Annotated in this window: 50 protein-coding genes (1 of these 50 running past the window's edge); 18 read left to right on the top strand and 32 right to left on the bottom strand. The window is 34.5% G+C overall.

The annotated features are described in order from the left end of the window. Positions 1-1,028: PKD domain-containing protein (locus BLQ19_RS11925; RefSeq protein WP_175444431.1), on the top strand; the 1,028-nt coding region annotated here is incomplete at its 5' end. 12 nt (positions 1,029-1,040) lie between these two features. Here the strand turns inward: BLQ19_RS11925 and recG are convergent. Next, positions 1,041-3,146: an ATP-dependent DNA helicase RecG gene (gene recG, locus BLQ19_RS11930; RefSeq protein WP_074538494.1), complete on the bottom strand. Its 2,106-nt coding sequence runs from the start codon at positions 3,144-3,146 to the stop codon at positions 1,041-1,043. 80 nt (positions 3,147-3,226) lie between these two features. Between recG and BLQ19_RS11935 the strand changes: the two genes are divergently transcribed. Genes BLQ19_RS11935 through BLQ19_RS11945 form a run of 3 tightly spaced genes read left to right on the top strand, consistent with a single transcriptional unit; the run spans position 3,227 to position 7,136 of the window. Then, positions 3,227-5,317 carry a M1 family metallopeptidase gene (locus tag BLQ19_RS11935; protein ID WP_074538495.1) on the top strand — a complete coding sequence of 697 codons (2,091 nt, stop codon included), beginning with the start codon at positions 3,227-3,229 and terminating at the stop codon, positions 5,315-5,317. 1 nt (position 5,318) lies between these two features. Further along, on the top strand, positions 5,319-6,233 hold the full coding sequence (locus BLQ19_RS11940; protein WP_074538496.1) for a patatin-like phospholipase family protein: 915 nt from the start codon (positions 5,319-5,321) through the stop codon (positions 6,231-6,233). 15 nt (positions 6,234-6,248) lie between these two features. Beyond that, a complete protein-coding gene (locus BLQ19_RS11945) occupies positions 6,249-7,136 on the top strand; it encodes a patatin-like phospholipase family protein (RefSeq protein ID WP_024480894.1) in 888 nt (295 codons plus the stop codon). Between the two features lie 8 nt (positions 7,137-7,144). Here the strand turns inward: BLQ19_RS11945 and BLQ19_RS11950 are convergent, their stop codons facing one another. The 6 genes from BLQ19_RS11950 to BLQ19_RS11975 all read right to left on the bottom strand — a co-directional run bounded on the left by BLQ19_RS11950 (position 7,145) and on the right by BLQ19_RS11975 (position 12,450). Next, complete coding sequence (locus BLQ19_RS11950) at positions 7,145-7,660, bottom strand: DUF7935 family protein (RefSeq protein WP_024480895.1); 516 nt, start codon at positions 7,658-7,660, stop codon at positions 7,145-7,147. Between the two features lie 70 nt (positions 7,661-7,730). Next, positions 7,731-8,057, bottom strand: coding sequence for a hypothetical protein (locus tag BLQ19_RS11955; RefSeq protein WP_074538497.1), 327 nt, complete (start codon positions 8,055-8,057; stop codon positions 7,731-7,733). A gap of 101 nt (positions 8,058-8,158) precedes the next feature. After that, positions 8,159-8,926 (bottom strand): hypothetical protein, encoded by a 768-nt coding sequence (locus BLQ19_RS11960; protein ID WP_074538498.1) that lies wholly within the window; start codon positions 8,924-8,926, stop codon positions 8,159-8,161. A 39-nt stretch (positions 8,927-8,965) separates the two neighbouring features. Further along, positions 8,966-10,522 carry an FMN-binding glutamate synthase family protein gene (locus BLQ19_RS11965; RefSeq protein ID WP_074538499.1) on the bottom strand — a complete coding sequence of 519 codons (1,557 nt, stop codon included), beginning with the start codon at positions 10,520-10,522 and terminating at the stop codon, positions 8,966-8,968. 107 nt (positions 10,523-10,629) lie between these two features. Then, a complete protein-coding gene (locus BLQ19_RS11970; RefSeq protein WP_074538500.1) occupies positions 10,630-11,907 on the bottom strand; it encodes an amidohydrolase in 1,278 nt (425 codons plus the stop codon). Between the two features lie 3 nt (positions 11,908-11,910). After that, positions 11,911-12,450, bottom strand: a complete 540-nt coding sequence (locus tag BLQ19_RS11975) for a DsrE family protein (RefSeq protein ID WP_074538501.1) — start codon at positions 12,448-12,450, stop codon at positions 11,911-11,913. 173 nt (positions 12,451-12,623) lie between these two features. On the opposite strand from BLQ19_RS11975, the gene BLQ19_RS11980 reads away from it, so the two are divergent. From BLQ19_RS11980 to BLQ19_RS12000, 5 genes are all read left to right on the top strand, one after another. Continuing rightward, the gene (locus tag BLQ19_RS11980) at positions 12,624-14,954 is read left to right on the top strand and encodes an ATP-dependent helicase (RefSeq protein ID WP_175444432.1); all 2,331 of its coding nucleotides are present in this window, start codon (positions 12,624-12,626) and stop codon (positions 14,952-14,954) included. Positions 14,955-14,971: 17 nt separating this feature from the next. Then, the gene (locus BLQ19_RS11985) at positions 14,972-15,262 is read left to right on the top strand and encodes a putative quinol monooxygenase (RefSeq protein WP_025615227.1); all 291 of its coding nucleotides are present in this window, start codon (positions 14,972-14,974) and stop codon (positions 15,260-15,262) included. Continuing rightward, positions 15,262-15,648: an SMU1112c/YaeR family gloxylase I-like metalloprotein gene (gloA2, locus tag BLQ19_RS11990; protein WP_024480903.1), complete on the top strand. Its 387-nt coding sequence runs from the start codon at positions 15,262-15,264 to the stop codon at positions 15,646-15,648. The genes BLQ19_RS11985 and gloA2 overlap by 1 nt, the downstream gene beginning before the upstream one ends. A gap of 114 nt (positions 15,649-15,762) precedes the next feature. Continuing rightward, entirely contained in the window at positions 15,763-17,460 is a 1,698-nt protein-coding gene (locus tag BLQ19_RS11995) for an alkaline phosphatase D family protein (RefSeq protein ID WP_074538502.1), read from the top strand. Between the two features lie 140 nt (positions 17,461-17,600). Continuing rightward, complete coding sequence (locus BLQ19_RS12000; protein WP_074538503.1) at positions 17,601-18,221, top strand: L-threonylcarbamoyladenylate synthase; 621 nt, start codon at positions 17,601-17,603, stop codon at positions 18,219-18,221. Positions 18,222-18,293: 72 nt separating this feature from the next. Here the strand turns inward: BLQ19_RS12000 and BLQ19_RS12005 are convergent, their stop codons facing one another. From BLQ19_RS12005 to BLQ19_RS12015, 3 genes are all read right to left on the bottom strand, one after another. Next, positions 18,294-19,145: an OmpA/MotB family protein gene (locus BLQ19_RS12005; RefSeq protein ID WP_025615230.1), complete on the bottom strand. Its 852-nt coding sequence runs from the start codon at positions 19,143-19,145 to the stop codon at positions 18,294-18,296. A 77-nt stretch (positions 19,146-19,222) separates the two neighbouring features. Further along, entirely contained in the window at positions 19,223-20,227 is a 1,005-nt protein-coding gene (locus BLQ19_RS12010) for a glycosyltransferase family 2 protein (protein WP_074538504.1), read from the bottom strand. Positions 20,228-20,326: 99 nt separating this feature from the next. Continuing rightward, positions 20,327-20,773, bottom strand: coding sequence for a type I restriction enzyme HsdR N-terminal domain-containing protein (locus BLQ19_RS12015; protein ID WP_024480908.1), 447 nt, complete (start codon positions 20,771-20,773; stop codon positions 20,327-20,329). Positions 20,774-20,799: 26 nt separating this feature from the next. On the opposite strand from BLQ19_RS12015, the gene holA reads away from it, so the two are divergent. Beyond that, positions 20,800-21,798, top strand: coding sequence for a DNA polymerase III subunit delta (holA, locus tag BLQ19_RS12020; protein ID WP_024480909.1), 999 nt, complete (start codon positions 20,800-20,802; stop codon positions 21,796-21,798). Here the strand turns inward: holA and BLQ19_RS12025 are convergent, their stop codons facing one another. From BLQ19_RS12025 to uvrA, 5 genes are all read right to left on the bottom strand, one after another. After that, the gene (locus tag BLQ19_RS12025; protein ID WP_024480910.1) at positions 21,799-22,176 is read right to left on the bottom strand and encodes a DoxX family protein; all 378 of its coding nucleotides are present in this window, start codon (positions 22,174-22,176) and stop codon (positions 21,799-21,801) included. It abuts the gene before it with no gap. Between the two features lie 163 nt (positions 22,177-22,339). Continuing rightward, entirely contained in the window at positions 22,340-24,751 is a 2,412-nt protein-coding gene (locus BLQ19_RS12030; RefSeq protein WP_029449326.1) for an alpha-ketoacid dehydrogenase subunit alpha/beta, read from the bottom strand. A gap of 160 nt (positions 24,752-24,911) precedes the next feature. Then, positions 24,912-27,752, bottom strand: coding sequence for a gluzincin family metallopeptidase (locus BLQ19_RS12035; RefSeq protein ID WP_074538505.1), 2,841 nt, complete (start codon positions 27,750-27,752; stop codon positions 24,912-24,914). Between the two features lie 8 nt (positions 27,753-27,760). Beyond that, positions 27,761-28,447 carry an LOG family protein gene (locus tag BLQ19_RS12040; protein ID WP_024480913.1) on the bottom strand — a complete coding sequence of 229 codons (687 nt, stop codon included), beginning with the start codon at positions 28,445-28,447 and terminating at the stop codon, positions 27,761-27,763. A gap of 63 nt (positions 28,448-28,510) precedes the next feature. After that, entirely contained in the window at positions 28,511-31,345 is a 2,835-nt protein-coding gene (uvrA, locus tag BLQ19_RS12045) for an excinuclease ABC subunit UvrA (RefSeq protein WP_074538506.1), read from the bottom strand. A 125-nt stretch (positions 31,346-31,470) separates the two neighbouring features. Here uvrA and BLQ19_RS12050 point away from each other — a divergent pair, with 125 nt between their 5' ends. Beyond that, positions 31,471-31,998 (top strand): DUF8685 domain-containing protein, encoded by a 528-nt coding sequence (locus BLQ19_RS12050; protein ID WP_074538507.1) that lies wholly within the window; start codon positions 31,471-31,473, stop codon positions 31,996-31,998. A gap of 43 nt (positions 31,999-32,041) precedes the next feature. Here BLQ19_RS12050 and BLQ19_RS12055 read toward each other — a convergent pair whose 3' ends face one another. From BLQ19_RS12055 to BLQ19_RS12065, 3 genes are read right to left on the bottom strand one after another with little or no spacing between them, the layout of a single operon-like run. Continuing rightward, on the bottom strand, positions 32,042-32,818 hold the full coding sequence (locus tag BLQ19_RS12055) for a TIGR03915 family putative DNA repair protein (protein ID WP_074538508.1): 777 nt from the start codon (positions 32,816-32,818) through the stop codon (positions 32,042-32,044). Positions 32,819-32,855: 37 nt separating this feature from the next. Next, positions 32,856-33,086 (bottom strand): hypothetical protein, encoded by a 231-nt coding sequence (locus BLQ19_RS12060; RefSeq protein ID WP_139150254.1) that lies wholly within the window; start codon positions 33,084-33,086, stop codon positions 32,856-32,858. 6 nt (positions 33,087-33,092) lie between these two features. Beyond that, positions 33,093-34,355 (bottom strand): putative DNA modification/repair radical SAM protein, encoded by a 1,263-nt coding sequence (locus BLQ19_RS12065; protein WP_024480918.1) that lies wholly within the window; start codon positions 34,353-34,355, stop codon positions 33,093-33,095. A 115-nt stretch (positions 34,356-34,470) separates the two neighbouring features. Here BLQ19_RS12065 and BLQ19_RS12070 point away from each other — a divergent pair, with 115 nt between their 5' ends. Next, positions 34,471-35,229, top strand: a complete 759-nt coding sequence (locus BLQ19_RS12070; protein ID WP_024480919.1) for an XRE family transcriptional regulator — start codon at positions 34,471-34,473, stop codon at positions 35,227-35,229. Between the two features lie 6 nt (positions 35,230-35,235). Here the strand turns inward: BLQ19_RS12070 and ppnP are convergent, their stop codons facing one another. The 5 genes from ppnP to BLQ19_RS12090 all read right to left on the bottom strand — a co-directional run bounded on the left by ppnP (position 35,236) and on the right by BLQ19_RS12090 (position 38,780). After that, a complete protein-coding gene (ppnP, locus tag BLQ19_RS12075; protein ID WP_074538510.1) occupies positions 35,236-35,517 on the bottom strand; it encodes a pyrimidine/purine nucleoside phosphorylase in 282 nt (93 codons plus the stop codon). A 90-nt stretch (positions 35,518-35,607) separates the two neighbouring features. Next, a complete protein-coding gene (locus BLQ19_RS21325; protein WP_173399766.1) occupies positions 35,608-35,760 on the bottom strand; it encodes a hypothetical protein in 153 nt (50 codons plus the stop codon). Between the two features lie 5 nt (positions 35,761-35,765). Next, positions 35,766-36,479: a hypothetical protein gene (locus BLQ19_RS12080; RefSeq protein ID WP_074538511.1), complete on the bottom strand. Its 714-nt coding sequence runs from the start codon at positions 36,477-36,479 to the stop codon at positions 35,766-35,768. 9 nt (positions 36,480-36,488) lie between these two features. Beyond that, positions 36,489-38,174 carry a gamma-glutamyltransferase gene (gene ggt / locus BLQ19_RS12085; protein WP_025615241.1) on the bottom strand — a complete coding sequence of 562 codons (1,686 nt, stop codon included), beginning with the start codon at positions 38,172-38,174 and terminating at the stop codon, positions 36,489-36,491. Positions 38,175-38,195: 21 nt separating this feature from the next. Then, complete coding sequence (locus tag BLQ19_RS12090) at positions 38,196-38,780, bottom strand: acyl carrier protein phosphodiesterase (protein WP_074538583.1); 585 nt, start codon at positions 38,778-38,780, stop codon at positions 38,196-38,198. A 94-nt stretch (positions 38,781-38,874) separates the two neighbouring features. Here BLQ19_RS12090 and glmM point away from each other — a divergent pair, with 94 nt between their 5' ends. Then, entirely contained in the window at positions 38,875-40,263 is a 1,389-nt protein-coding gene (gene glmM, locus BLQ19_RS12095; protein WP_074538512.1) for a phosphoglucosamine mutase, read from the top strand. Between the two features lie 61 nt (positions 40,264-40,324). Here the strand turns inward: glmM and BLQ19_RS12100 are convergent, their stop codons facing one another. Further along, complete coding sequence (locus BLQ19_RS12100) at positions 40,325-41,206, bottom strand: lysophospholipid acyltransferase family protein (RefSeq protein ID WP_025615244.1); 882 nt, start codon at positions 41,204-41,206, stop codon at positions 40,325-40,327. 58 nt (positions 41,207-41,264) lie between these two features. Here BLQ19_RS12100 and BLQ19_RS12105 point away from each other — a divergent pair, with 58 nt between their 5' ends. Together BLQ19_RS12105 and BLQ19_RS12110 are read left to right on the top strand one after the other, a co-directional pair. Next, complete coding sequence (locus BLQ19_RS12105) at positions 41,265-41,900, top strand: rhomboid family intramembrane serine protease (protein WP_025615245.1); 636 nt, start codon at positions 41,265-41,267, stop codon at positions 41,898-41,900. Between the two features lie 130 nt (positions 41,901-42,030). Further along, a complete protein-coding gene (locus BLQ19_RS12110; protein WP_074538513.1) occupies positions 42,031-43,668 on the top strand; it encodes an LVIVD repeat-containing protein in 1,638 nt (545 codons plus the stop codon). An 81-nt stretch (positions 43,669-43,749) separates the two neighbouring features. Here the strand turns inward: BLQ19_RS12110 and BLQ19_RS12115 are convergent, their stop codons facing one another. After that, positions 43,750-44,862, bottom strand: a complete 1,113-nt coding sequence (locus tag BLQ19_RS12115; protein WP_074538514.1) for a TlpA disulfide reductase family protein — start codon at positions 44,860-44,862, stop codon at positions 43,750-43,752. A 102-nt stretch (positions 44,863-44,964) separates the two neighbouring features. Then, positions 44,965-45,477: a hypothetical protein gene (locus BLQ19_RS12120; RefSeq protein ID WP_025615248.1), complete on the bottom strand. Its 513-nt coding sequence runs from the start codon at positions 45,475-45,477 to the stop codon at positions 44,965-44,967. 93 nt (positions 45,478-45,570) lie between these two features. On the opposite strand from BLQ19_RS12120, the gene BLQ19_RS12125 reads away from it, so the two are divergent. After that, complete coding sequence (locus tag BLQ19_RS12125) at positions 45,571-48,480, top strand: FAD-binding and (Fe-S)-binding domain-containing protein (protein WP_074538515.1); 2,910 nt, start codon at positions 45,571-45,573, stop codon at positions 48,478-48,480. On the opposite strand, the gene BLQ19_RS12130 is transcribed toward BLQ19_RS12125, so the two are convergent. After that, on the bottom strand, positions 48,472-49,344 hold the full coding sequence (locus BLQ19_RS12130; protein ID WP_074538516.1) for a UDP-2,3-diacylglucosamine diphosphatase: 873 nt from the start codon (positions 49,342-49,344) through the stop codon (positions 48,472-48,474). The two genes, BLQ19_RS12125 and BLQ19_RS12130, sit on opposite strands and share 9 nt — an antisense overlap. Positions 49,345-49,536: 192 nt before the next feature. On the opposite strand from BLQ19_RS12130, the gene aroC reads away from it, so the two are divergent. Together aroC and BLQ19_RS12140 are read left to right on the top strand one after the other, a co-directional pair. Then, positions 49,537-50,601, top strand: a complete 1,065-nt coding sequence (aroC, locus tag BLQ19_RS12135) for a chorismate synthase (protein WP_074538517.1) — start codon at positions 49,537-49,539, stop codon at positions 50,599-50,601. 61 nt (positions 50,602-50,662) lie between these two features. Beyond that, positions 50,663-51,964: a dicarboxylate/amino acid:cation symporter gene (locus BLQ19_RS12140; RefSeq protein WP_074538518.1), complete on the top strand. Its 1,302-nt coding sequence runs from the start codon at positions 50,663-50,665 to the stop codon at positions 51,962-51,964. A 159-nt stretch (positions 51,965-52,123) separates the two neighbouring features. On the opposite strand, the gene BLQ19_RS12145 is transcribed toward BLQ19_RS12140, so the two are convergent. The 5 genes in view from BLQ19_RS12145 to BLQ19_RS12165 are tightly spaced (at most 59 nt apart) and all read right to left on the bottom strand, a layout consistent with a single transcriptional unit that may run on beyond the window. Beyond that, positions 52,124-53,818 (bottom strand): bifunctional alpha/beta hydrolase/class I SAM-dependent methyltransferase, encoded by a 1,695-nt coding sequence (locus tag BLQ19_RS12145; protein WP_074538519.1) that lies wholly within the window; start codon positions 53,816-53,818, stop codon positions 52,124-52,126. After that, positions 53,815-55,125, bottom strand: coding sequence for a phosphatase PAP2 family protein (locus BLQ19_RS12150; protein WP_074538520.1), 1,311 nt, complete (start codon positions 55,123-55,125; stop codon positions 53,815-53,817). The genes BLQ19_RS12145 and BLQ19_RS12150 overlap by 4 nt, the downstream gene beginning before the upstream one ends. Beyond that, a complete protein-coding gene (locus BLQ19_RS12155) occupies positions 55,107-55,862 on the bottom strand; it encodes an SDR family NAD(P)-dependent oxidoreductase (protein ID WP_074538521.1) in 756 nt (251 codons plus the stop codon). Before BLQ19_RS12155 ends, BLQ19_RS12150 begins: the two co-directional genes overlap by 19 nt. Before the next feature lie 59 nt (positions 55,863-55,921). Further along, positions 55,922-56,965, bottom strand: coding sequence for a patatin-like phospholipase family protein (locus BLQ19_RS12160; protein WP_074538522.1), 1,044 nt, complete (start codon positions 56,963-56,965; stop codon positions 55,922-55,924). Positions 56,966-56,968: 3 nt separating this feature from the next. Further along, positions 56,969-57,671 carry the 3' portion of a phosphatidate cytidylyltransferase gene (locus tag BLQ19_RS12165; protein ID WP_074538523.1) on the bottom strand. Its footprint extends 113 nt past the window's final position, so the window shows 703 of its 816 coding nt (coding positions 114-816); its start codon lies beyond the right edge, outside the window; the stop codon is at positions 56,969-56,971.

Here is a 57,671-nt window from a genome sequence, read left to right on the forward strand (position 1 = left end):
TTTCAGGAACGAATATTAGTCTAACTTTACCAGCAGGAACCGATGTTACTGCGCTTTCACCATCCATTACACATACTGGAGCTTCTATCAATCCTACTTCAGGAGTAGCACAAGATTTTACGAGTCCTGTGAGTTATACCGTAACAGCAGCAGATGGAACTACACAAGTGTATTCAGTGACCGTTACTGCTCCTGCGCTTAGTAGTACTAAAGCAATAACCGCATTTACAATTGGAACGGTAAACGGAATTATCACAGGAACAAATATTAGTCTAACCTTACCTGCAGGAACTGATGTAACTTCATTAATACCCAATGTAATCTATACGGGTATATCTGTAAGTCCACTTAATAATGTAGCTCAAAATTTCACTAATCCCGTAGTATATACCATTACTGCAGCAGATGCATCTACACAAGAGTATACGGTTACAGTTATAGTTCCAGCTGCCAATCAAGCTCCAACAGCTGTGGCAACATCTGTGCAAAGAACAGGAATATCTCAATATATATTTGACTTTGCAGGAGATAGTTCTAGTGACCCAGATAGTAATCCAATAACTTATTTATGGGATTTTGGAGATGGTGGTTCCTCCACTGAAGTAAATCCAAATCATACATATACTACTACGGGAGTATATAATGCTTCCCTAACAGTAAGTGATGGTTCTTTAACGAATACCAGTTCATTTACTGTGAACGCAAGAGACTTTGTTATTTTTACTGAAGGAAGTAATATTTCTGATACATTTGGTACTGGCAGCATAAGTGTTACAGGTGATTTAATTATCACTGGTAGCCCGACTATATTTACCTTAGCTGCCACATTAATAACAGGTGTAGGAGCAAATTCGAATGCTACCTTTATAATAGGTAGTACTCAATATAACGCAAACACTAGTAATACTAGCGTTCCAGGATTGCGAAATACAATTTCGTACTCTTCAGGCATCTATACATATACATTAAGTGTTATCAATACTTCTGGAAATTCAGGAATAATCAGAGCCGTTGTCACTTATCCATAGTTAAATTTTGAACTAACTAATATACTTCCAAATATTCTTGTGCGTAATTAATTGTGCGTAAGTATAGTTGATTACAGCATTCTCATCTTTGGCGAGGGTCGGATCGTCTTTTAAGAGTTGTAATGCATAGTAACGGGCTGTTTTTAGAATATCATTGTCTCTGACTATATCTGCAATCTTTAGATTTAGCATACCACTTTGCTGGGTTCCCATTAAATCTCCAGGACCGCGGAGCTTTAAATCGACCTCTGCGATTTCAAAACCATCATTGGTACGGACCATAGTTTCCAACCTCGTTTTTGCTTCGGTAGATAGTTTAAAACTGGTCATCAGAATACAAAAACTTTGGTCTGCTCCACGGCCAACACGCCCGCGCAATTGGTGCAATTGCGATAATCCAAAGCGTTCCGCACTTTCTATAATCATTACAGAAGCATTGGGTACATTAACGCCCACTTCTATAACTGTTGTCGCCACCATAATCTGCGTTTCTCCTTTTACAAAACGCTGCATTTCATATTCTTTATCCACAGGTTTCATTTGCCCATGTACAATTGAAATCTGATATTCGGGCTGTGGAAAATCTCTTGCAATACTTTCATAGCCATCCATTAAATCCTTATAATCCAAAGCTTCTGACTCTTGAATTAAAGGATAAACTACATAAATCTGTCTTCCTTTTTTTATTTCCTCCCGGATAAACTGAAACACTTTTAATCGGTTAGAATCATACCGATGCACCGTTTTTATAGGTTTCCTTCCTGGAGGTAATTCATCAATCAAAGAAATATCTAAATCGCCATACAAACTCATCGCCAAGGTTCTAGGTATTGGGGTGGCTGTCATTACTAAAACATGTGGTGGTATCGTATTCTTATGCCATAATTTAGAACGCTGTGCTACACCAAAACGATGCTGTTCATCTACAATGGCCAAGCCTAAATTTTTATACTGCACTTTATCCTCCAATAGGGCATGGGTGCCTATTAAAATTTGAAGTTCCCCACTTTCTAACTGCTCGTGTATGACTTTCCTAGAAGATTTTTTCACGGAACCTGTTAATAGTGAAACCGTAATGCCTACACCTTCTAATAGCTCTTGAATGCCTACAAAATGCTGATTCGCTAAAATCTCTGTAGGAGCCATCAAGCAGGCTTGAAATCCATTGTCAATTGCTAATAACATCGCCATTAAAGCAACGATTGTTTTACCAGAACCTACATCACCTTGCAATAAGCGATTCATTTGGGCATTGCTCCCTAAATCTGCCCGAATTTCTTTCAGAACCCGTTTCTGAGCATTGGTAAGATCAAATGGTAAATGATTACTGTAAAAATCATTAAAAATAGTACCTACTTTATCAAAAGGAAAGCCTTTAATACGCTTTTTATGCAACATATTCTTGGCAATAAGCTGCAGCTGAATATAAAAAAGCTCTTCAAATTTTAATCGGAATTGAGCTTTGGCTAAAAGTTCTTGATTCTTAGGGAAGTGAATATTAAACAGCGCTTCACTCTTAGAAATTAAATGAAGCTCTTCTATAATTTTAGGAGACAGTGCTTCTGTAAACTTCCCATTCAGTTCTACAAAAATCTGCTGAATTAATTTGCTTAAAACTCTATTGGTAATGCCTTTATTACTCAGTTTCTCTGTAGACGGATATACGGGTTGCATGTATATCTTTAAACCCTTTTCATGATCCGCAAGTAATTCCATTTCAGGGTGCGGCATAGAAAAAGTACCATTGTAAAAATTAGTTTTTCCAAAAATTACATAAGGTACATTCAGCTTTAAATTCTCACGAATCCATTTCTGTCCTCTGAACCATACCAATTCCATCTTACCTGTATCATCTAAAAAAGTAGCTACGAGGCGATTCCCTTTTTTTTGCGCTACAGATTTAATATGGGTAATTTTACCAACTACCTGAACCTCAGAAGAGTTTTGTTGTAACAGATTAATCTTATAATACTGTGTTTTATCTATATACCGATTGGGAAACAGATTAATTAGATCTTGGTATGTTTGAATGCCAAGCTCTGACTGCAACGTATTTGCCCTATTTGGACCAACACCTTTTAAATAAGCAATGGGAGTTTGTAAAAAATTTGCATTCATTGGACTAAAATAGTAGATAGAAACAAAGGAACAAAAACCAAATTGCTTATTTTGGTATTCATTTTGAATTTTATTAAAATATGCGTCATTTATTTATAAGTTTTTGTCTTTTCCTTTCAATTACGCTATCAGCTCAAGAACAGAAATCGGTAGATTTTATTTCGGGAGACCTCTCCATAACTGTTGTTCCTGAGCAGAAGCAGGTAAATGGGACCATAACCTACACTTTTGATATCTTGAAACCGGTGGATAGTATTTTTTTAGATGCTAAAAACTTCACATTTACCACCGTAAGACTTAATAATAAAAAAGTAAAATACAGTGTTGATGACAAGCATATCATCATTAGAAAAAAATTCAAAAAGGACGGAGCTCAACAATTACAACTATCTTATGAAGTCCAACCTACACAAACCGTATATTTTATTGGTTGGGAAGATGATGCCAATAAGAACAAGCAAATTTGGACACAAGGGCAAGGGAAATATACGAGTCATTGGCTTCCTAGCTTTGATGATATGAATGAAAAAGTAGTATTTGATACAGAAATAACATTTGATTCTACGTATCAGGTAATTGCCAATGGTAATTTAATACACTCTAAAAAAAATGCCAACAATACGACCACTTGGTCCTATGATATGGTGCAACCTATGAGTAGTTATCTTTTAGCTTTTTCCATAGCTAATTATGATAAGAAAGTGGTAACCAGCGCGGACGGTTTACCATTAGAATTATATTATTACCCTGAAAATCAACAGAAAGTAGAGCCTACTTATCGATATACAAAAGAAATTTTTGATTTTTTAGTTTCCGAAATTGGCGTTCCTTATCCTTGGCAAAATTACAAACAAATACCAGTAAAAGATTTCCTTTATGCAGGAATGGAAAATACAACAACTACTATTTTTTCTGATGCCTACATGATAGATTCTATTGCTTTTATAGATCGTAATTATGTCAATATAAACGCACACGAATTAGCGCACCAATGGTTTGGAAACCTTGTTACAGAAGCTGACGGTCAGCATCATTGGCTACAAGAAGGCTTTGCTACCTACTATGCACTACTAGCAGAAAAAGAACTATTTGGCGCCGAGTATTATTTTTGGAAACTATTTGATACTGCAGAAACCTTAAAGCAACAGTCTAAAGAAGGAAAAGGAGAGTCATTAAAAGATCCAAAAGCAAGCAGTCTTACTTTTTATGAAAAAGGAGCATGGGCTCTAGCCTTGTTAAAAGAAGAAGTAGGAACCGAATCATTTAAAAAGGGAATACAGAACTATCTAGAAAAATATAAATTTAAGAATGTAAAAATAAATGATTTTCTTGTTGAGATAGAGCAGGCAAGTGGGCAATCATTAAGTAGTTTTGATGAAATCTGGCTGGAAAATACAGAATTTCCAGTGGCTATGGTGTATGACTATTTAAAAAATAATTCATCCAGCATTTCCGATTTTATAAGTCTACAGGAATCAATAAATAAGGTTGCTGATAAAAAAGCTCAGTTAGTTTTGATTGAAAATGCCTATGATAAATCTGATTCTATAGAATTTAAGAAGCGATTAATATTTACATATGCTGAGCTATTCTCCATAGACTTTATGAGAAAGATTATAGCGTCTAACGATTTGATGTTACGGCAAGCATTAAGTTTAAAAATTACTCAAATCCCCACAGAACTGCAGACAGATTTTGAATCGCTCTTAGAAGATCAAAGCTATAGTACTATTGAAAACAGTTTATACCGCCTCTTTTTAAACTTTCCGGAACAACGAAAAACGTATTTAGAGGCGACTAAAGATGTTATAGGATTTTCAGATAAGAATGTTAGATTATTATGGCTTACGCTCGCTTTAGTTACCGAAGATTATAATAGTTTAAAAACCAAAGACTATTTTGATGAATTAGGGAGTTACACGCAAGCACAATATGACCCTAAAACACGTGAAACCGCTTTTCAATATTTGTTTCAAACATTTGGATTAACAGATACCAATTTAGAAGATTTAGCAGAGGCTAGTATGCACCATAGTTGGCAGTTTAATAAATTTGCTAGAGCATTATTTGATGAGTTGCTAAAAGATGAAGCCTATAAAGATAGAATTATTGCGTTATTGCCTAAACTAAATGAAAAAGAAAAACTGTATCTTACTAATAAACTAGAGTAGTATGAGAGCATTAGTAATTTCTGGAGGTGGGAGCAAAGGGGCCTTTGCTGGTGGAGTTGCCCAATATCTTATTGAAGAGGCACAACAGCATTACGATTTATTCTTAGGCACCTCTACCGGAAGTCTTTTGATATCACATTTAGGCTTACATAAAATTGCCAAAATCAAAGAAATTTATACCTCCGTACACCAGAAAGATATTTTTAGCAACTGCCCTTTTTCTACTCAAAAAAAACACGGAGTAGAAACTATTGGTATACATCATTTTAATGTGCTCAAAAATTTTTATAGCGGAAGTAAAACTTTTGGAGAGAGCCTCAATCTATTACAACTTATAAAAAATACGATTACCCTAGAAGAGTTTAATACCCTTAAAAACGGTCCAAAAGATATTGTAGTAACCGTATCTAATTTATCACTTAATCAAGTGGAGTATAAATCTATTAATGATTTTTCATATGATGAATTTTGTGAATGGGTATGGATTTCTTGTAATTACACACCTTTTATGAGCTTGGTAAAAAAGGATGGTTGTGAATATGCTGATGGTGGTTTAGGAACCATGGTTCCTATTGAAGAAGCTATAAAAAGAGGCGCAACTACAGTAGATGCTATAATTTTACAAACCGAAGTGACACATTTAAATCGTATGCCATCAAAAAATGTATTCTCTTTACTGACCAATATGTTTGCTTTTATGTTGGATCGTATCGAACATCAAAATATTAGAATCGGAAAGTATGTGGCTAAGCATAATAATGCAATCATTAACTTTTATTATACTCCTACTGTTTTAACTACAAATTCACTTATTTTTGACAAAACTAAAATGGCAGCTTGGTGGGAAAGCGGATTTAATTACGCGAAATTTAAAAGTTCGGAGAGTAGCCAATTAGAACCAGAAATAACCAACTAACTAAAATATTGAAATTTGAAAGCATTAGTAATAAGTGGCGGTGGGAGTAAAGGGGCTTTTGCTGGTGGTGTCGCACAATACTTAATGGAGATAGAAAAAAAGGAGTATGACTTATTCCTTGGTACTTCTACAGGTAGTCTTTTAATACCACAATTATCGCTTAATAATGTAGGCAAACTATATGATATTTATACCAATGTTAATCAACTTTCTATATTTAGTTTAAATCCTTTTATTGTTAAGAAAAAAGATGGTCGTGAATTTGTAACCATTAATTATTTTACTACATTTTTACAGTTTTTAAAACGGAAAAGAACTTTTGGTGAAAGTGGGGCATTGCGCAGAACCATTAAAAAGAATTTCTCTCCAGAAGAATTTACTAAAATAAAAACCTCAAACAAAAAAGTAATTGTTACCGTTTCTAATTTATCAAAAAACAGAGTAGAGTACAAGGAGCTTAGTGAATTTACCTACGAAGAGTTTTGTGATTGGATTTGGATTTCTTGTAATTATATTCCATTTATGTCTCTAGTAAAACGTAATGGATATGAGTATGGCGATGGAGGTTTGGGTTGTGTTGTGCCTATCCGAGAGGCCATACGTAGAGGGGCTACGGAGGTAGATGCTATTATTTTAGAATCTGAAAATTTGAATCAGAACAAAGTATTAGGTAAAAATCCTTTTTCCTTAATGCTAAGCATTTATGGCTTTGTATTGGATCAAATAGAATACCACGATGTTTCTGAAGGGGTGCTTGCAGCCAAACACAACGGAGTTAAGTTAAACTTATATTATACCCCAACAAGGCTTACTGAGAATTCTTTGGTATTTAATAAAAAGCTTATGCGAGAATGGTGGCTCCAAGGGTTTAGTTACGCCGAGGAAAAATTTAAAGGTAAATAAACAATCGCTTACCAAAGATTACTAATTTCTTTTTTTACGAAAGATAACGCTGTGGCAGAAGGAGAGGCCTTATCCATGGTATCACTTAATACGTCTTCTCTAAATTTATCTGCATTTTCTGCACTTAATGCAGCTTTTCTAATTGATTGTATCGTTGCACTTTTTGCCGCTTTAATAATATTCCAACAATCATCTGTTAGGTATATTTGCTGCGATAAATTATGATCAAATTCTGTTTCAATCGTACGTATCAAAAGTGATTCATAATCGTTCTTACTCGTAGATACGGGAGCTACTCTAACCACTAAGCTAGGAATAGCAATACGCTCTAAAAATAGTGCCATACGCTCGTACGCTTGCAATCTAATAGGTAATGTGTGTTTTTGAGTATCTTTCTGTAACAAATACCTTCTACGGCCTTCTTCATTTTTTGTGTGCATTTTAAAAAAATAAAAGGCAACAACACCTGTAACTACTGCTGGTAATAAATAAGCGAAAGCCTGTAGAATCTGTTCTCCGTTCATGATACTTGTGGTTTTATTTGGTTATTGAATGTAAAACGAAGTATTTTTTAAAAAAGTATGAAACCTAAAATTATCTCGCTAAAAGTTTAGGAGATACTTTATAAGTTGCAGCATATGTCATCCCTGCTTCACCGTTTTTAAAGTTTGAAAATGCCTTCTTAAACCATTTTCGATCTGTTGCTTTTTTGTTATGAGTATCATGACTAGAAACGCCAAAAGAGGCTCCATTTAAAAAAGCTTCGATGGTATAAATTCCGATTCCAAAATATTCGCATTTTTGAAGCACTGTCGCAAATTCTGCTTCTGAAAATTGGTGGATGTTATCTGCCTCAAAATTCTCATTTACATTTTTTAAATCGACAAATACATTCTTCTCTAAAAATTCTTGTTGTTCCATAATTGTAAATACTATTTATGTATTTCGCGCGAAAGTAGCTAAAAATATATACTGGATGATAAGGATTTAGTATTATTAATTCCCTGTACCAAAATCAGACTTTATTTATTCTCTTTAACTAGTTCTCTTATTTGAAAATAAAATGAGTCAAATTTTGGAGAAATACGGATGTTTAAGCCTTCTGTAAAACCACCATCTTTTGTAACTGCCATTAAACGGGAATTACTGATAGTGAATTGCTTTTGAAATTTATTTGCTAATAGGGTAGCTTGATTTAAAGCGACATCAAACTCTCCTGTATTAGAAACACCTTCTATGATTACTAATGCCTCTGAATATTTATTCAAAACAGTGGCAATTTTTGTTAATTGTGCATCTGCAGCAGCATCTTTAGCTGCTATACCATTTCTAGTTGCTTCATTCAAGGAGATAACCACCGCACCGTTTGATACATTAATGGCACTATTTTCGCCTAAAGTTTTCTTTAAATCGGTTAAAATGGCAAGGGCAATAGAATCATGACTACTAAATTTATCATTTATAAATTTAAGCTTAGCCTCTTTTTCCTGTAGGCTTTCTAAAGTCTTACCAATATTCTCAGATTTTTCAATAGAGGCTTTCGTAAAATTATTAATGTTTTGCATTAATTGGCCATTGGTTTCTAATAACTCATCGGCCTGCGCTTTATAAGATTCTGCTTCTGTTTTACTAACAGTTTCTCGTTTCTTAGAGACTACGTATAGGTTATTAATAGAATCTCTAGATGCTTTTAAATTCTGAATTTCAAGTAATAAATCAGACTTCTTTTGTGCGTGTAGGTTTGTTAAGCCTAAAGTTAAAACGAGTAGGAATAAAGAATACTTTATCATTTTTTAAAACTATTTTTAAATTAAATATTAATTGTTGTATTATTTGGTAACGCTTTTTCCCCCTAAGTGAATACAATCATATAATTCTTGCACTCCATTAAACGGAACAGGATTTTTTTGATATTTATAGGTAGATCTTAAATCTCTATTCAAATCGGTATCATCTACATTCACTTGAATATCTTCCATATGAAATTGGCATGGATGCTCATAACCAGCGGCATGCGTAATTTCTAAAAATTCTTTTCTAAAAGATTTGAAATACTGTGCTAAACGTTCCGATTTTAAAGTAACATCAATTCCGTTTTGCAACCATTTACTTTGGGTAGCAATACCCGTCGGGCAGCGGTTGGTATGACATACTTGTGCTTGAATGCAACCAATACTCATCATGGCTTCACGAGCAACATTGATACAATCTGCACCCATAGCAAAAGCCATTGCCGCTTTGGCAGGGAAACCTAATTTTCCACTTCCTATAAATACAATTCTATCTGTAAGTTCTCTATTTAAAAAAACTTTATACACACTAGAAAACCCATATACCCAAGGTAAAGATACATGATCCGCAAAGCTTGGAGGAGCGGCACCTGTACCACCTTCACCACCATCTACGGTTATAAAATCAGGACCTTTCCCTGTTTTTAGCATTAAATCGGCCAATTGTTCCCATTGGTCTAACTTTCCTATAGCTCCTTTTATACCCACCGGTAAGCCAGTTGCTTCCGCTATTTTTTCTATTAATTGCAATAATTCAGGAACAGATTTAAATGCTTTGTGCGTTGCAGGCGATAATACATCTTTACCTACTTCTACGCCTCTAATCTCCGCTAATTCTGGAGTTATTTTTGCGCCCGGTAATACACCCCCTTTTCCAGGTTTAGCCCCTTGAGATAGTTTTATTTCAATGGCTTTAATACAAGGATTATTCTCAACTAAAGCTTTAAGTTTCTCAATAGATAAACTTCCCTCATCACTACGTACTCCAAAATATCCAGTTCCAAAGTGAAATATAACATCACCACCTTGCTTATGGTACGGAGAAAGTCCGCCTTCTCCAGTATTATGGTAAGCATCCGCTTTTTGAACACCTATATTCATCGCTTCTACTGCTGCTGCGGAAAGCGATCCAAAACTCATTGCAGATACATTTATAACAGAAGCCGGTCTATAAGGTTTTGCACGTTTGTTGTAGGCACCAATAACTTTAGCACAAGGAACAAAACTTTTATCCTCTGTATTAGGATGATTTTCAGGTACCTCATAGGCCATCATTTGGTTTTTTACAAAAATATGATGGTGTGCATAAATATCACGATCCGTCCCAAAACCTTCATAGTTGTTCTCTTTTTTTGCAGAGGCATAAATCCAACCACGTTCTATACGATTAAAAGGAAGTTCTTCTCTATTGTTTGCTACAAAATATTGACGCATTTCTGGTCCAATACTCTCCAACCAATACCTAAAATGACCTACAATTGGAAAATTGTGTGAGATAGTATGCGCTCTTTGAAAAAAAACATCGCGAATAGCAACAACAAAAACCACTAGCAATAGCCAAGCATACCATGGAATACTTGTAAAAAAGTCAATCATGTAAAGAAAGTTTCAATTAAAATTTAAACTACAACAAACCTATAAAAAAAAACGAGTTCAAAATTAATTTTTATTAAAATTGAACTCGAAATAAATAATAATCTTTTTTATTTTTTATTCAAATAATCTAAACTCATTGCTGTTAAGGTTTTTACCCCTAGAAGCATACCACTATCATCTATTTTAAAATCTGGCGTATGATGTGGAAAAGCCTCGGTATTACCTGGAGTCATTCCTCCTAAAAAGAAATAAAATCCTGGTACTTTTTCTTGGAAAAAACTAAAATCTTCTCCTCCGGTTGTTGCTTTAATTAACACTACATTTTCTACCCCTGCAGTTTTTTGTAAGGTAGGTAACATCGCTTCTGTTAATTTTTCATCGTTGTAGGTAATTGCTGTATTATTTTGAAATTCTATGGTAGCAGCCCCTCCATATGTTTTTGCCAATCCTTCTGTCATCTCAGTCATACGTCTAATAATTAATGCCTTCATATCCGGATCTAGCGTACGTACGGTTCCTATCATTTCAGCGCTTTCAGGAATAATATTAAATCGAACTCCAGCCGTGATTTTCCCAACAGTAATTACTGCCGGTTCTACAAGCAAATTAGATTCTCTACTAATTATAGACTGGTACCCATCAATAATTTTTGCAGCGATATAAATAGGATCTACACCACCCCAAGGCTGAGAACCGTGTGTTTGTTTTCCTTTTACATTAACAACAAACCGCTCTACGGCAGCCATCGTACCTCCGGGTTTGTAACCAATTGTTCCTACAGGAGTACCACTATTGATATGTAATCCAAAAATAGCGTCCACATCCGGGTTTTTTAAGGCTCCTTCTTTTATCATTAATGCTGCACCACCTTCTTCTCCTGGTGGCGGACCTTCTTCTGCTGGCTGAAAAATAAATTTTACGGTACCTTTAATCTTATCTTTATTTTTTGATAAAATTTCTGCCACACCCATGAGTATCGCGATATGCGTATCATGACCACAAGCATGCATCACTCCAACTTCTTCTCCTTGAAACTCTCCTACAACTTCCGATTTAAAAGACAAATCATTCCTCTCGGTTACTGGTAAGGCATCAATATCTGCTCGTAATGCAACTACTTTTCCAGGAGTATTCCCTTTTAATACGCCAACAACTCCGGTTTTAGCAACTCCCGTTTGCACCTCAATTCCTAAAGATTTCAAATGTTTAGCTATCTTTTCTGCGGTTTTAAACTCCCTATTTGAAAGCTCCGGATATTGATGAAAGTCTCTTCGCCAATCTATTACTTTCTGTTCTACTGATTTAAAATCTTTCTCTGAAACTGCGTTTTGAGCAAATGCACAAAACCCAAAAAGGAGAAAACCTTTGAGTACAAGTTTATTCATATATTAAAATTTAATTAGTCTATAATCTTCATTCTGCAATAAAACAAGGGCGGTCATAGCTGACAAGGAAAGTTGCACTCCTTTGATCATTTCAGTCTCTTTTATCTTTCTTGAATTTGCAGACTGTCCGCATAAAATTAGTTGAACATCTGCTGCCAGCAAAGCATTGATTAATGCTAGATTGGGATTTTTAGTGCCGTAACGTTCTTCATAGGCTATGTCTGTCAAGATATCTTTTGTAGCAGAACCGTGAATAACTAATGCGGCTTTTAATTGTTTTTCAGGGACACCGGCTTGTGCATGCATATTTAAAAAACGAGCACCAGTTTCCAGGTAAGGGTTAATTTTAGAATGTTCTTTAGGACTAGTGCCTACATCAAAAACCGCTTTGAACTCTTGCGTTAAATCTACTTCAAAATCTGGGTTTTCTACACTATAGACTGCTCCGAATTCTTGAATAACTGGCCCGGTAGCTTTTTCTTGTCCAAAACTTAAGTTTACTAGAATAATAGAAAGAATTAAAGAATTTTGTATAGATTTCATGGTAAAATAAATAAAGCGTTGCGTATACTGAGGATAATACCTGATTATCTTCAAATATATTCAAAATGATTTTAGCGTTTAAGTTTTTTGTTTATAATTATTAGAAGCATCATTTTAGTATGCTAGCAATTATGGTTAAATTCACAGTTCCAAAAAAATCAAAGAAAAAGCTGTTGGAAAACTATATAAATCAATTGAATGATGCTCAACGAGCACCAGTTTTACATAAAGACGGACCGTTAATTGTTATTGCGGGAGCGGGGTCTGGAAAAACACGTGTATTAACCTACAGGATAGCTTATTTAATGAGTCTAGGAATTGACTCTTTTAATATTCTTGCACTTACATTTACAAATAAGGCTGCCCGGGAGATGAAAGCCAGGATTGCTGCTATTGTTGGAAATACGGAAGCAAAAAACCTAATGATGGGTACATTCCACTCGGTTTTTGCTAGATTATTACGATATGACGGTGACAAATTAGGATACCCTAGTAACTTCACTATTTATGACACACAAGATTCTCAGCGTTTAATCGCTTCAATTATCAAAGAAATGGGACTTGATAAAGATGTCTATAAATACAAACAAGTCCAAAATAGAATATCATCCTATAAAAATAGCCTTATTACGGTAAGAGCTTATTTTAATGATGCAGAAATGCAAGAGGCCGATGCCATGGCTAAACGGCCAAGAATGGGGGATATTTATCAAAACTATGTAGATCGCTGTTTTAAAGCAGGTGCGATGGATTTTGATGATTTATTACTAAGAACCAATGAGTTATTAAATAAATATCCAGAAGTCCTTGCCAAGTATCAAGATAGGTTTAGATATATATTGGTAGATGAGTATCAAGATACCAACCATTCGCAATATCTAATTATTAAAGCGTTATCCGATAAATTTCAAAATATTTGTGTGGTAGGGGATGATGCACAAAGTATTTACTCTTTCCGTGGTGCAAACATTAGCAATATTCTCAACTTTCAAAAAGATTATGATAATGTTATCATGTACCGACTGGAACAGAATTATAGATCTACCCGAAATATTGTAAATGCAGCGAATTCTATAATTGAAAAAAATACCAACCAATTAGAGAAAGTGGTTTGGACAGATAATGATGATGGTCCAGCAATAAAAGTACACAGAAGTCCTACGGATGCAGAAGAAGGCAGGTTTGTTGCAGGTTCTATATTTGAAAACCGTATGCAACACCAAATGTCAAATGGTAGCTTTGCTGTACTTTATCGCACTAACTCGCAATCTAGAGCTATAGAAGATGCTTTGCGTAAACGCGATATTCCATACCGTATCTATGGTGGTTTATCTTTTTACCAAAGAAAAGAGATTAAAGATGTATTGTCTTATTTGCGTCTAGTGATTAATCCTAAAGATGAGGAAGCTTTAAAGCGTGTCATTAATTTTCCTGCGAGAGGAATTGGAATGAGCACTTTAGATAAACTTACAGTAGCAGCGAACCACTATGGCAGATCTATTTTTGAAGTAATTGAGAATTTAGATCGAATAAATTTAAAAATCAACGCAGGTACCAAAAGGAAATTAGTAGATTTTACCAACATGATTAAAAGTTTTCAAATCATGAATGAAACTACAGATGCCTTTGCTATTTCTGAGCATGTCGCAAAAAAGTCGGGGTTACTTTTAGAATTTAAAAAAGATGGTACTCCGGAAGGTATTGCCAAAATGGATAATATTGAAGAGCTTCTAAATGGTATAAAAGATTTTGTGGAAGGACAGAAAGAGGTTGTCGATGCTACAGGTAATATTAGTGAATTCTTAGAAGACGTTGCTTTAGCAACGGATTTAGATAATGACACTGGTGATGATGACAGAGTAGCTTTAATGACCATCCACTTAGCAAAAGGATTAGAGTTTCCGCATGTCTATATTGTAGGTATGGAAGAAGACCTATTCCCGTCAGGTATGAGTATGAGTACCCGAAGTGAATTAGAAGAAGAACGTAGATTGTTTTATGTAGCATTGACTAGAGCAGAAAAACAAGCTTATTTAACCTATACGCAAAATAGGTACCGTTGGGGTAAATTAATAGATGCTGAACCTAGTCGGTTTTTAGAAGAAATTGATGAGAAATTTATTGAAAATCTAACACCGATTGAAAAACCAGCATACCGTTATAAATCAACAATAGATACTGATATTTTTGGTGAAGTTGATAAAAGTAAACTGCGTCAAATAAAACCTAAAAGTGGTATCCCACCAAGCACGGTAAAACCTAATGAAAATCAGCTTAGAAAGCTTAGAAAATTAAAACCAGAATTGGCTCAACCCATTGGAAATACGAATACTGTAGATCCCAATTTAGCCGAAGGAAGTTTAATTAATCATACCCGTTTTGGTCGGGGTACTGTTGTAAAAATAGATGGCATTGGTAATGACCGCAAGGCAGAGATACAGTTTGATACTGCTGGGATTAAAAAATTACTGTTGCGCTTTGCTAAATTAGAAGTGTTAGGTTAATATTATACATTACTATTATGAAAATATATTTGAGTGTCCATATTCAGAGTAAAGAAGAATCGCAACAGGAAGTAAAGGCTATTTTACAAAATTTGGTTGTACAAACGTTACAAGAGAAAGGTTGTATTCAATATACTTTACACCAAGGTATTGAAGATAAAAACACTTTTGTGTTTTACGAAGTTTGGGAGCATCAAGAAGCTTTAGACAAGCATAATACCATGCCTTATATTAAAGAGTTAGGCGTTTTATTTGAGGATAAACTAGCTTCTGAATCCGTGTTAGTGAAATCAACACTAATAGCCTAATGACATTTAAAGCGCTTCACCATGTCGCTATAATTTGTTCTGATTACAGCAAATCTAAAGCTTTTTATACGCAAATTTTAGGCTTAGAAATACTACAAGAAGTGTACCGTGAAGAAAGGGACTCTTACAAGTTAGACTTAGCCATAAACAAACATTATTGTATTGAATTATTTTCATTTCCTAATGTTCCTGAAAGACCTTCTTACCCAGAGGCTTGCGGGCTGCGTCATCTAGCCTTTGAAGTAGCAGATATAGAGCGCACGGCAATAGAACTTAAAGAAAAGGGAATACAAGTTGAGGCTATAAAAATAGATCCGTATACAGGAAAGAAATTCACCTTCTTTGCAGACCCGGATAATTTGCCATTAGAACTATATGAGCAATAACTTCTTAATTTTCAGCGTGTAACTTTTTTAAAATTTTTAGATAACAATTCCATAAAGTTTTGCTAACCGTGGCGTCAGATAATAGTATCATTTTTGAATGAAAATTTACTATTTATGTCAACCAAGAACACTACGAGAAGAAATTTTATTCAAAAAACATTATTAGCCTCTGGAGGCATCATCTTAGCTCCTAATTTTATTAGTTGTAAAAAAGACGATGACCTAGTAGCTTCTGAGCTAGATACTAATCTATTAACTATCAAAAACTTCCATGAAGGGGTTGCTAGTTTTGATCCAAGCAGTTCTTCTGTGATTTTATGGACACGCTATGCTACCGCAAATGCCGAGATAGTTTGGGAATTAGCTACAGATGCCTCTTTTACATCTATTTTAAGAAGCGGTAAAATTACTACAGAAGCATCAAGAGATAATACTTTGGCTATTGAAGTTACAGAATTAGAAGAGCATCTAAAACTGTATTACAGGTTTGCTAGTCCAATAGATTCTGCTATCTCTGTAGTAGGAGAAACCATAACACTTCCAGAAAAGGCATCTTCTATTAAACTTGCCGTTTGTTCTTGCTCTAACTACCAAGCAGGATTATTCAATTCGTATAATGCTATGGCGAAATCAGATGCAGATATTATCATACACTTGGGCGATTATTTTTATGAGTATGAAGCCGGCGGTTACGGATCTACAGCTGAGAATGCTTTTCTGAATCGCCAGCATGAACCCGCAGGAGAAATCATCACTTTAGAGGATTATAGAACACGCTACAAACAATATAGATCCGATATAGATTTGCAATTAGCTCATCAAAAAAAGCCTTTTATATGCATTTGGGATGATCATGAAATTGCTAATGATACTTATAAGGATGGTGCAGAGAACCATGATGACGCCACGGAAGGAAGCTTTGAATTAAGAAAACAAAATGCCTTACAATCTTACAGCGAGTTTTTACCTTTTTCCCGAGTAAACAAAGAGAATAATAGCCTTATTTATAGAAGTATAAATATTGGAAATCTAGTACATATGATGATGCTAGACACACGGCTTATTGGAAGGGACAAGCAGTTAAATATATCTAATTACTTTACGGCAACAGGCTTAAATACAGAAGCCTTAAAAAGCGATTTAAATGCTACAACGCGAACAATTTTAGGATCTACACAAAAAGAATGGCTATTAAGTGAGTTAGCAGGCAGTAGTAGCAAATGGCAGGTCCTTGGGCAACAGGTTTTAATGGGACAAATGTATATTCCTATTGCTATGCTAACTGCTTTCGGTGCAGATAATTTTGGAGAAATATTAACGGAATTAGTTACTATCAAAACGAGAATGGAAAATGATGACCCTAGCTTAACAGCGGAGGAGAAAGCTAAAGTTCTCAACACAATTCCATACAACTTAGATGCTTGGGATGGTTACCCAGGAGATAGAGAAGAGATTTACCAAGCTTTGAATGGAAAAAAAATAATAACCTTCGCTGGTGATACCCATAACGCGTGGAACAATACACTGTTCGATAAAAATGGAACGGAAGTAGGCGTAGAGTTAGCCACTTCTAGTGTTAGTTCTCCAGGTTTTGAAACGTACTTGGGTACTACAGATGCTGCATTTATTAGTGGCTTTGAGCAAGCATTAACAACATTAATAGATGGGTTAAACTATTTTGATGCCTCAAGAAGAGGGTATATGATGACTACATTTAATCAAACATCAGTAACCTCTGAATGGATTTATGTAGATACTATATTGTCCTCATCCTACACCGCAACCGTAGGGCACAGCATTACATATTCTTAAGACAAGTTCTTATATAAGAGTTTAAAAATCCATTAGTAATTGCTAATGGATTTTTTATTTTCAATAGCGTTAGTATTACCACTAGTTGAATTAATAGTACCTGAATAAAAAATAGTACCTTTAATATACAACTTTAAATTATGGCTGAATTTATTAAAATATACCCTGAAAACCCAAATCCCAAAGAAATAAAAAAGGTGATTCAGGTACTAAAAAAGGGAGGACTGGTAATTTACCCTACCGATACGGTATATGGTTTGGGCTGCGATATTACCAATACAAAAGCTTTAGAGAAAATTGCCCGAATTAAGGGTATTAAACTAGACAAAGCTAATTGGTCTTTCATCTGTGCAGATTTGAGTAATTTATCAGATTACGTTCGCCAAATAGACACCCCCACTTTTAAAATATTAAAACGAGCTTTACCAGGACCCTATACTTTTATACTGCCTGGCAATAACAACCTTCCTAAAGAATTTAAAAAGAAAAAGACCGTAGGTATTCGTGTACCAGACAATAGTATCGCTAAAGCCATTGTAGAAGCTCTGAGCAATCCAATTGTATCTACATCTATACGAGATGAAGATGAGCTCTTAGAATACACGACAGATCCTGAATTAATCTTTGAGAAATGGCAAAACCTTGTTGATATCGTTATAGATGGTGGCTATGGTGATAATACCGCTTCTACCGTAATTGATTTATCTGATGGTGAGCCTGTAGTAGTAAGAGAAGGCAAAGGACCTATTGATATTTTCTAAACGAAACTATTTAAATTTTGAGCATAAAAAAAGGCGACCAATTGGTCGCCTTTTATATATGATATCAATTTCTTAGTTATTGATAGCTGGATCTTTCATTCCTTCTTCAATCATTTCATAGAACTGATCGATTTTTGGAAGTACTACAATACGAGTTCTTCTATTTTTAGCTTTATCTGTTGTAGATAAAGGAACATAAGAAGATCTTGCTGCAGCAGTCATACGCTTAGGATCAACATTGTAATCGTTTTGTAAGATACGAACAACAGCAGTTGCACGTTTAGCACTTAAATCCCAGTTGTCTAATAAAATACCTTTTCTGTAAGGAACATCATCAGTATGACCTTCAACTAAAAATTCGAAATCTGGTTTATTGTTTACCACCTTAGCAACTTTGCCTAAAACCTCTTTAGCTCTACTAGTTACATTATAACTACCGCTGCTAAATAACAATTTATCAGAAATAGATACGAAAACAACACCTTTTTCAACGCTAATTTCAATGTCTTGATCATCTAAATTACCAAGTACACCTTTTAAACTTTGTACTAAAGATAAGTTTACAGAATCTCTACGAGTAATAGCGTCGTTTAATTTTCTGATGGTTAAATCTTTTTCTTGTAAACTTTCTAAGGACTTCTCAAGGTTTTGAGCACCTTTAGAAGATAAGGTAGTTAAATTACCCATGTTGTTTATTAAATCCTGATTGTTACTTTTTAAGAATGCATTTTGATCCTCTAAAGTTTTTAATCTTGAAGAAGCAGATGCTTTTTCTTCTAAACAAGTGTTTAATTTTACAGTTGCAGAGTTTAATAAATCTTGAGTTTCTTTACTTTTTGCCTCTAAGTCGGCATATTTTTTTTGTGACACACAAGAGGATAATAATAAAGTAACCCCTAAACAGCCTAAAATGATTTTGTTCATAATTATTAATTCTTAAATTAATTTGTTAATTCATAGCAAAATTATACAAAAAGCGATACGTTAACATTTCGCTTTCGTTAATGTTTTACTAAATTCTTAAACTTTCTGTTATGATATACGAAGTGAGACCATACAATGGACTTCACTGTATAATAATTAGGCATATATTTCGTTTTCTCTCGCTTTTTAAAAATTTTCGAAAAGTTCACATAAAAGCTTAAATGCGCTTTCAATATAGCGAAACAATGACTGAATTTTCCTTGAAGAATAAACCGTATCCCAGCAACACCATCTAAAAGCAATCGGAAAAATATAATGGGAAATGCTTTTTTACGCGGTAAATTTTTAGTGATAGAGTACAAGGAATTTCTAAAGTTTAAAAATGTTTTCTTCGGATTCATGTTACTCAAGGTAGAACCTCCTAAATGATATATCTTAGAAGTACCTACATAAAAAATTTTATATCCATGATTATGTGCCCGCCAACATAAATCTACTTCCTCTTGGTGTGCAAAATAATCTTCATCAAATCCTTTTAATTCCTTAAAAACGGCACTCTTAATAAATAAACAAGCGCCTGTTGCCCAAAAAATTTCTTTGACATCATCATACTGTCCTTTGTCCTTTTCCAACGCTTGAAAAATTCGGCCTCGACAGAAAGGATATCCTAACTGATCTATAAAACCACCAGCAGCACCAGCATATTCAAAATATTCTTTTCTTTTGTAATCTAAGATTTTAGGTTGAATAATAGCAACTTCAGGATGCTCGTCAAAATGGTTTAAAATGGGTGTAAGCCAATTCTCAGTAACTTCCACATCAGAATTCAGTAAGCAAAAGATATCTGCCTCTACATGTTGTAAAGCATCATTATAACCTTTTGCATAACCTCCATTGCTAGCATTCTCAATGATTTTTATTGCAGGGTAGTTTTTTTTGATAAACGCAATTGAATTGTCTGTGGAAGCATTATCAGCCACATAAATTGCGGCGCCTTTGGAAAAATTTTGAACGGAAGGTAGAAATTGTTCTAATAATTCTTCCCCGTTCCAATTAAGTATAACAACTGCAATTTTAGACATTAACTAAGTACCAAACTAATTTGCTGGATATTTTTTCAATTAAGAACAGCTAGTACAACAAAGTACAATAGTGTTACGATTATTTTTGAAGTTCACAAATTAACGGCTAAATTCAGGAATATCACGCAAAAAAGCATACTTTTCTTTTTGAAAATCCATTTCGCAGTAAAAATGAGACAAGCCATTTGTTACCATTAAATATTCTGCTTGAAGTTGCATGTTATACCTTGCTATTTGATCAAAAACATTTTGCGTGATGTTGATTTCTGGAGCTTTACATTCTACAAGTACTTTTATAGTTCCATCAGAATTGAAAATAACCACATCATATCGTTTTACCATGCCATTTACTTTTAATTGTTTTTCAACATTGACAAGACTTAATGGATACTTTTTTTCTGTAATTAGGTAATGTACAATGTGTTGTCTCACCCATTCTTCTGGCTGCAGAACCACAAATTTTTTACGGACAACATCAAAAATATAGACTTTATTTTCGCTATTTTTGAATCGAAAGTCATAAGCAGGAAAATTCAATACTTGCATGGCACAAATTTGATGATTTTTTCTGAATGGATGAAGTAAAAAAGATTGTTAGCGATATAAAAGCACGGAAGATAAAGCCAATTTATTTTCTGATGGGGGAAGAGGCATATTACATCGATAAGCTTTCCGAATATATAGAGAACAATATTCTTGCTGAGGAAGAACGCGGTTTTAATCAAATGACGTTGTATGGAAAAGATGTTACCATAGATGATATCATAAGCAATGCTAAACGTTATCCTATGATGGCGGAGCATCAAGTAATTATTGTAAAAGAAGCACAACATTTATCTAGAACCATAGATAATTTAGCTGCCTATGCTGACAATCCACAACCTACGACCGTTTTGGTGATTTGTTACAAATATGCCAAACTAGACAAACGCAAGAAAGTATACAAAGCGGTACAAAAAGCAGGCGTACTTTTTGAAAGTAAAAAATTATATGAGAATCAAGTTTCTGATTGGATCCGAAAAGTATTAGCGGGTAGTGGATACGGAATAACTCCTAAAGCAGCTATTCTTCTTGTAGAATTTCTAGGAACAGATTTGAGCAAGATTAATAATGAGTTGGAAAAACTGAAATTAGTAATTCCAAAAAGCCAAGAAATTACGCCTCAAGCTATTGAAGAGAATATAGGGATTAGTAAAGATTATAATAATTTTGAGCTTAAAAAAGCATTAGGAGAACGTAACGTACTAAAAGCTACACGTATTTTAAATTATTTTGCACAAAATCCTAAAGATAATCCGTTTGTCTTAACGGTGACCTTGCTCAATAGTTTTTTTATACAACTCCTACAATATCATGGCTTGAAAGATCATAATCCAAAAACAGTCGCTAGTGCATTAGGGATAAGTCCTTATTTTGTTGGAGAATACCAAACTGCAGCAAAAAACTACCCTATGAAGAAAGTAAGTATGATCATAGCGCACCTGCGTGAGTTGGATGTAAAGGGCAAAGGAGTGGGGGCAAGTTTATCACAAGAAGACCTTCTGAAAGAGCTTCTTGTGAGAATTATGTAATTATTTTCTATCGAAACTATACTTTCCTGGGCCTACGAACATAATAACCACAAAGAACGTAAGATAAAGCAGCGCTAATTCTTTTGTAGCTAAAGGGTCCGATCCATGAGTGATAAAAGCTGCTACCCCCATAGTTATAGCTGCAGGTAATGCGGCCCATCTAGTTTTAAAACCTAAAATTATTAATATAGGGCATACTAATTCTCCAATAACCGCTAGAAATAATGAAGGAGCTTCACCTATACCAATAGGGTCTTGGAATTTTATATTGCCTGCAATTAATTTTTGAAATTTTAGTATACCATGTGTTATCATCATAACAGAAGGAACTATGCGAAGTAACGCCAGTCCTATTTCATTAAATAGTTTTTTTTGCATCGTAATATTGGGGATAATTTTAATTAAAAGTAACAATAATTTATTACTATATTAAAAATTAACTTCAGTTTTTGACCAAACGTGCTCCTATAGTTTCTATTTGTTTATAATTGTAAATAAAATCAATAAATATGTAAGAAAATTCTATTATTTCACAACCGCGTTATCTCAATTTAGAAAATTTCCCAGGGTTTGCTTCGTGCATGATACCATAAATTTTCTCAAAAATATCTTCTGCATTTGGTTTAGAAAAATAATCACCATCTGTAGCATAAGCAGGTCTATGTGCTTTTGCTGTTAATGTTTGAGGTGCACTATCTAAATATTTATAGCCATCTTGGTTCTCAACTATTTCTTGAATTAAATAAGCCGAACAACCTCCAGGCATATCTTCATCAACGACAAGTAATCTATTAGTTTTCTTTACACTCTCTACGACGTCTTTATTTACATCAAAAGGAAGTAAGGTTTGCGCATCAATAACTTCTATATCAATACCCACCTCATTAAGCTCTTGAGCCACTTGCAGTACTATTCGTAATGTAGAACCATAAGAAACTACCGTAAGATCTGAACCCTCTTTTACCGTTTCTACAATACCAATTGGAGTACAAATTTCTCCTAAATTAGTGGGCAATTCTTCTTTTAAGCGATACCCATTTAAACTTTCTATGACAATAGCAGGTTCATCACTTTTCATTAGTGTATTATAGAAACCAGCAGCTTTAACCATATTACGAGGAACTAGAATATACATTCCTCTTAAAAGATTAATAATTCCTCCCATTTGTGAACCTGAGTGCCATATTCCTTCCAAACGGTGTCCACGAGTTCTTATAATCAAAGGTGCTTTTTGCTTTCCAACTGTTCTATAGAGTAGGGTAGCCAAATCATCACTTAAGGTTTGAAGTCCGTATAATAAGTAATCTAAATATTGTATCTCAGCGATAGGTCGTAATCCTCTCATTGCCAAACCAATACCTTGACCTACGATTGTTGCTTCACGAATACCGGTATCTGCGATTCTTAATTCTCCAAATTTTTTCTGAAGTCCTTCTAAACCTTGATTTACATCTCCAATAGCTCCTGTATCTTCTCCGAAAATTAGCGCTTCAGGATTATTTGTAAAGAGTTTATCAAAGTTCTCTTTCAATATGATTCTTCCGTCTACTTTTTCAGCTTCTGGATCGTAAACAGCTTTTACCTCTTTAATACTTAGCGCATTGTTTGGTAGCTCACTATATAAATGAGAACTGAATTTTGGTTGTACCTCTTTGTAATAGCGATCTATAAATGCTATTAATTCATTTTTAGCGTTGGTATCTTCTCCAATTAAATAACGTAATGCTCTTCTTGCTTTTGATGCGATATCTTTTTTGATAGGCTCATCAATAGCAATTAAATCGTTCTTAATTCGCGTGATGAATACTTTATTTGGACTGCTTCCAGAAACTTTATCCAATAAAGCGAGTAATTCTTCCTTAGCGGCCCTATGTGAGTCCAAGAATTCATTCCAAGCTTCTTTCTTAGCTGTTCTAACGTTTTTGCGGATATCTTTTTCTAATACTTTTAATTCATCGTCAGTAGCAATACCTATTTCAAGAATCCATTCTCTAAAACGTTTGTTACAGTCGTTTTCTCGTTCCCATTCTAAGCGTTCTTCGCTTTTATACCTTTCATGAGAACCTGAAGTTGAATGCCCTTGTGGTTGCGTTAGTTCTTTAACGTGAATTAAAACAGGTACATGTTCTTCTCTTGCAATATCTGCAGCATTCTCATAGGCGTGAATTAAGGCGGTATAATCCCAACCATTTACGATTAATATTTCATACCCTTTAGCATCTTCGGTACGTTGAAAACCTTTCAATATTTCAGAAATATCTTCTTTTGTAGTTTGATGTCTTGCATGAACGGATATTCCGTAATTATCATCCCAAACACTAATAACCATAGGAACTTGTAATACTCCTGCAGCGTTAATAGTTTCAAAAAAATGTCCCTCACTTGTACTGGCATTTCCAATGGTTCCCCATGCTACTTCATTTCCGTTCTTAGAGAAATTAGTTGTATCTATACCTTCAACGTTTCTATATATTTTAGATGCTTGTGCTAAACCTAAAAGTCTAGGCATTTGGCCTGCAGTAGGCGAAATATCTGCGCTACTATTTGTTTGTGCAGTTAAATCTTTCCAAGTCCCATCTTCATTTAAACTAGGTGTCACAAAGTGCCCACCCATTTGTCTACCAGCAGACATTGGTTCTTTTTTAATATCTGTAGTTGCATATAAGCCATGAAAGAATTGCTTTGCATTTAAATGACCTAAGGCCATCATAAATGTTTGATCTCTGTAATAGCCGCTTCTAAAGTCTCCATTTTTAAAAGACCGTGCCATTGCTAGTTGTGGTAATTCCTTACCGTCACCAAAAATTCCGAATTTTGCTTTACCCGTAAGTACTTCTCGTCTTCCTAACAAACTACACTCCCTGCTTAATACAGCGATTTCATAATCATTAAGAATTTGCTCCTTAAAGTCTTCAAAAGAAATGTCGTTATTGTCTTGCAGATTTACTTTCATCGTTAGAATTTCATTTTCGCAAAAATATCAAAACAGATTGAATTTTGCAATCTATAAATCGTTACAAATACTAAAGAATTTTTAAATTTTAGTAAATATTCAATAATTGATTTATCAAATTCGTAATTAAAATCGTCTATTATGAAAATTTAATAAAGATTTAGAACCATTTTCTAGTAATAAGTCGCGTAAGTGTTCTTGGACTTAAGGTTACTATAAATCGTATTTTCTGACTATAATCTGGTTGCGCCACTTCCCATCCATTATTGGAATATAGCGGAAAATAGAGCTCAAAATAGTCTGTTACCAAATTCAGGCGCACACCAGAATCATATACAAAACGAGCGTTCTCATTCTTGTTTTTAGTTAACCCTAAGTCTCCATAAAGCTCAATCCATCTCCATACACTTATACTTGTGTTGGTGGTTGCTAAAAAATCATTAGCAAAAGGGTTTGCTAGTTTAGATTTAAAACCACCTTCCGCAATAACTAGCTGCTGGCTATATAAACCTGAAGCTTCTGACCTCCCTAAATAATTATAATCAAATAAATAATCAGTAGGACGATCTAATGCAAAACTGTAAAAGTCTGTATTACTTGTATTGGAGATAAATTTACCCGCAAAAAAACGGGTGTTCAGTTGCATGTTATTCGCAAAGAGTTTCCTATACTCAAAATTAAAGGCTATTTTACTAAAATTACCGGCGTATTGGGCATCTGCAAACCAAGAATAGTAATCAATTATTCCGTTTTTAAAACTACCATATCTTGCGTTTAAAACACTGTAATCAGGAGTAGTTTCTAGTTCTTCAATATTTTCATCTAATGATCTGTAGATATTTACATATCTAATGTTTAAAAAATCTCTCTTATTAGATCTGAAATCATCTGGACGCCAACCAAAACTTACAGCAGGCGTTATAGACACATACCGTGAATTCTCTTGAAAATGATAGGTTGAACCACTAAGGCTATAATTAGAAAGATAAAACCCTGTTTTATTATGATACTTTCTAAACTTAAAGCCTGCCGAACCTACCAGTGATTTTTCTTTAAAGGCATAGGCCGGAGATATGTCAAACAGAAACGGACGTTCTAAAAATGTTTTATTATAAATACGCATGGCCGGAGTAATACCATCATAGATATTAAAACGTATTGTAGGCACATAAAAGATTTGATTGTAAAAAGGGTCTTCTGTATCCTTAAAAAACTGAAATTTTAATTTCTTATTACTGGATAAGAAACCGCCTAAAGATTTCCAATTATCTCTTTGATTAAATTCTGGTATTTTCTGGTCATAATTAAGAACCAGTTTATCTTCTCCATTCTGTGGAATGTAAAATGTTTTGGTACTATCTATTCCCGTGAACCAATATTTAGAAACTACAGAATCTTTTTGCAATCCAAACATTGAAATAGGGACGTTGGTACCACTTTTATTTTTTAAGGTAACTCCCAAAGAATCGCCCACTTTTACAACTTTCTTAATTTTAAAATCTATACGATCATTAGTAGTCACATATTCATCTAGGAACCATGAAATATCTTTATCTACATTGTTGGCTAAAATGCGTTCAAAATCTTGTGAGGATACTGGTCTTAATTTATAATTAGCATAAAAATCCTTAATACTCTCATCTACTTTTTCCTTGCCTACGTAATTGGCCAGAAAAGATAGTCCTGCGCCCGCTTTATAACGGTTTCCAATTTTATGATTGTATTTTATTAAAGAATCGTTAGGTGTAGTTAAAGGTTGATCAATGTTTTTTCTTGCAGCATACATATAGAGTAGCGGATATTGCTCCTCAAATTTCATTTTTGCAAGGTTAAAGTTTTTAAAGCCCCAAATCGTAGATAATTTCCCTAATAATTTTTGATCTGGATAGTTCTCCTCTACATAGGATATCATCATGTAATTAATCAGCGCATCCATCACCCAGCGTTCTTTTCTTGGATCTAGAAATAAGGTTTCGTTAAAAAAGTTATTCAATGCTGTTTTAAGATACTTTAATTCAAATTGAAACTGATTATCGTAAGGGCGTACAAATGAAGGCAGCTGATTTAAACCATATAACGGATCTTTGTTGTAATCTATAGTACTTACCACCAATTCTGTATGAGGATAGCTCCCTAAGTGCTTATAAATGTATTCAGAAACTTTATCTATAGCGATAGTTCTAGATATTTCATCAAATTTAGAAACATTAATATCAGTCACCACTGTGGCATAATCTGTAATATGCTTGGTGAAGTAGGAGGTAGGAGATAAAATTAAACTACAGCTTTTTCTATAGTCTCCTCTTAAATTAAGCTCTTTAAAACCTTCTTTTTTAATTTCGTTTTCTTTCTCAAAATTAGAAATTACAAAAAGGTTATTTGGAAGTGTGAGCATTACATCTGTATTTGTAATGCCTGTGTATAAATCTTCTAAATCTTTATTGGAGTATAAATGCCATGAGCCGTCATAAACAGCTGGTGTTAAGTACCAATCTCTTAAGTAATACTCGCCCTTGGTATTGTATCCAAAAAGGGTGAATTTATTTTGTGGAAGTTTAACCTGATAGGTTAATGAAAACGTTGCATACTCATCAGGTCCAATGGGCTTGTTTAATTCTAGCTTTAAAATATCGCTTTCTGGAGTATGTTCCCAATTGACTACCGAAAACTTCTCATCTATAATGCTATAGATTTTTGTATAACCCCGTTCCTCATCTTTTGCTAAATGAAAATTCTTTTTAAACTCTTCTTGGAATCTTTTTGCTAGAGGTGTTTTCTTGTTACTATAGGCATTGGCCCAATCGTTAAAATACAGAACCTCTAAAGTATCTTTGGAACTATTATGAAATTTAAACTCTTGTATGATGTTCAGCGTTTTATCCTGATCATTCAGTTTTGCAGTAACTTTATTGTAATGTTGACATGAAACTTTACTGAATGCCAAAAGGCATACAGTAAAATTCAACACCGCAATTAAGAAATTAAATTTCCTTATCCGCATATACTTAATTAAAAGTTTGGACTGTGTAAATGTCCTTTGTAGAAAGAATCTATAATATCTACTACTTCTTCTTTTGTATCTACAATTTTAATTAAATCTAAGTCTTTCTCACTAATGGTAGCCATGGTAAGCATGGTATTTCTAATCCAATCCATTAGGCCACTCCAAAATTCCGTTCCTACTAATATAATTGGGAATTTCTCAATTTTATTGGTTTGGATTAAGGTAATTGCTTCAAAAAGTTCATCTAATGTACCAAAGCCTCCTGGCATTACCACAAAACCTTGACTATATTTTACAAACATAACTTTACGAACAAAGAAGTAATCAAAGTCTAAACTTTTATCGCTATCAATATAAGGATTGTCATGCTGCTCAAATGGTAAATCAATATTTAAACCTACAGAAGTTCCTCCGGCTAAATTAGCTCCACGATTACCAGCTTCCATAATACCTGGGCCTCCTCCAGTAATAACACCATAACCAGCTTCTGCAATACTTTTAGCGACTTCAATAGCTAATTGGTAATATTTATCTTCTTCTTTAGTTCTTGCTGATCCAAATATGGAAACACAAGGGCCAATTTGACTCATTTTTTCGAATCCGTTTACGAATTCCCCCATTATTTTAAATAAGGCCCATGAATCGTTTGTTTTTATCTCATTCCAACCCTTATGATGTTGTTCTTTTCTCATTCTATCTTTATAATCTTTATTACTATGCTTATATTTTAATCTTTTTGCTGCTTATTCTACTATTCACAAACCTAATTCTTTTCTAAGAAACTTTGCCGTATAACTCTTTTTATCTTTGCACACCTCTTCAGGCGTACCTTTTGCAACGAGTTTACCGCCTCCTTTACCACCTTCATAACCTATATCAATAATATAGTCTGCCATTTTAATGACATCCATATTGTGTTCTATAACAAGAATAGTATTTCCTTTATCTACCAAACGCTCTAAAACTTCCATCAATACTCTAATATCTTCAAAATGCAAACCTGTTGTTGGTTCGTCTAATATATAAAAAGTATTTCCAGTATCTCTTTTAGAAAGTTCTGTGGCTAATTTTATACGTTGCGCTTCTCCACCAGAGAGTGTTGTAGACTGCTGCCCTAAAGAAATATAGCCTAAACCAACTTCTTTAATAGTCTTAAGTTTTCTGTGTATTTTTGGAATTAATTCGAAGAAATCTACTGCTTCATTGATGGTCATTTCCAAAACATCTGCTATAGACTTACCTTTATACCTAATCTCTAAAGTTTCTCTATTAAAACGTTTCCCATTACAGGTTTCACATTCCACATAGACGTCTGGCAAGAAATTCATTTCAATAACACGCAAGCCACCACCTTGACAGGTTTCACAACGACCACCTTTTACATTAAAACTAAATCTTCCTGGTTTATATCCGCGAATAGCCGCTTCAGAAGTTTTGGTAAAAAGAGAACGAATTTCACTAAAAACGCCTGTGTATGTAGCAGGATTTGAACGTGGAGTTCTCCCAATGGGAGATTGATTAATATCAATAACCTTATCAATGTGCTCTAATCCCGTAATTTTCTTATACGGCATTGGCTTTTTAACCCCATTGAAGTAATAGGCATTCATGATAGGGTAGAGCGTTTCGTTTATTAAAGTAGATTTTCCACTTCCCGAAACACCTGTAACGCCAATTAATTTTCCTAAAGGAAAACTTGCAGTAACATTTTTAAGATTATTTCCAGTACAACCAGATAAGGTAATTTTTTTACCATTTCCTTTTCTGCGTTGCTTAGGTACTTCAATTTGTTTTTTACCTGAGATATAATCAGCGGTCAGCGTGTTGAAATTTTTAAGATCTTCCGGTTTCCCTTCTGATATAATTTCTCCACCATATTTTCCCGCTTTAGGACCAATATCTATAACATGATCTGCACGCTCAATCATATCTTTATCATGCTCAACCACAATTACAGAATTACCTAAATCTCTCAGGGCTTCTAATGATTTTATCAAACGCTCATTGTCACGTTGATGTAATCCAATACTAGGCTCATCTAAAATATACAATACACCCACTAGTTGAGATCCTATCTGTGTGGCTAAACGTATACGTTGTGCTTCACCACCAGAGAGCGATTTAGAGCTTCTGTTTAAAGATAAATAATCCAAACCAACATCCAATAAAAATTGAACTCGAGTGCTGATCTCTTTAATAATTTCCTCTGCAATTTTAAGCTGATTTCCCTGAATTTTCTTAGGAAGCTTTTTGAAGAATTCTGCCAATTCAGAAATATCTAAATGCGCTAATACTGCTATATTCTTTTCATCAACCTTAAAATTTAAAGACTCTTTACGTAAACGAGAACCATCGCAAGTAGGGCAAGTTATCTTATCCATGTACTCTTTTGCCCACCGTTTAATAGAGGTAGAATCGGCTTCATTAAATTGATTGGTAATGAAATTAGATATCCCTTCGTAATCAATTTTATAAGTACGCTTAACACCCAGTGTTTTAGAATCTAAATCAAAACTCTCGACCGTACCGTTTAACAGTACATTGATAGCTTCTTCAGAAATTTTTTCAATAGGAGTGTTGATATCAAATTTATAACGTTGGCCAATGGTATCTATTTGTTTAAAAGCCCAAGAACTTTTATACTCTCCAAGAGGAGCAATACCACCTGCTTTAATCGTTAGTTTTTTATTTGGAAAAATCTTCTTTTCATTTACCTGATAGACATGTCCTAAGCCACTGCAATGAGAACACATCCCTTTTGGAGAATTGAATGAAAATGTATTAGGCTCTGGATTAGGATAAGAAATACCTGTAGTGGGGCACATTAAATCTCTACTGAAATAACGCGCAATTTTTTGTCCTTCTTCTAAAACCATTAATACATTTTCACCGCTATACATAGCCGTGTTTATCGTTTCTGATAATCGTTTATCAAAATCTTCTGTATCAATAACTTTTAGTCGGTCTATCACTATTTCAATGTCATGCACCTTGTAACGGTCCACTTTCATTCCTTTAGTAATATCTACTACTACACCATCTACACGAACTTTCACAAAACCTTGTTTTGCTATTTGTTCAAATAATTCTCGGTAATGCCCTTTTCTAGATCTAATAACAGGCGCCAGAATATTAATTTTCTTCTGGTCATAATCCTTTTTTATTAAATCCCGAATTTGATCATCGCTATAACTTACCATTTTCTCGCCAGTATTATAACTGTATGCATCTCCTGCACGAGCATATAATAATCGCAAAAAATCGTAAATTTCGGTAATAGTACCTACGGTAGATCGCGGTGATTTAGAAGTAGTTTTTTGCTCAATGGCAATTACCGGAGATAAACCATCTATCTTATCCACATCTGGGCGCTCTAAGCCTCCAAGAAACTGTCTTGCATAGGCTGAAAAGGTTTCTATATACCTTCTTTGCCCTTCTGCATAAATAGTGTCAAATGCTAAGGATGATTTACCACTTCCTGAAAGTCCTGTGATGACCACTAACTTTTCTCGAGGGATTGTAATGTCTATATTTTTAAGGTTATGAACGCGTGCGCCTTTCACCTCTATATTCTCTTCGTAATTTATCATTTTCTTTTTCTGCAATTACAAAAATACAATTTTGATAGTTAATTTTATAACTGGCTATATTTAGTTTTTTGTGATTTGAAAAGCTTAACATAAATTAGCATTTCAAACTTTCAATTTTAAGAATTATGCAAATATTAGGAATCGGTTCAAGAATAAAACATGCGGAATATGGACTTGGTGCTGTTACCAATGTAACTTCAAAACATTACTGGGTTACTTTTATGGAAAACGGATTAGAAACAATAGACATAAACGCTGATTTTGAGGTAATTGAAGCTTTAGAAGATGATGTGGATACCATTAGTTTTTCTGAAGTAGAACAATCTCTGATTTCAATTTTAAGAAAATGGAGTGATGCTAGCTCTGTTACCCCTATTGCTGATAAATGGCGTGGCGGAACGATTGTGATGCAACCGGGTGATTCTAATTTGAGTGATAAAATTGTACCTATTGACACCTTTTTTCATAAAATAGTCATGGTTCGTGACCGTATTAGGGTAATGGAACAAAAAATAAACGCTAGCGAGAATTTAGATGATCAAGAAAAGATTGATTTACAACAATACATTACTAGAATATATGGAAGCTTAACGACATTTAATGTGCTATTTAAAAATCAAAGCGATCATTTTGTGGGCGAAAAATCTAAATAACTAAAAGCATAAATCTGTTCGTAATAAACAATAGTACAATATACTAGGATACTGCTTTTTTCTCACTCAAATATTTCCAATAGCGCTTTGGCACATGCTGAGTATGTAACTTTAAATTCACTCTTGAAGCAATATTTGTGCTTTTAAAATAGTTGTTCCATAAATCCTGAAACTCATATTCTTCATCTGTAAAAACATTGCTTTTTTTCGTTTTGTTGCTATGAATCCCATCCATATCTAAAGTAATGAACTCAACGGCGTCTAAATTATAATAGATGCCGTATTTGCGTTTTACATCATAAATAATCCATTGCTGGTCTGCATACCTGCTTTTAAAATGTTTAGAAATTAAGGGTAGCACATCAAAATCTGGCTCTATATTAGAAAAATAAATAGCATCTTTTGTTAATTGAAATCGGACGAACGCTTCCATACGATGTTTTTCTCTTCCTACAGATTTGGCAAGTTGACTAATTTTTAGCACAATATCATCAGAAAAATTAAGATGCAATAGTTCCGTTTCTGAAAACAATTTTTGAATATACCGATAGAGTAGTAGCTCTATTCCTTTTGTTTCGCTAAGAAATGCAAAGTATATATTCTTTATGGCTGTATTATTCTTTTTCTGTATGCCATTCCAAACCCGCTTTGATTTTAAAACATCCGTATAAACTAATTTTGCATCAGAAAACAAACCACTTTGTGCGCTTTCCTCTTTCTGAATATCTGCAATAATCAACTTTTGCTCAAAAGCTTGAAAAACAGCTGTTAAGTATCCATTAAAACTTCCATCGTAAACTAAAATTTTTGCTTCGTTCATACCATATAATTTAATTTATATCCTGATTTAGAACCTACTAAACGGGACTATCCATTTCTTTAATCACTGCTTCATCGATGCTATTTGCTGGTGCATTTCTCCGAAAAAACAAGCTATTAAATTTCTTTCTAAGAGCCCTTTTTAGGTTGCTTTTAAATGCAATCATGCCATATCCAATATTTAGAATTGTATTTCGTCTTTTTTCTAGAGAAGACCATGATTGTTTCATACTGCCGTGGTTTGCTATGGTGGGTTTGGTTGTGCTCATTTTGAATTAGTTAAATAAGGATAATTGTGAGCTATAATTATTCCTGAACTTTCCTTGAGAATTTTGAAGAATTAATCCTTTTATTTGAATAGCTTGCAAATCCTTATGAGCATAATCATTACCACTACATACCATAAAATACTTAGCCCTATTTAAGGCTACTCCAATTTTCTTAAGATGATCAAATGTTAGCTTTCTATATTTTCTAGCATTGATGATTTTATATACAGAATTCATTCCTAAACCGGGAATTCTTGCTAGCATCCTAGGTTCTGCAGTATTTACATCTATAGGAAACTGTGACAAATTACGCAAAGCCCAACTTAATTTAGGATCCACATCTATATCTAAATTTGGATGTGTATCATTCAAAATTTCTTTAACACCAAAGCCATAAAAACGAAGCAACCAATCTGTCTGATACAATCTATTTTCACGCAACATGGGTACTTGCGAACCTATAGCTGGGAGTCTACTATCATCTGCCACGGGTACATAGCCGGAATAATAGACCCGTTTCATGTTATAGTTTTTGTAATAATGTGTTGCCGAATACATAATATCTTTGTCAGATTCTCCTGTGGCACCTATAATCATTTGTGTACTTTGCCCCGCAGGGGCATATATTGGTGTGCTTTTAGTAATCTTTTTTTCTGCCTTATAAATCAGAATTTCGTTCTTAACTTTTAACATGGGCTTTGTAAAGTCTTCATGCTTCTTATCTGGAGCTAATAATTTTAAACCAGAAATAGTTGGCACCTCTATATTTACCGATAATCGGTCTGCATATAATCCAGCCTCATACATTAATTCATCACTCGCTCCAGGAATAGATTTAAGATGAATGTAGCCGTTAAAATTTTCCTCAAGTCTCAATTTCTTAGCCACGGCCACCAAACGCTCCATGGTATAATCAGGACTTTTAAAAATTCCTGAACTTAAAAAAAGTCCCTCTATATAGTTACGGCGGTAAAAATTAATAGTAAGATCTACGGCTTCTTGAATTTTAAAAGCAGCTCTTTTTATATCATTGCTTTTTCTGGTCACACAATAGGCACAATCAAAAATGCAATGATTAGTGAGCAATATCTTTAAGAGCGACACACAACGTCCATCTTCCGTATAGGTATGACAAATACCCATACCCGTACTATCACCGAGGCCTTTATTTTTATTACCCCTAGTACTTCCACTACTAGAGCATGAAACGTCGTACTTTGCGGCATCGGCCAAAATATTTAATTTTTCTTTTATTCGTTCGAAAGACATAGTTCAAATTGTAATTACTCCAAAATTATGGAAATATTCCTAAATATGGAATTTTTCCATAAAATATTTTGGATTATATCCAAATTGCGTATATTTGGCTTATTACGAAAGGATTATGGAAAACGAAATTACCCTGAAACGCTTTATAGAAATCAGAAGAGACTTAGGTTTTACGCAAGCTGAATTTGCCGCTTTGATTGGTGTGTCTAACACTACTGCAGATATAGAACGCGGAAGAACCAAACTTTCTGGTAAAGTGGTCACAGAGCTTTTAAAACAATTTAAAATTAATCCGTTGTGGTTGTTTGGAGAAAGTGATTCTAAATATATAGAAACTTCTCATACCAGTGTAATTCCTAAAGTAGTTACTGTAGATTCTGCAGATCGCGAAAATATGGTTTTAGTGAATGCTAAAGCAGCAGCCGGTTATCCACAAAATATTGCTGATACAAGTTGGTATCAACAATTGCCAGCATTTGATTTACCTATACCTGAATTTAGAAATGCTACCTACAGAGGTTTTCAAGTAGAAGGAGACAGTATGTTGCCTAATTTAAGACCAGGGGAGTGGGTACTCGCAAAAGCTATTGAACATATTGATGATGTTACGCCCAACAAAATTTATGTAGTAGTACTTCAAGATGCCGTTTTGGTTAAAAAAGTTATTAAAAAGCCCAACTCTAATAATGTTACTTTAGTTTCCTTAAACGAAAACTATCCACCTTATGAAATCAAACCTTTTCAAATTCAAGAAATTTGGCAGGTTAATAGTAAGATTACTTTTGGCGTTGATGCAACCACAGAAACAGGCCTATTAAGACAATTACAAGAATCTATGGAAGAATTAAAAAGCCAGTTACGGGTTCAGAACTAGAATCTCCTATTCATAAACACATTTATACGAAGTATCTTCTGTCACTTTCACATCAAAAGAACTATTGGCATCCACTTTAAACGTTTGATAAGGAGTATAGGTGCTCCAAACTGTTGCATCCTTTAATTTTACTTCCATACTGCCCGAAATTACCGTCATATGTTCTACTGTTGTGGTTCCGAACGTGTAAGCTCCAGGAGCCATTACTCCAACTGTAGCCCTGCCTTCTGTATTTTTAAAAGCAATGGAAACAACCTTATCTTCGAAATATGTATTTGTCTTAAACATACTATAGCGCTAAATTTAAAAGTAAAACTAAGTACAAATAGTGGAATAGAAATCATATTCACAAAGAACTCTTCTTTTGTGGTAATTTAATTATTCTTTGGGTTTCTTCGCTGATTGCTGAATTTCTTTAAGGCGTTGCTTACGCGCTTCTTTCTCGTCCCGGAGCTTATTAATTTTACGATTCATAAGCTTGGTATGTTTCGCTTTATTCTTAGTATTTTTTTCTTTTCCTTTTTTTGACATAAGTTTTAATTGTACGCTCTAACTTCTCCCATACTTAATGATACAGGACCAATTTTATGAGAAGTAGGCAAAAGAACGCCATTTTCCATAGTTTTCCAATTATCCCAAGTAGCTTCTAAACCACCAATAGGAATAATTTTCACCCACATTTTGTAGCTTGTAGGCATTCCGTTTTCTTTTAATTTCCAGACATAAGAATCTCCAGGAGTGGTACCGCCAGAATTATAGGTAATCATTAAGCCTTGTGTCCCATCATCTAAAGTTACTAAGCTTCTAATTGTGCCTTCATCAAAAATTTTAAAAGGTGCAACCAACCAAAAAGAATCATTATTAAAATAATCTGTTGCCGTGGTTATCAACTTTGTTTTTTCCGTACCAATAACTTTTGCTCCATTTTCAAAAACTTCACTCAACTTAGGCGTATTTAAGTTCAATAAAACCTTGTATTGCTCCCAAATAACGGTTACGTGCCCTATTTTTCTGTCCCATTTATACCTATGATTACCTCCTGCAAAAGACCACTCTAAATATCTTGTATCTTGATATGCTGCTTTATTTATGGCAGTAAGCATCTTATAAGCTAAAGCATCTGCCTCTTGGGTATTTTTACCTTCGGGAACCTTTTCATTATACATAAAATACACCACAACAAGAACTGCAATCAACAGTCCAAAAAGTACTAGGATAGCTTTTAAAATTCCTTTCAATATTCTCTTCATATAAATAATCTAAAATCCGACAGCCATATCATCACCTCTTTTATCCGCTCCACCTTCTAGGCTACCATCAGCAAGTACTCTAATAGCATCTACCTTTCCTATAATTGGAGTGCGTTCTTCATTAATAAAGTAGCCTTTTGCTTTTAGTGATGTTTTTAATTCCGTAGAAAATCCTTCCGGTTCAAAGGTTACAATATCTGGCAACCATTGATGATGAAATCTAGGAGCATTTACGGCATCTTGCATGCTCATGTCAAATTCATAGGCATTCAGTATAGTTTGTGCTACGGCAGTAATAATAGTAGAACCTCCAGGGGTACCTACCACCATCCAAAGCTCACCCTCTTTTTCTACAATTGTTGGCGTCATACTACTCAGCATTCGCTTTTCTGGCTGAATATTATTTGCTTCTGCACCAATAAGACCAAACATATTAGGTACTCCTGCTTTGGAACTAAAATCGTCCATTTCATTGTTTAAAAAGAAACCCAATTCATCACAATATAATTTAGAACCAAAATTTCCATTTAAGGTAGTTGTTACAGAAACAGCATTGCCCTCTTCATCTACAATAGAGTAGTGGGTGGTCTCCATACTTTCCACTATCTCCACTTTACCATGAGAAACATCGGATGATTTGGTCGCTTTATCAAAAGAAAAATCAGTCATACGATCTTCTAGATAACTATCCTTTAATAATACATCTAGCGGAATATCAACAAAATCTGGATCTCCTAAATAGTAATTTCTATCTGCATAAGCTCGGCGAGAAGCTTCAGTGAATACTTGAATAGTTTTTTCAGAATTATGCCCGAATGTTCCAATATCAAAAGGCGCTATCATATCAAAAATTTGATTCATAGTAACACCGCCACTGCTAGGTGGACTCATGGATATAATTTTTAATCCTTTATAGTTGAATGCTATGGGTTTGCGCCATACTACATCGTAACTTGCCAAATCATCTTCAGTGACAAATCCCCCGTTTTTTTGAATAAAATTAGCCAGTTTTTGTGCTATTTCTCCTTTATAAAATCCGTCTTTCCCTTTTTCAACAATTGTACGTAAGGTAGCGGCTAGTTTAGGGTACGTAATAATATCACCTTCTTTATAAACCGCTCCAAATTTTGTACTATCGCTATTCACTTCCGTAAATACTTCACGATACTGCGCCAACATATCAGCTTGCTTAGCTGTAACTACAACGCCATTTTCCGCCATAGTAATTACAGGCTCAAAAATAGCCGCCAGTGGAAGCTTGCCAAACTTTTTATGCACTTCTAAAATTCCCGCTACAGATCCAGGAACCCCTACAGAAGTTGCGCCTAGCGTACTCATATTAATAATAACGCTCCCTAAGGAGTCTAAATACATATCTCTATGGGCAGATTTTGGTGCTTTTTCCCTAAAATCTAAACTCCCAATAGCACCGTCTGCTTCTCTGTAGACCATAAAACCACCTCCACCAATATTTCCGGCACGAGGGTATGCTACGGCAAGTGCCAACTGTGTACCTACCATGGCGTCAAAAGCATTACCGCCATTTGCCATAATATCAGCACCAACTTTAGAGGCCTCTTCACGCGCAGAAACTACCATTGCTTTTTCTACCACAAGCCCGGTGGGTATCGCTGGCTGATTTTTACATTGTATAAAAAGAAATAAGACTAAAATAGGGAGAAAAAATTTCTTCATTGTCGCAGGGATCATATTGGGTTATAGTGAAATGTATTTTTGCTTTGAATAGGTAACTAACTCCTCAAAAAAAGATGTAAATTCTTTTTCAAACTCATCATAATGCTCTTCTAGATCTAAAATAGCAAAGTTCATCTTAGATTTATTTTTTGTTCTTCTGTTCATTCCATTTAGCACCCTACCAATACCTTCTAGTTTTGAGTAATTGAAAATCCAATTATCAGCAATCATATACGGCATCATATGTTTAGTAGTATCTGGAAGTATTTCATAGTTATCTTCTAAAAGATCGTAGAAATTATCTACAAAAATCTCCAAAGGAACATCGGAATACGTACTCCAATTTTTAGCTAAAAAATGATCATAAAAAATATCTACAATAACGCCGCTATAATGGCTATAGTTTTCATGTAATCTTTTAGTACTTTTTCTAACCGTGGGGTGCGCATCGGTAAAGGTATCAATAAATCGATGTAATTTAATCCCTTTTTGTACCCGCTCTGGTAAATGCTTGTACTTATTACCGCGAATACTATCGGCTATAAAATTTCCAAGAGTTATCTCATTATCATCAAAAGATAGGTAAATATGTGCTAAAAAATTCATAGACCGAAGAAAAACTATTCCTATCGAATTTACAAATAAGAAGTCTTGCATTTGGCCTGAACCCTTTATATTTGTAAAAATTTTCAAATAAATTATGACACTAATCAAATCTATTTCAGGAATACGTGGTACAATCGGAGGAAAACCAGGAGATAACTTAACACCCATTGATGCGGTAAAATTTGCAGCAGCTTATGGTATTTGGTTAAAAGAATATTCTAAGAAAGATAAATTAAAAGTAGTTATAGGTAGAGATGCTCGTATTTCTGGAGAGATGATTCAGAATATTGTAGTATCTACTTTAATAGGTTTAGGGATAGATGTAATTGATTTAGATTTATCTACTACACCAACTGTTGAAATTGCCGTTCCTTTAGAAGAGGCTGATGGAGGTATTATTCTAACCGCTAGTCACAATCCAAAACAATGGAATGCTTTAAAATTGCTAAATGAAAAAGGAGAATTTTTAGATGCAGCACAAGGAGCTAAGATTTTGGACATAGCAGAAAAAGAAGATTTCAATTTTTCTGAGGTTGATGATTTAGGCGAGATCACACGAAATGATTCTTATATAGATATTCATATTGATGAAGTTTTAGAACTTGATTTAATAGATGCTGATACCATTAGAGCAGCAAAATTTAAAGTTGTAGTAGATGGTGTAAATTCAACGGGTGGTATCGCCATACCAAAGCTTTTAAAAGAATTAGGAGTAGAAGTTGTGGAGTTATATTGTGACCCTACGGGACATTTTCCACATAACCCAGAACCTCTAAAAGAGCATTTAGGAGATATTTGTGCTTTAGTACTTGAAGAAAAAGCAGATTTTGGAATTGTAGTTGATCCTGATGTAGACCGTTTGGCCTTTATTAGTAATGATGGTGAAATGTTTGGCGAAGAATATACTTTAGTAGCATGTGCTGATTATGTCTTAGGAAAAACAAAAGGGAATACTGTATCAAACTTATCTTCTTCTAGAGCGCTTAGAGATATCACACAAAAACATGGTGGCACTTATGAAGCTGCTGCCGTTGGAGAGGTAAATGTGGTAACCAAAATGAAGGCAAATAATGCCGTTATTGGTGGCGAAGGTAATGGTGGTATTATTTACCCTGAAAGTCATTACGGAAGAGATTCTCTTGTAGGTACCGCTTTATTTTTGATGCTAATGGCAGAAAAAGGTGGCACTGTTGCTGAATTGAGAGCTAGTTACCCATCTTACTTCATGAGTAAAAAGAAAATTGAATTAACCCCTGGTTTAGATGTGGATGCTATTTTAGTTGCCATGGCTGATACTTATAAAAACGAAGAGATTTCTACCATTGACGGTGTGAAAATCGATTTTGCTGAGAACTGGGTACATTTACGCAAATCTAATACAGAGCCTATTATAAGAATTTACACGGAGGCTAAATCGCAATCAGAAGCTGATGCTTTAGCAGATAAAATTATAGGTGAAATAAAAAAAATAGCTGGTTTATAAAAACTAGTTAAAATTGCCATAAAAAGGAGCAACTAAACACTATTAGATGCTCCTTTTTTTATTAATGCTGATCTGCTTTATCTCTATGTTTCCAGCGGCGATGTGTCCATAAATAATGCTCAGGACGTTCAAGTATCTGTTGTTCTGTTAAGCGCAGAAACTTATCGGTAATTTCATGTTCAGCAGTAGATTTTCCTGCATCTGTAATCGGAATAAATTCCGCCTCATAATAACCTCTTTTTATTTTGGATACTTTTAGAAACAACACTCCTAAATCCATTTTACGTGCCATAGTTTCTGCTCCACTAAAAACAGGAACTTTAATCCCCATAAACTCTGTCCAATAGGGAGCTCTATGAGCTTGAGGAGATTGATCACTTACCATTCCGTAAGCACTCCTAACGTCATCTCTAACATTTCTTACCACAGTTTTTACTGTTTCTTCTTGTGTAATTAAGGTGGTGTTCCAACGGGCTCTTACTTTACGTATCCAATGATCAAAATATTTATTTGCTACTTTTTGATACACAGCATACCCTTTGAAATCTACATAATTATTTATACTCACATTCCATTCCCAATTGGCGTAATGCGAACAGACAATTAAAACGCTTTTAGTCTTTCCTAATTCTTTAAGGACATCAATATTTTTGATGGTATATCTTTGCTGTACTTGAGCCTTCGATAGTGCCATGGTTTTAATCATCTCCATGAATGTATCAATCAAATGACTATAGAACTTACGCTGAATTTGCAACAGTTCTTGTCCGCTTTTATCAGGGAATACCAGTTTCAAATTTGAATACACTACTTTTTTGCGGTAACCAAAAAGGGTATACACCAAGAAAAAAACAAAATCTGAGAGCCAATAAAATAGGGTATATGGTAATATGGAAATAAACCAAAGAATAGGATAAACTAAAATAAATACTAATAACTGCATGCCAATAATTATAAGGCAAATATAGTTATATTTGAAGTCAAACAGAACGTTTGGTTATATGGATAGTATTGATTTAGTTACCGTAGGTATTATTGCAATAAATTTATTGGTTTCCATAAAAGGATTCAATGATGTTAATTTCTTTGACCGTTATAAATTTAGCGTAGGCGCTATAAAAGCAGGACAAAAAGAGCGGATGTTTTCTTCTGGATTCTTGCATGTAGACTTTTCGCATTTGTTTTTTAACATGTTTACCTTATTCTTTTTTGCACCCATCGTAATCGCATGGCTGGGAGCTGTAAAGTTTGTGATAATTTATGTGATTAGTTTAATTGCAGGTAGTTTACTATCCATGGTATTTCATAAGGATGAAGATTATTACACAGCTGTTGGAGCAAGTGGGGCTGTTACGGGAATTTTATATGCTGCGATTTTATTAGACCCTTGGATGCAAATAAATTTTATCATTCCAGGTTGGGTTTTTGGAATAGGCTATCTTATTTATTCTATTTATGGAATGAAGAGTAGGTTAGGAAATATTGGACACACCGCTCATTTTGGTGGTGCGGTTGGCGGGTATGCTACAACCTTGATACTTATGCCGGGCTTGGCGTTGCAAGATCCATTAATGGTAGGCTTACTTGCGATTCCTATTGTTGCCTTGTTTGTGCTTCAAAAATTAGGAAAAATTTAGTTTATCGGTAATATTCCGCCGATAAACGATAGAAAAAGCGTTGTTCGTCGAAAATTCTGACTTATAGAAACATAAATTCATAGTTTTGCCGTTGTTAGAGTACCCAAACTCTTATTCAACCTACGTAATTATGAGAAAAGTTTCCCTACTACTGGCTTTTTCGCTAGTTTTTATTACATCATGTTCTGAAGAAACAACTGTTTTTGAAGATGAGCAGAGTAATGTAAGTTCAGAGAATAATCAAGATTTTTTAAATAGAAGTATCAGCTATGAAAATGCTGGTGTTATCGATATATCTAGTGAAGACGATTTATCAGGCAAAACAAGTAAGGATGGAGACCCTTTAGCCGGAGATTACCCTCTTTCTTTAATTGCTCAAATTACACCTCCTAGTTTTTCTGGTGGAGAAAATTTAACCGCAACACATGTAAACATTGTTGATGATATTGCTTATGTATCTTATAACACAGTAGAATCTGATTATGTAGGTGCAATTGATGCAGTAGACGTTAGCGATCCTTATAGTCCTAAAATTACTTCTAGATTATATTATAGTAATGCAGATATTAATGCTATCGCTTATGACAATGGTTATATTTATATTGTTGGTGGAGTAGATGCCGAAAATTCTGCAACCGCAAGCACCAACTCTTTTGTAGCAAAAATACCATCCTCTAACGGAAGTATTGACGTGAATAATGGAATTACTTATGGTTTTCAAGAAGGTTTTATTGCTACCGATATAGCTATCAACGGTACTAATATATATGTAACAAGTGGCGAAGACGGTGTATTAGCGGTATATGATAAAAATACTGTAGCCCTTTTAAATGAATTGCCGTTATCTGATTTACGCTCGGTAACAATGGCGAATAACAATATTGCTGTATTAGATGCGAGTAAGGGAGTTTCTATTTTTGATGCTAATTTTACTCTTGTAAAAGAAATTGCGATTTCTTCTGATTTTGGTATCGCTTCTAAAAGAACTTTAGATTTTTCTAATGATAAACTATTTGTTTCTGAAGGCTCTAAAGGCGCTGGTATTTACAATTCTAGTACAGGAGCTTTTGTAGAATACATTCCAATTTTAATAAACCCTGAAGGTTCTGATGCTTCAGATAATGTAACTAATGCCGTTGCCGTTAATGAGAGTGCTATTTTAATGGCTAATGGTGGCGCAGGACTTTCTCTTTCTGAAGAATCTAGTGGAAGTACAACTCCCGTTGGAATCATAGATTTAGATGGCTCTATTAACTTTGTAGCCTCTAAAGGAGATTATATCTTTGCAGCTTCTGGCACTGCTGGTTTACAGATTATTAAAATGAACAAACCAAATCAGAGCTTAGAAAGTAAATGCGAAGATTTAACCTCATACAGAGGAAGTTCAAATATAACCGTCCCTGCTAACGAAACTATGGCTTACCAAGGTTCTAAGCGATTAAGACAAATAGACGTTACTGGAGATTTATTGCTATGCGGTAGCTGGACAGTAAGTACTGGTGTAACCTTAAATACGGATAGTTTATTTGAAATGAAAGGCGCTATTATCGTAGGAAACAATAGAAGCACTAAAGATATTACCGTTGCAAGTAATGCAACGCTGGTTATAGAGGGCGACTTAGTTATTTACGGGGATTTAATTTTAGGCGATGGTGCAACTATTGAATTCTTAGGTTCTAGCTCTAGAGCTTACATAACAGGTGAAGTAACCAAAGCTGACACAGCCGTGGTAGAAGGAGAATTTAATGATATGCTAAATAGGTTTTAATTAAACCAATTAACAAGATAAAAAAGCTCCAATTTGAAATTCAAATTGGAGCTTTTTTTTATAGTGAAAACTTTTAAGGATTTAGATATTCCCCATAAGTTCAGCAATCTTACTTTCCAATTCTGGTCCTCTTAAGTCCTTTGCTATAATTACACCATTTTCATCTAAAATGAACATTGCAGGAATAGCTCTTACATTGTACAACTTAGCAATTTCATCAAAATATTGAACATTAGAAACATGGTTCCATGTTAAACTATCTGCAGCAATAGCACCTGTCCATTCTTCTTTTGTTTTATCTAAAGATACTCCTAGAATACTTAATCCGCTATCTTTATACTTATTATAAACACGAACTAAGTTAGGATTTTCTGCTCTACATGGTCTACACCATCCCGCCCAAAAATCTACGATGGTAACTTTTCCTAAAGCATCTTTCAAAGCCAATTGTTTTCCATCAGGAGTTGGCGCAGAAAAATCAGGAGCTTTAGAACCTATCGCTGTACTTTTTGTAAGTGATAATTGTTTTTCTATTCTTTTTGCGGTAGCAGTAGATTTAATTTCTGGAGTAAATGCTTCATAGATTTTAGAAATCTCATCTTCCGCTAAACCCTTACTCATTAATACACGCTCTAAAATTAAGACAGAAACATAGGCATTCGGGTTCTCTTTGATATATGTAAGCTCAAAATTCTTAGCTTGTTCTTGCATTTCCATGCTTTCTGCCTGTAACGCTTCTTGTGTCGCAAGATCTCCGGAAGCTCTCGCTTTTTCAAAATCACTACGCATAGACATTGCTCTCTTAGAGAATGATCTGCTATTGTCTAAGAACTTACCAAACAATTCATTTTGCTCCGTTCCTTCAACTTTAGCAAAACCTAAGCTATCTTTTTGAAAAACAACATCAATAGTTCCTTTCTCAATCATTACAGGAATATTACCCTGAAGTTTATCTATGAAAATATATTGTAAGTCTAAAGAATCTGCTGTACCCTTAAAAACAAACTTTCCATTCTCAACCGTAGTAGTATCTACATCTACTGGTTGGTTTACTTCGTTTATTTTTTTAAGAAATACTTTTGTTCCATTTTCTATCTCGCCATTGACTGTAGCTTCAATAGAAAATCCGTCAGGATTACTATTACAAGATACTAATAGGGCAGTGGCAAATAATCCTAATATTACTTTTCTCATTCTAATTTCTAAATTTAATTCTCGCAAATGTAATTATATATTGTTATTAAAAAAAAGACTATCTAATACATTCATATTCTTAGCTTTAATAATGTTTAACGTTTAAAACTGATATCTAATTCCTAATCCAATATCAAAATCAAAACTATCTGAAAATTCATTATATCCTAATAAACCAATTTCAGGGCGCATATCTAAAGAAATTACGAGTGGAAAATCAAAATTATATTCCACACCAATATTACCTGCAGCGAAAACAAAGAGTCCGCCATCTACTTCTTCTCCATTAGGATCTGTTTCTGAAGGTCTACGTTCAAAATTTACATTCCCTAAACCACCACCAACACCATAGTACCAGTTAAAATCACCTTCTAAAGGTAAAACCCACTCATACAATCCTGATAATTTAAAGGCGTCATAAGCACGACTATCTCTAAAACCTAAATTTACCTCTAAACGATTGTTTCTACTTAATGATTTCTGGTATGATATTTCTGCACCCAACCCATCACTATCTCCAAGTCGCAAACCAATAGTATGGTCAGACATGCTTTGAGCACTTACAAATGCTGGAAAAATCAAAAGAGCCAAGAGGCTTAATTTTAACAATTTCATTCTTTTTTATTTAAATATTAACACCAAAAATAGGATTTTACTTGCGTTCTGTAGTTAATAAAAACTTAATTTAGCATTCAAATTATTTTTAGATTGGAAACTGCATCATTACACGACCTCAAAGAGCGTTTAGAAGGAGAATTAAGAATAGACAAACTATCAAAAGCACTATATGCTACAGACGCATCGGTTTATAGGAAAACACCTTTAGCTGTTGCTTTTCCGAAAAACACTTCTGACCTTCAAAAATTAATTTTATTTGCTAAAGAACACAGTATCGGATTAATACCTAGAACGGCAGGTACTTCTCTAGCAGGGCAATGCGTGGGTGATGGAATTGTAGTAGATGTATCTGTACATTTCACGAAAATTATTTCTGTTGACAAAGAAAAAATGCAAGTCACTGTACAACCAGGAGTGATACGTGATGAATTAAACACTTACTTAGAACCGTATGGCTTATTCTTCGGCCCCAATACGTCCACAGCAAACCGTTGCATGATTGGCGGAATGGTTGGAAACAACTCTTCAGGAACTACATCTATACGTTACGGAATAACAAGGGAGTATACGTCTAGCTTAAAAACTATTTTATCTAACGGAGAAGAGGCAGAGTTTAAAGCACTCACGACAGATGAGTTTTTAGACAAAACCAAATTAGACTCTTTTGAAGGGTCTATTTACCGAAGTTTACATAAAGAACTTTCAAATAAAGAAATTCAAGAAGAAATTATAAGGGAATTCCCAAAACCACAAATTCATAGAAGAAATACAGGATACGCTATAGACGAATTGCTAAAAAGTGATGTTTTCGGTGGTAAAAAAGATTTAATTAATGTCTGCGAATTATTAAGTGGAAGTGAGGGTACTTTAGCATTTACCACAGAAATTACACTTCAATTGGTGCCAATACCACCAAAACTTTCGGCAATGGTAGTACCGCACTACCGCACTCTGGAAGATTGCCTTACAGACGTAGCTCCTACCATGAAACACAATTTGCATACGTGCGAAATGATGGACAAGGTGATACTTGACTGCACTAAAAACAATAGAGACCAATTAAAAAATAGATTCTTCGTTGCAGGTGATCCTGCCGCTCTTTTAATGCTTGAGGTAAAATCTGATACTGAAGAAGATCTACAAAAGCAAATTGAGGCACTTTTAGCGACTATAGAAGCTTCTGGACTAAGTTATTCCAATTCCATTCTAAATGCCCAGGAAGGAAAAATGGCTGCCGAATTGCGTAAAGCCGGATTAGGACTTTTAGGAAATATAGTAGGAGATAAAAAAGCAGTTGCGTGTATTGAAGACACTGCAGTTGCCGTAGAAGATTTAAAAGATTTTATTGGAGAATTTACACAAATCATGGCAGGTTACAAGCAGAGTGCCGTATACTATGCACATGCTGGTGCAGGAGAATTGCACTTAAGACCTATGCTTAATCTAAAAAAATCTGATGATGTTCACCTTTTTAGAGCCATCACAACAGATGTAGCTAAACTGACTAAAAAATATAAAGGCTCTTTTAGTGGAGAACACGGAGATGGTATTGTGAGAGCAGAATTTATCCCTCTAATGATCGGAGATAAAAACTACCAACTATTAAAGCGCGTTAAATCATACTTTGATCCTACCAACATTTTTAATCCTGGTAAAATTGTGGATGCTTTCGCTATGGATGAATCGTTACGCTATACGATCGATAGAAAAGAGCCAGAGATAAAAACACTCTTAGATTTTTCTGATAGTGAAGGTATTTTAAAAGCTGCAGAGAAATGTAATGGAAGTGGAGATTGCAGAAAAACACACCAAAGTGCAGGCGGTATGTGCCCAAGTTATCACGCCACCAAAAACGAAAAAGATACTACACGAGGTAGAGCCAACGCGTTAAGAGAGTTTCTAACTACTTCTGAAGCACCAAACAAGTTTAATCAGAAAGAATTAAAAGAAGTATTTGATCTATGTTTAAGCTGTAAAGCTTGTGCAAGTGAGTGCCCAAGTAACGTAGATGTAGCTACCCTAAAAACCGAATTTTTATACCAATATCAAGAAGCAAATGGATACCCTTTACGAGGCAAATTATTTGCTTACAATACTCAATTAAATAAATTAGGGAGTAAGGTTTCTGGCTTAACGAATGCAATATATGATTCTAGTTTCTTTGGCGGACTCTTAAAAAGTAGTGCCGGAGTTGCTAAAGAACGTACCATGCCTAAAGTTTATAGTTTTAATTTCGATAAACACCTACAAACATTTGACAACAAGAATACTAAAAATAAAAAAAGTATTGCCTTATATATTGATGAATTTACTAATTACCTAGATGTAGAACTAGGAAAAGACGCTATAGAGGTACTAACAAAGCTAGGCTATGATGTTGAATTATTCTATGCGGAAAGCGGAAGAACTTATATCTCAAAAGGCTTTTTAAAGCAGGCAAAAAAACTAGCGCTAGACAACATTGAAAAATTAAAAGTATTTGCAGATAAGAATATCCCGGTGGTTGGACTAGAGCCTTCTGCAATTCTAACCTTTAGAGATGAGTATAGACGTTTTACAACAGATAAAGAAACCATCACAAAAATAGCAACGAACTGTTATCTTATTGAGGAGTTTTTAGCAAATGAAATTACAGCTGGAGTTTTAAATTCTGACGTATTTACAACAGAAACTAAAAAGGTTAAAATTCACGGGCATTGCCACCAAAAGGCCTTATCAAACCAAAAAGTGACGTTTGACATTTTAAACCTTCCAAAGAATTACGAAGTATCCATTATCACTTCAGGGTGTTGCGGAATGGCAGGATCTTTTGGCTATGAAAAAGAACATTATGAAGTAAGTATGCAAATAGGGGAGTTAAAACTATTTCCCGCAGTGCGTAAGTCTCCAGAAGACACCATTATTTCTGCCAATGGTACAAGTTGTCGTCATCAGATATATGATGGCACCAAAAGACAGGCCAAGCATCCTATTACAATTTTAAAAGAAGCACTACTCTAAAGAGCTTTCTTCTAAAGACGAAGAAGAATCTTTTTTCTTGTCTTGATTAAAAGTAATAGAAGCAATTAATTCATTGATGTCTAATTCTTTCAATTCTTCATCAGCATAAAAAGAGGAAAGTTTATCATTGTTATAGTGGTAGACTTTCCATCTTTTAAAAGAATATTCTAACGCCGTTAGGTTTTCTACCCAATCTCCAGAGTTTAAGTAAGTACACGCTCCATTTTTATTCTCATACAGCTCTTTTTTAGGTTGATGAATATGTCCGCATACTACATAATCATACCCATTCTCTATAGCCAAATCTGCCGCTGTTTTCTCAAAATCGTTGACATACTTGATAGCCCCTTTTACGCTATTTTTAATTCGCTTAGATAGCGAATATTTTTCTCTACCCATACGTGTTAAACACCAGTTCATGAACCGGTTAATCAATATTAGAAAGTCATAACCATAACCTCCAAGCTTCGCTAACCATTTTGCATTTTGTATGGAAGCGTCAAAAACATCTCCGTGAAAAAACCATGTTTTTTTTCCATTCAAATCCAATACTAGCTTATCAACAATACTCACGTATCCTATTGAAGTATCGCTAAACTTACGAAGCATTTCATCATGATTTCCAGTAATATACGTTACTTCAACACCGTTAGATGCCATACCTATAATCTTCTTTAAAACCTTTAAATGCGAAGGTGGAAAATAACGCTTACTAAACTGCCAGATATCTATGATATCTCCATTAAGAATGAGCTTCTTGGGCTGAATACTGCTCAAATATGAGATTAATTCATCGGCATGACAGCCATAAGTACCCAAATGCACATCTGAAATTACGACTACATCTATTTTTCTCTTTTTCAAATCTTCTCGTTTTTACAAAATTAAAGCAGAGACTATAAAGTTATCATCAATTGAAAATCAACATTATATCAGTTAAATGTTAAATATTTATTATGTAATTTCCTACAAGGTAAATTTTAGATTAAGACCACTCTAAGTTTGGGTTTATATGAATTTAGAATTACCTTTGAATCTGTTAAATTTTAAGAAGAAATGGCAGGAAATACATACGGAACTATTTTTAAACTTTCCACTTTTGGAGAATCTCATGGTGTTGCAATTGGTGGAGTTATAGATGGTTGCCCAGCAGGTATTGCCATAAACTTAGAAGAAATTCAGAATGAATTAAACCGACGTAAACCGGGCCAGTCTGCTATTGTTACCCAGCGAAAGGAGCCGGATACCGTCGAATTTTATTCAGGAATCTTTGAAGGCGTTACCACAGGAACTCCAATAGGTTTTGCTATTCATAACACCAATCAGAAGTCCCATGATTATACACATATAAAAGATTCTTATAGGCCCTCACATGCCGATTATGTCTATGACCAAAAATATGGTTTTCGTGACTACCGTGGTGGTGGACGAAGTTCTGCTCGCGAAACAGCAAGTAGAGTAGTAGCCGGTGCTATCGCCAAACAATTTGTAAGCGCTATTAAAATTAATGCGTATGTATCTCAGGTGGGCACGCTTAAATTAGATAAAAACTACCAAGATTTAGATTTCTCTCTAACAGAAAGCAATCCTGTACGCTGTCCAGATCCTGCAACTGCAGCAAAAATGGAAGATTACATCAAAGACATAAGAAAAGAAGGTGATACTATTGGAGGTATTGTAACTTGTGTTATTCAGAATGTCCCAATTGGCTTAGGAGAACCTGTTTTTAATAAATTACATGCGGAGTTGGGTAAAGCAATGCTTTCTATTAATGCTGTTAAAGGTTTTGAATACGGAAGTGGTTTTGATGGCGTTACTAAAAAAGGTAGCGATCATAATGATCAATACAATCCGGATGGCACCACAAAAACAAACTATAGTGGAGGCATACAAGGAGGCATCTCTAACGGCATGGACATCTACTTTAACGTTGCCTTTAAACCCGTAGCAACCGTAATACAACCTTACGAGACTATCGACAAAGAAGGTAATATGATCAAGACGCAAGGAAAAGGGCGTCATGACCCTTGTGTAGTACCTAGAGCAGTGCCTATCGTAGAAGCAATGGCTGCTATAGTCTTGGCAGACTTCACTTTACTAAACAGAACCATAAAATTATAGTTAGGGATTTGGTAGATTAAGGTTCAAAACTGTATCTTTCTGTCCTAAAACTAATTATTTTATGAAGAAATTGGAATTGCACTGGCAAATTTTAATAGGCATGTTAGCCGGAGTATTATTTGCATTCATAATGGTTCAATTTGATTGGGGAGCAAAATTTGTTTCAGATTGGATAAAACCTTTCGGAAATATATTCATCAACTCACTTAAACTTATTGCAGTTCCTTTAATACTCGCTTCCTTAATAAAAGGAGTGTCAGACTTAAAAGATATTTCTAAACTCTCACAAATGGGAGGTAGGACTATAGGAATTTATATTGTTACTACCATCATAGCCGTTTCTATCGGTTTAGCTGTTGTAAACATTATACAACCCGGAAAATCTATATCGGAAGAAACAAGAACTCAGCTTGTTGAAAACTATAAAGGTGATGCTGATTCTAGAATTGCACAAGCACACAAGCAGGAAGAATCGGGCCCATTACAAGCTCTGGAAGATATTGTACCTAGCAATATTTTTAAAGCGGCAAGTGATAATGGTAATATGCTACAAGTTATCTTCTTCGCTATTTTCTTCGGAATTGGATTGATCCTTATCCCAGAAGAACAATCCACACCAGTAAAAAAATTCTTTGACGGCTTTAATGAAGTAATTCTAAAATTAATTGATTTAATAATGCTTGCTGCTCCGTTTGGTGTATTTGCATTATTAGCAGCACTAGTAGTAGAATCTCCTAGCTTGGACTTATTTAAGGCCTTAGCTTGGTATGCCTTATGTGTTATTATTGGATTATTTTTAATGATATGCGTATACCTTGGTTTTGTGTGGATATTCACTAAAAAATCGCCTTCATTTTTCTTAAAAGGGATGTCTCCTGCGCAACTTTTAGCTTTTTCTACGAGCTCTAGTGCCGCTACCTTACCTGTTACTATGGAACGCGTAGAAGAGCATTTAGGCGTAGATGAAGAAGTTACCAGTTTTGTGTTACCTATTGGTGCCACTATTAATATGGATGGTACAAGTTTATATCAAGCTGTAGCTGCTATTTTTATAGCACAAGCCTTTGGTATGGATCTAGATTTATGGGCGCAATTAGGAATTATTGTTACAGCAACTTTAGCCTCTATAGGTAGCGCTGCGGTACCCGGAGCCGGAATGGTGATGCTAGTTATTGTTCTTTCTCAAGCAGGAATACCAGAAGCGGGCTTAGCCTTAATTTTTGCGGTAGACAGACCATTAGATATGTGTAGAACAGTAGTGAATGTTACGGGTGATGCTGCCGTATCCATGATGGTTGCTAAATCTGTAGACAAACTACACGATCCTAAAGAAAGAAAATGGGATGACAATTATAAAGCTTAGATATTAATTATTTATACATAAAAAAAAGAGTCCAAAATAGGACTCTTTTTTTATGCTAATGAATGAAGTTTATTAGATAAAGTTATGCACTATGCATACAGATAAACATCTTAAAATAAGACAGTGTCATTTGATTTACAATCAATTAACTATCACTACTTAAGAATTTACTTTAGCTGATGAAACGGTAAAGATTCCAAAATCATCAATGAGCATGGTTTCTTTATAGATGCCATTATACGCCATCAATCGATCTAATTCTTTCTGAGATCTTCTTCTCATCACCCAATTTTTCTTTTGATGACTATTTAACACATAGGCTATCATTTTTAATTGCGGATGCCACGGCTGACCCGTATAGACCACATGCGCATTCTTTTCAGCTACAGATTGTATTCCTGCTAGCGCTTTACTAGCCATTTCATTATCACCAAAGAGTTCTAATATCCCGGATACGATAATAATAGTTGGCTCAAAATTAATTTTCGTATACGTCTCTGGATCAAAACAATCAAAATTGGTAAATCGTACGTTCTTATATCCTTTAGAATCAATAACTTTCTGTCCTATCTCAATATTCTCTTTTACAAATTCATTGATTACAATTTCTGCCTTAGGGTATGTATCTTTAATATCAAACAGGTAATTTCCAGTACCCCCAGCAATGTCTAAAATTTTAATGCTGCGGCCTGCTTTTACTAAGTGCTCTATATTCTTTTCTAAAAGTTGTAGCAAGTGCTGCTTTCGTATTCTAATACCTCGCCAACCTATTGCTTCAAGGTAATTTTTATCCATCATGGTACCAAAACCTAATTTTCCTTTAGGTTTATTATGATAGACATAATCTAGAGATGCCCCAGAATCAAAACCATGTTCTAAGCCAATAGCCATCCCGTCACTAATTTTTCCTATTTTACTTAAAGACCATTTTTGAAACTTGAAATTTAAGTTATTACCTTCTTTATTTTGTAGACTCCTATGTTCTACCATTGAAAATTGATCCGGCTCAAGGCCAAGCTTTTTCTGGGGTTGCTTGAAACTCTGAACTGCAAAAGATTTCATCTTATCATAGACCAATTCTTTTTCGGTTTCAAACAAAATACCATGAAAAAAGTCTGGCAATACTTCAAGTTGCTTTAAATTTGTGTCTAACTTATCGAAAAATATTTTTTGATCCTTATTAAATACCACCTTGTCTTTCTCTGCAGACAAAATAAGCGTTGGGGTATCTATAGCCGCTGCATCTTCTACCAAGCGGTTGCCAGCATCTGCTAAGTCTATCAATAATTTGGCATCAATAGATCGTGTAATCAAAGAATCTGTATCATAGGCATTTTGCTGCGCTACGTCGTGTGTTAACATGGTAGATTTTACATAGCTTTTAATAATCAAATCCTTTTTCAACTTAGTACCCAAAGTAATCATCTCATTAGCTAAAGGTACAATGAGGTTGATTCTAAAAGCAGGAGCAAGCAGTGCCATACCGGCAATATTTGGCGCGTAATCATGAACCCATGCAGAAGCAATGACACCACCAATGCTATTTGCTATTACAAACATATCTGTACTAGGAATAGTGTATGCGGATTTTAAATAGAGCGCAAAAGCATCTAAATCTCTCACATAGTCCATAAAAACAGAAGATGTTTCTGTCTTCGTATGACCATGACCCCGAAGATCAAAAGCAAAAATATTATACTCTGAAAATTGAGAAGAAGTAGCAATATCATTTAAACGCTCAGAATGTTCATGTCCACGATGAATGATGATAACACTCTTCTGAGATGGTTTGAAATTCCATTTGCGATAAAAAATTTCGCTTCCATCAAAACTATTAAAATGTCCGTTACTCATATATTGATTGACTTTAAAAAATCCTGTACATAGCTATGTATTACAGCATTTTTGTGGGTGGTTTTTATTTTTATTAGTGCTTCGTCTAAAGGTAAAGATAGAATATTTTTTACAACAAGAATCCCAATCAATGTACTTCTGCTAAGCCCCATAGTACAATGAATTAAAATTTTTCCGTCTTTAGGTAATTCCTTGTAATGTGATGTTATTTCTAAGACGATTCTTTTAATTTCGATAGTATCGAATGCTCCGATATCCAATAAGGGAACAGCATGATACACACTATTACCCTTAATTGCATTATTTTCTTCCAATTCTGCCGAAAAATCATATACTAAAGTGTTTTGATTGCCTTTAAAATCTTGAAATTCTGATTGATCAAGCCTCGACGAAACATACAGCTTTGGAATAAGTTCTATAGGCTTTTTATTTTTCCTTAAAAATTTCCAAAACAACCAGTACAGTCCGATGTATGGGAAATACACTATTTTTTTATACCACGGAATAGTACCCTGCTTATTTTTTAAAAAGTATATGCTATTTTTTTGATAATGATACCCCACTAAAAATAGTACCAATGCGGGCCATAATAAAATGAGTCCGCTTGCATGATAAAATTCAAAAACCACCAGACTTAACAGAATCACCAGCCAGCCGCCTAAAAAATAACAGTTGGCGAGGTAAAAGTTTCGTAATTTGAAATTGTTTTTCTCCGCAGGAAAAACGATAAAGCTCAATTGCCCTAATATGGCTCCAGTAACTACATCTAGTAAATGATGCTGATACGTGGTCAACGTAGCGAGACCCAATAACACCAACCATACGGCCGAGACTTGACGCCAGGGAGCTGTAAAGTTTCTAAAGACCGACCAAAATATAAAAGCAAAAGCAATATGCAATGATGGAGCTTCATTGAAAGGAGAATCTACTTTTTTAATAAATTGAAAGAAAAAATTAAATAAAACACTACTCGTTTCTGGTTTTATGAATGAAAATTTCAAAGGAAATAATAGAAAAAATAACCCAGCAGCAACACTCACAAATACGACCCGTTTTGTCAAAGTCTGTAGTTCTTGCCTTGTTTCACAAAGAAAAAAGACAATGACAAAAAATATTCCGCTAGTCATATATGGTATTACTGTCCAAGGAATAAAGGGAATGTACTGCTCAAAACTAAAAATAAATGAAGGCACGTAATCTAGCGTAGACGCATACCAAGCATTCACATTATAGAACAGACTAAATACCGTAGCACACAGCGCCACTAGCTTTATTCTTGTCCCTATTGTTACTCTTGCTTCATCCATTTGGCTTTTTTATACATAATAAGATTAAGAATAGGAGCAGGGAGTAGCGATAAAAATGTCATCATCCATTTCATTTTTAAAGGAAAAATAACTAGCTTTTTTTTAGCATCAATAGCTTCGACAATTTTTTTTGTAGCCACATCAAGCGGTACTAAAAAAGGTTTTTTACTCAAGTCGTTGTTGTTTAATGCTCTTAATTTTAAGGTATCCACATACCCCGGAGCAATAGTAGTTACTGAAATGCCGAAAGGTTTTAAGGCTCTATGATAAGCATCTGAAAATTGGAGTATAGCACGTTTAGTTTTCGTATACAGACTAGAGTTCTTATAATCTAAAATACCTGATACAGATGCAATTACCACAATATGACCACTTTTTTGATGTAGCATAGCCGTTCTTGCAACTTCAAAGCAATTGGTAGCTCCTAAAATATTGGTTTTAAGCATTTGCGCAGCTTCTTCATAAGAAATATTTCCTGCAACATCTTCTGCGTAGCTACCTGTGCAATTTATGAAGAGATCTAGATTTTCCTGCTCATTTAAAAAGCTTTGTACGGCCAACGTAAGTGAAGAAATCTCACAAACATCTGCCTGATACGCAAGTAAATTGGAAGGTTTATTTCCTGAAATTTTATGTAAATCTCTACCACAAACCCCAACATGATAGCCCTTAGCGCAATAATGTAGTGCTAATGAATATCCAATTCCAGAGGTTCCGCCGGCAATAAAAACATTCATATGTAAAAGGCTATTTTCATGAGTTTATAAATGTAAGTTTTTCAAAGCAATTAATAGAATTACTTTTCTGATTGCATGGCCTTCATGGTTTGCTGATATCCGTACTCCCATTGTTTATCCATATCATCTTTAAAGTCTTGATACGATTTAGGGTATTCAAAGCAAATCTCAAGGTTTTTCCAATCTATACTTTTCTTGATGTAATGCCCTTTTAAATCTTTCTTGATATGAATGGTATCAATCTGAAAATTAGCGCCCTGATTTTCAATTTCTTGTAAACGTTGGTTGCCACTATACCCTAAAACTGCACGTACCAGCGCTTCTTCAACCAGACTATAAGACTGTTTTTTTTCTATAGTTACTGTTTTGGCTAGATGTTTAGCCAATTCAATAGGAATTAAATCAATAGCGCCTCCGGCAAAGTAGGTATCTTCTAAGTATACAGGAGCCACATAGTACATATCAGAAACAGAAATCCGTGCACTAACTAACATGGAGAGATTTGTTTTAATTTTTACTGATGCTGATACGGCACTATTTTTATAATTTTCGGAAGTAATGGTAATTGCACTTAGGTCTATTTTACTAGCCGTTTCTTTATCTGTAAATACCAATTTTTGATACAATTTTTTACCGCCTCTTTTTTGTCCTATAAGCTTAGGATCAAAAAGTATTTGAGAGCCTTTCAAGAGTGTAGGTATTTCTGAAGAAAACATTGTTGCTGTCAATGAAGGAAAATCTCTGGAAAAATCTTGAGATACGTCTGCAAGATATTTATGGAATACATCTTCCATAAGAGGTGCATTCTTTTTAGACCATACTTTTTGGAGTGAAAGAAGCCCTATCCTCGACAACTTCTTCTCTTTTGTTAGCCGGTCTTTTGTTACAAATTGATAATATTCTTCTGATTTCAAATATGCTCTGCGTGAAATAGTATCTGGAAAAGTTGTTATCACTGCTGCTGCAAAAGCACCTCCGCAAGTTGCAATAAGAACATCTGGTTTCATTTGCAACTCTTCTAATGCCGCATACATTCCAAGATAAATCATTAACCGTGTACCTCCGCCAGAAAGAATAAAAGCATTATTGAATTTACGTTCCATAGCTTAGCTTTTTATAAATAGCGGCAGTATCCAAAAGAAAATAGGCGCATTAAAAATAAGACTATCCATTCTATCCATGAGTCCGCCATGCCCAGGCAGTAACGTTCCAGTGTCTTTCACATTTGTTTTTCGCTTTAGTAGAGACATAAAAACATCTCCAAAAAAACCTGCAACCCCCAAAACTATACCCAAAATTACCTGAATCAGAATAGTGAATGGTAAAAGAAAATACCCTAAGATAATACTAAGTACTATGGTGAGACCTACACCTCCTATAACACCCTCCCATGTTTTATTCGGACTAATTTTAGGCATCACCTTATGATTTCCAAAAAGCTTACCCATAAAATACTGAAAGACATCATTTAATTCTGTAAGAACTACTAAATAAACAAGTGCTTTTATGCCAAAAGCACTCTCTCTTACATATAATAAATGTGGAAAAACCAGAAGACTCAAACTTAGTCCAATTACAACACCAACACCTTGCTTTACGGTAACTTTTAGCATTAGAAAATATACCAGAAATGTAATCAAGAATACAGCAGCATACAGGGAATAAGGTTCAAAATTCAAAAAATATAACAATGAAAATTGTACAATTCCTAGGCTCAAAGCAGTAATAAAAAGATTTCTTTTAACTTGAAACATCCTTAAAAATTCATATAAAGCTTGGCACCCTATCCAAGAGATAAAAAGTTTCATG

Source organism: Cellulophaga baltica, assembly GCF_900102165.1.
Taxonomy (GTDB): Bacteria; Bacteroidota; Bacteroidia; order Flavobacteriales; family Flavobacteriaceae; genus Cellulophaga; species Cellulophaga baltica.

Excerpts from the sequence above, each read along its gene's own strand:
- BLQ19_RS12030 (WP_029449326.1), bottom strand. The coding sequence starts at position 24,751 with ATGAAAGTAAATCTGCAAGACAATAACGACATTTCTTTTGAAGACTTT.
- BLQ19_RS12150 (WP_074538520.1), bottom strand. The coding sequence starts at position 55,125 with ATGGATGAAGCAAGAGTAACAATAGGGACAAGAATAAAGCTAGTGGCG.
- BLQ19_RS12050 (WP_074538507.1), top strand. The coding sequence starts at position 31,471 with ATGCAAATATTAGGAATCGGTTCAAGAATAAAACATGCGGAATATGGA.
- aroC (WP_074538517.1), top strand. The coding sequence starts at position 49,537 with ATGGCAGGAAATACATACGGAACTATTTTTAAACTTTCCACTTTTGGA.
- BLQ19_RS12155 (WP_074538521.1), bottom strand. The coding sequence starts at position 55,862 with ATGAATGTTTTTATTGCCGGCGGAACCTCTGGAATTGGATATTCATTA.
- BLQ19_RS11985 (WP_025615227.1), top strand. The coding sequence starts at position 14,972 with ATGAAAATATATTTGAGTGTCCATATTCAGAGTAAAGAAGAATCGCAA.
- recG (WP_074538494.1), bottom strand. The coding sequence starts at position 3,146 with ATGAATGCAAATTTTTTACAAACTCCCATTGCTTATTTAAAAGGTGTT.
- BLQ19_RS11965 (WP_074538499.1), bottom strand. The coding sequence starts at position 10,522 with ATGATTGACTTTTTTACAAGTATTCCATGGTATGCTTGGCTATTGCTA.
- BLQ19_RS12035 (WP_074538505.1), bottom strand. The coding sequence starts at position 27,752 with ATGCGGATAAGGAAATTTAATTTCTTAATTGCGGTGTTGAATTTTACT.
- BLQ19_RS11950 (WP_024480895.1), bottom strand. The coding sequence starts at position 7,660 with ATGAACGGAGAACAGATTCTACAGGCTTTCGCTTATTTATTACCAGCA.
- glmM (WP_074538512.1), top strand. The coding sequence starts at position 38,875 with ATGACACTAATCAAATCTATTTCAGGAATACGTGGTACAATCGGAGGA.
- BLQ19_RS12120 (WP_025615248.1), bottom strand. The coding sequence starts at position 45,477 with ATGAAATTGTTAAAATTAAGCCTCTTGGCTCTTTTGATTTTTCCAGCA.
- BLQ19_RS12065 (WP_024480918.1), bottom strand. The coding sequence starts at position 34,355 with ATGTCTTTCGAACGAATAAAAGAAAAATTAAATATTTTGGCCGATGCC.
- BLQ19_RS11995 (WP_074538502.1), top strand. The coding sequence starts at position 15,763 with ATGTCAACCAAGAACACTACGAGAAGAAATTTTATTCAAAAAACATTA.
- holA (WP_024480909.1), top strand. The coding sequence starts at position 20,800 with ATGGATGAAGTAAAAAAGATTGTTAGCGATATAAAAGCACGGAAGATA.
- BLQ19_RS12160 (WP_074538522.1), bottom strand. The coding sequence starts at position 56,965 with ATGGAACGTAAATTCAATAATGCTTTTATTCTTTCTGGCGGAGGTACA.
- BLQ19_RS11940 (WP_074538496.1), top strand. The coding sequence starts at position 5,319 with ATGAGAGCATTAGTAATTTCTGGAGGTGGGAGCAAAGGGGCCTTTGCT.
- BLQ19_RS12055 (WP_074538508.1), bottom strand. The coding sequence starts at position 32,818 with ATGAACGAAGCAAAAATTTTAGTTTACGATGGAAGTTTTAATGGATAC.
- BLQ19_RS21325 (WP_173399766.1), bottom strand. The coding sequence starts at position 35,760 with ATGTCAAAAAAAGGAAAAGAAAAAAATACTAAGAATAAAGCGAAACAT.
- BLQ19_RS12110 (WP_074538513.1), top strand. The coding sequence starts at position 42,031 with ATGAGAAAAGTTTCCCTACTACTGGCTTTTTCGCTAGTTTTTATTACA.
- BLQ19_RS12070 (WP_024480919.1), top strand. The coding sequence starts at position 34,471 with ATGGAAAACGAAATTACCCTGAAACGCTTTATAGAAATCAGAAGAGAC.
- BLQ19_RS11960 (WP_074538498.1), bottom strand. The coding sequence starts at position 8,926 with ATGATAAAGTATTCTTTATTCCTACTCGTTTTAACTTTAGGCTTAACA.
- BLQ19_RS12090 (WP_074538583.1), bottom strand. The coding sequence starts at position 38,780 with ATGAATTTTTTAGCACATATTTACCTATCTTTTGATGATAATGAGATA.
- BLQ19_RS12105 (WP_025615245.1), top strand. The coding sequence starts at position 41,265 with ATGGATAGTATTGATTTAGTTACCGTAGGTATTATTGCAATAAATTTA.
- BLQ19_RS12115 (WP_074538514.1), bottom strand. The coding sequence starts at position 44,862 with ATGAGAAAAGTAATATTAGGATTATTTGCCACTGCCCTATTAGTATCT.
- BLQ19_RS12015 (WP_024480908.1), bottom strand. The coding sequence starts at position 20,773 with ATGCAAGTATTGAATTTTCCTGCTTATGACTTTCGATTCAAAAATAGC.
- BLQ19_RS12000 (WP_074538503.1), top strand. The coding sequence starts at position 17,601 with ATGGCTGAATTTATTAAAATATACCCTGAAAACCCAAATCCCAAAGAA.
- BLQ19_RS11935 (WP_074538495.1), top strand. The coding sequence starts at position 3,227 with ATGCGTCATTTATTTATAAGTTTTTGTCTTTTCCTTTCAATTACGCTA.
- ggt (WP_025615241.1), bottom strand. The coding sequence starts at position 38,174 with ATGAAGAAATTTTTTCTCCCTATTTTAGTCTTATTTCTTTTTATACAA.
- gloA2 (WP_024480903.1), top strand. The coding sequence starts at position 15,262 with ATGACATTTAAAGCGCTTCACCATGTCGCTATAATTTGTTCTGATTAC.
- BLQ19_RS12005 (WP_025615230.1), bottom strand. The coding sequence starts at position 19,145 with ATGAACAAAATCATTTTAGGCTGTTTAGGGGTTACTTTATTATTATCC.
- BLQ19_RS12140 (WP_074538518.1), top strand. The coding sequence starts at position 50,663 with ATGAAGAAATTGGAATTGCACTGGCAAATTTTAATAGGCATGTTAGCC.
- BLQ19_RS11955 (WP_074538497.1), bottom strand. The coding sequence starts at position 8,057 with ATGGAACAACAAGAATTTTTAGAGAAGAATGTATTTGTCGATTTAAAA.
- ppnP (WP_074538510.1), bottom strand. The coding sequence starts at position 35,517 with ATGTTTAAGACAAATACATATTTCGAAGATAAGGTTGTTTCCATTGCT.
- BLQ19_RS12145 (WP_074538519.1), bottom strand. The coding sequence starts at position 53,818 with ATGAGTAACGGACATTTTAATAGTTTTGATGGAAGCGAAATTTTTTAT.
- BLQ19_RS12060 (WP_139150254.1), bottom strand. The coding sequence starts at position 33,086 with ATGAGCACAACCAAACCCACCATAGCAAACCACGGCAGTATGAAACAA.
- BLQ19_RS12025 (WP_024480910.1), bottom strand. The coding sequence starts at position 22,176 with ATGCAAAAAAAACTATTTAATGAAATAGGACTGGCGTTACTTCGCATA.
- BLQ19_RS12010 (WP_074538504.1), bottom strand. The coding sequence starts at position 20,227 with ATGTCTAAAATTGCAGTTGTTATACTTAATTGGAACGGGGAAGAATTA.
- BLQ19_RS12040 (WP_024480913.1), bottom strand. The coding sequence starts at position 28,447 with ATGAGAAAAGAACAACATCATAAGGGTTGGAATGAGATAAAAACAAAC.
- uvrA (WP_074538506.1), bottom strand. The coding sequence starts at position 31,345 with ATGATAAATTACGAAGAGAATATAGAGGTGAAAGGCGCACGCGTTCAT.
- BLQ19_RS12080 (WP_074538511.1), bottom strand. The coding sequence starts at position 36,479 with ATGAAGAGAATATTGAAAGGAATTTTAAAAGCTATCCTAGTACTTTTT.
- BLQ19_RS11975 (WP_074538501.1), bottom strand. The coding sequence starts at position 12,450 with ATGAAATCTATACAAAATTCTTTAATTCTTTCTATTATTCTAGTAAAC.
- BLQ19_RS11970 (WP_074538500.1), bottom strand. The coding sequence starts at position 11,907 with ATGAATAAACTTGTACTCAAAGGTTTTCTCCTTTTTGGGTTTTGTGCA.
- BLQ19_RS12100 (WP_025615244.1), bottom strand. The coding sequence starts at position 41,206 with ATGCAGTTATTAGTATTTATTTTAGTTTATCCTATTCTTTGGTTTATT.